Below are 46,528 nucleotides of genomic sequence, written 5' to 3' on the forward strand. Positions count from 1 at the left end.
GAGATCCGCGAGTCGGTCTCCGAACTGGCGGCGGAGATCCGCGACGACGTTCGGGGCGCGGCGGGACAGCTGCGCAGCGAGATGCGCGCGGCGGCCTCGCAGACCCGCAAGTCCTCCGCGTCCTCGGCCTTCTCCGGCTCGAAGGACGGTCCCGGGACCGACTGGGACAGCGCCTTCGCGGACAACGAGTCCTGGCGCACGGCGAAGGAGGAGCTCCGGCGCGCGAAGCAGGAGTGGAAGGAGCAGGCCCGCCGCGCGAAGGACGAGTCGCGCCGGGCCCGCGAGGACGCGCAGCAGGCCCGCCGGCAGGCCAAGGAGGCGCAGGAGACGGCGCGTCAGGAGATGCAGCGCATCGCGAAGCAGGTCCAGGATCAGGTGCAGGACCACTTCGTCCGGGGCGACTGGCCGACGGGTGTACGGGAAGGCCTCTCCGAACTGGCGGGCCAGCTGGGCGGCCTGGCGTTTACGGCCTGGCCGCCGTACAGCAAACCGGACCCCGCGGAAGCGAACGCGGACGCGGCGGCGGACTGGGCGAAGGACACCCCGGAGACGGACGACCCGGCGCGCGACCTGGACCGGCTGCTCGACCGGTTCCGCGACGACATCCGCGACGCGGCGAGGGACCACGGCGTCACGGAGTCCCAACTGGGCGAGGCCCGGCGCCACTTGTCGACGGCGGCGGCCCACATCGGAGCGCTGCTGCGGACGCCCCCGACGGGGTGAGACGAGCCACCGCCCGCCGACGGTACGGCCCCCGTCCGTCGGCGGTACGGGGAACGGGGGCCACGGGCATCCGACGACGCACCGGGCCCCGGGCGAGCGGGCATCACCGCCTGAGCCTGCCGGCCCGGTCGCGGCTCGGTGAACGAGAAACGCCCGACGTCCAGACGGTCGTGACCGTACATTCCGCCCGTGCTCCGTGCTCCAAGCTCCGCGCTCCCCTCGACCGTCAAAGCCCAAGCGGCATCGTGGAGTTCAAGGCCGCCGGCTTGGGCAGGAACGCCTCGCGCCCCGCCGACATCGCCGAAGCCGTCGCGCTCCTCGCCGGGCCCGAGCCGCTGGATCAGCCGTCAGGTGCTCCACGCCGACGGCGGGGTCGCTCGGCCCTCCACCGGCCCTCCACGGCCCCGGCTACCCCGCCTGCGCCAAGTCCCCGCCGCTCCCGCCCGCCGCGCCGAACATCGCCCGCTCCACCGCCGTGTACGTCACCCCGTGGTCCGCCAGCACCTCGGCCACCACGCCCGGACGCGCCGTCAGGGCCAGCAGGATGTGTTCGCCACCGATGTGGCGGGTGCCGCGACCACGCGAGATCCGCAGCGACTCCGTCAGCGTGGCCTTCGCGGCCGGCGTGAAGGGCAGATGCCCGGACCACCACCGCTTCGGCCTCCGGTCGCCCCCGCCCGGACCGCCCGCACCGCCGGCCTTCATCGCACCCGTCCCGTGCGCCTCCTCCACCCTCGCAACGATTTCCTCGACGTCGATGCCGATCTCCGCCAGCGCCGCCGCGTCCGCCTGCGACAGGCCGCCCCGGCGCCGCGCCTGGGCGAGCGCGCCTTCCAGGGACTCCCGACGGTCGCCGACACCCAGCGCGGCGAATGCGAAGGACGCACGCGTGCCCGTCTGGTCGAGCAGAGCCAGCAGCATGTGCTCGTCGGTCACCTCGTCCGCGCGGGTTCGCCGGGAGTGTTCGATGGCCCCGGTGACCACGTCACGGGCGTCTTGCGTGAAGCGCTCGAACATCACTGCCTCCCGTACTTCTTGTGCGCGGCCTGCCGGCTGACGCCCAGTTCGTCCGCGATCTCCTGCCACGACCAGCCCTGCTCGCGGGCGCCGCGCACCTGTACGGATTCGAGCTGCTCCAGCAGCCGCCGCAGCGCGGCGACCGCCCTCAGCCCGACCCGGGGGTCACGGTCGCCCGCCCGCTGTGCGAGATCCGTTGCTTCGGTCATGGCGTCAACGTACATTGACAGACGCCCGCTGTCAATCAAAGTTGACACCCGGAGAACTCGGAGACCTCACGGCCTCAGCACGACCTTCCCGAACACATCGCCCGCCGCCATCCTCTCGAAGCCCTCCCGCGCCCGGTCCAGCGGCAACACCTCGTCGATCACCGGCCGTACGCCCTTCGCCGCGCAGAACGAGAGCAGGTCCTCCAGCTCGTCCTTGGTCCCCATCGTCGAGCCGACGACCTTGAGCTCCAGGAAGAAGATCCGGGTCAGCTCGGCGTGCTCCGGCTTGTCGCCGCTCGTGGCTCCCGAGATCACCAACGTGCCGCCGCGCCGAAGGCACTTGATGGAGTGCGACCAGGTCGCCGCCCCGACCGTCTCGACGACCGCGTCCACGCGATGCGGCAGCCTGGCGCCCGGCTCGAACGCCTCCAGTGCGCCCAGTTCGACGGCCCGCCGCCGCTTGGCCGCGTCGCGGCTCGTGGCGTACACGCGCAGCCCCGCGGCGCTGCCGAGGACGATCGCCGCGGTGGCGACACCGCCGCCCGCGCCCTGGACGAGGACCGAATCCCCGGGCCGTACACCGGCGTTGGTGAAGAGCATGCGGTACGCGGTCAGCCAGGCGGTCGGCAGGCACGCGGCCTCTTCGAAGGTCAGCTCGGCGGGCTTGGGCAGGACGTTCCAGGCGGGCACGGTGACCTGCTCGGCGAAGGTGCCCTGGTAGCGCTCGGTGAGGATCGAAGGGGTCTCGCGCGGCCCGACCCCGTGGCCGGTCTGCCCGATGACGGAGTGGACGACGACCTCGTTGCCGTCCTCGTCGAGGCCGGCGGCGTCACAGCCGAGGATCATCGGCAGCTTGTCCTCACCGATTCCCACCCCACGCAGCGTCCACAGGTCGTGGTGGTTGAGGGAGGCGGCCTTCACGGTGACGGTGGTCCAGCCGGGGCGCGCCTCGGGCGCGGGACGTTCACCCAGCTCAAGGCCCTTGAGGGGGTTGGCGAAGTCAAGGCTGGTGGCATAGGCGGCAAACATGACCCGACGATAGGGCCGGAGCCGTACGCGGCGGAACCGTACGCGCGTGTGACACGCGTCCGGGCCCGTGCGGTACCCCCTCACGGAGAAGGCCGTGCGGTACCCCTTCACGGAGAAGGCCGTGCCGTACCCCCTCACGAAGGAGAAGGAGTACGACACGGCCCACGCCGACACCGCGGGCGGGCAGCTCGGCCACCGCGCCCGCGCCGGGGACGGCTCAGCGGCGCGCGACGCCCTCGGCCCGTGCCGCCGCGGCCACGGCCGCCGTCACGGCCGGCGCGACCCGCTCGTCGAACGGCGACGGAATGACGTAGTCCGCGGCCAGTTCGTCACCGACCACGTCCGCCAGCGCGTTCGCCGCGGCGATCTTCATGCCCTCGGTGATCCGGGACGCCCGCACCTGGAGCGCGCCGGCGAAGATGCCGGGGAAGGCGAGCACGTTGTTGATCTGGTTCGGGTAGTCCGAACGCCCGGTGGCCACGACCGACGCGTACTTGTGCGCGATCTCCGGGTCCACCTCCGGGTCCGGGTTGGCCATCGCGAAGACGAACGCCTGCGGCGCCATCGCCGCGACCGCCGCCTCCGGGACCGTACCGCCGGACACCCCGATGAAGACGTCCGCGCCGGACAGCGCGGTCTCCAGCGAGCCGGAGAGCCCCGCGCGGTTGGTGATTTCGGCCAGCTCGCGCTTGACCTCGGTCAGGTCGTCGCGGTCGCCGCTGACGATCCCCTTGCGGTCGGCCACGGTGACATCGCCGACGCCCGCCTCCAGCAGGAACTTGGCGATGGCGACCCCGGCCGCGCCCGCGCCGGAGATCACGGCGCGCAGCTCGCCGAGCGTGCGCCCGGTCAGCTTCGCCGCGTTCCGCAGGGCCGCGAGCGTGACGACGGCCGTGCCGTGCTGGTCGTCGTGGAAGACGGGGATGTCCAGGCGCTCCTGGAGTTTGCGCTCGATCTCGAAGCAGCGCGGCGCCGAGATGTCTTCCAGGTTGACCCCGCCGAAGGAGGGCGCGAGCCGCACGACGGTGTCGATGATCTCGTCCGTGTCGGTGGTGGCGAGCGCCAGCGGCACCGCGTCGACGCCGCCGAACTGCTTGAACAGAATCGCCTTGCCCTCCATCACGGGGAGCGAGGCTTCCGGTCCGATGTCGCCGAGTCCGAGCACCGCCGTACCGTCCGTCACGACGGCGACGACCTGTGATTTCCAGGTGTAGTCGTGCACCAGCTCCGGCTGCTCGGCGATCGCGCTGCACACCTTGGCGACACCAGGTGTGTACGCGAGGGACAAGTCGTCCTTGTCACGCACCGGCACGGTGGCCTGGATGGCCATCTTGCCGCCGCGGTGCAGCGCGAAGGCCGGATCGAAGGGCTCCTCGGGGGCGCCCTCCGCTCCGCCGGAAGCGCTGTCGCTGAGAGGATTTACGATCTCCGCTGCCATTGTCTGTAACCCCTTAAGGCATCAGTTGAGGGTGGCCACTCCTGGTCGAGGAGGGGTGGGTGGGCACCACGTGCGTTTCCCGCCCCGACGGTCGGCCCGCCCGGCTTTCCGCCCGGACGATCGGCTCGCCCGGCGAATTGGGATACGTACGCGCGGGCGCGCCGCACACGCGCCCTGACCCCCGGGTAAGGGGCGTAATCGTCCTTCCTACCTGACGGAAGGCACCGGCCACGACACCGTGTCCGCACGGTGAGATGACTCATATCCGAATGTCCGGACACATTGGACACTCGGCATGAATCACGTCCAGGACCGGATATCGGCCGAAGATCCTCCGGCCGGAAGGAAGCATTCCAACGGATGGTCCGGTTCTGATGTACCGCCATGTTGGAAGTGGGGGGTGTCCCGTTACCCGATTTTGACATGCCCGGTCCCCTGAATGGGCCAGTCCAAATGGCAGGATGCCACTCATCACACAAGGTCGCGACACTCGAAGACGCGTGCTCGGCCACCTAGCAGCCCGCTCACCTGCCGGAGGACCCCGATCATGACCGCACGCTTCACCTGTCGTACGGCCGCCGCGAAGTCCAGAGGCATCGCGATCGGCGCGATCGCGGTCGCGGGTGCCATGCTGCTGACCGCCTGCGGCGATCAGACGAACGGCGGGTCGACGGGTGGTGACACGAAGACGTCCAACGCGCCTCTCTTCGACAAGCTGCCGGCTTCATACCAGAAGTCCGGCGTGATCAAGGTCGGCACGAATGCCGAGTACGCCCCGATGGAGTCCGTCGAGGGCGGCAAGATCGTGGGCGTCGACCCCGACATCGCCGAGGCGCTCGGCAAGCAGCTGGGAGTCACGTTCACGTTCACCTCCGGTTCGTTCGACGGGCTGATCACGGCTCTCAACACCGGTCGGCATGACATGGCCATGTCCTCCATTACGGACACGAAGCAGCGCCAGCAGGGACTCGACGACAAGGGCAAGAAGCTCGGCAAGGGCGTCGACTTCGTCGACTATTTCCTCGCCGGTACCGCGGTGTACACGAAGAAGGGCAACCCGAAGGGCCTGAAGTCCATCGAGGACCTGTGCGGCCAGGCCGCCGCCGTCCAGCGCGGCACCACGTACGAGAAGGCGCTCCAGGACCAGTCGAAGGCGTGCAAGGACGGTGGCAAGAAGGCCATCACCATCCAGTCCTTCGAGAACGACACCGAGGCCCAGACCCGGGTGAAGTCGGGCGGTGCCGTCGCCGGAGTGAACGACTACCCGGTCGCGGTCGACCTCGCCCGCAAGGCGGACGGCGGCAAGGCGTTCGAGGTCATCGGCGAGCAGGTCGACGCGGGCCCCTTCGGTATCGCGGTGAACAAGGACAACACCGGGCTCCGGGACGCGCTCAAGGAAGCGGTGGACGCGATCATCAAGGACGGTTCGTACCAGAAGGTCCTGGAGAAGTGGGGCGCGACCAGCGGAGCGATCGACAAGGCCGTCGTCAACGGCGGCAAGTGACCGCACGGGCGGCACACGACCGCACGCTCCGCCGAAGCCGACGTGTTTGAAGGGCAGTCACCGTGACTGACAAGTTTGACAAGGCGCCCCAGGCAAAGGTGCCGCAGGCGAAGACGCCTCGGGCAGAGGTGCCGCGGACGAAGGCGTCCGAGGTGCCCGCCGACGGATCACCGTCGACCGCCGCCGCCTCCACCTCCACCTCGCTCGCGAAGAACCCGGCCGCGGGCCCACCGCCGGATCTCATCAGGGCCGTCCCGGTCCGCCACTACGGCCGCTGGGTCAGCGGCGTGGTCGTGATCCTCCTGCTCGCCTCGCTGGTCTTCGCCTTCTCGCAGGGCAACATCCAGTGGAACGCGGTCTCGGGCACCCTGTTCGACCGCAGCGTGCTGACGGGCGCCGGCCGCACCCTGCTGATCAGCGTGCTCGCGATGGTGCTGGGCGTGGTCCTGGGTGTGGTGCTGGCCGTCATGCGGCTCTCCAAGAACCCGGTGACCAGCTGGGTGTCCTGGCTCTACATCTGGTTCTTCCGCGGCACGCCCGTCTACGTACAGCTGCTGCTCTGGTTCAACCTGGCCCTGATCTTCCCGATCCTCAACATCCCGTTCATCTACAAGGACGAGATGACGGACGTCATGACGCCGTTCATGTGCGCCCTGCTGGGACTCGGGCTGAACGAGGCGGCGTACATGGCGGAGATCTGCCGGGCGGGCATCCAGTCGGTGGACGAGGGCCAGACGGAGGCGTCGCACGCGCTCGGAATGACCCAGGCGAAGACCATGCGCCGGATCGTCCTGCCGCAGGCGCTGCGCGTGATCATTCCGCCGACCGGCAACGAGTTCATCAACATGCTGAAGACGTCGTCGCTGGTGTACGCGGTCACCTACAACGAACTGCTGCGCTCGACGTCGCAGATCGGCTCGACCTCGTACGCCGTGATGGAGATGCTCTTCGTCGCGTCGATCTGGTACATCGTGATGACCAGTGTCTTCAGCGTGGGCCAGTACTACCTGGAGCGCCGGTACGCGCGCGGTTCGCAGCGGAGTCTGCCGCTCACCCCGCTCCAGCGCGTCAAGGTCAACCTCGCCTCCTTCAGCAACCGTCCCTCGGGAGGTGCCCAGTGACAGCCATGGTCAAGGCCGAGGGCGTCCACAAGTCCTTCGGCGCCGCGCACATCCTCAAGGGCATAGACCTGGAGGTCGCCCCGCAGGAGGTCTTCTGCCTGATCGGTCCTTCCGGATCCGGCAAGTCGACCTTCCTGCGGTGCATCAACCACCTGGAGAAGATCAACGCCGGCCGGCTCTCGGTCGACGGCGAGCTGGTCGGCTACCGCCAGCGGGGCGAGAGGCTGTACGAACTCAAGGACAGCGAGGTCGCCAGGAAGCGCCGGGACATCGGCATGGTCTTCCAGCGCTTCAACCTCTTCCCGCACCTGACGGCGATCGAGAACGTCATGGAGGCGCCGGTACAGGTACGGGGCGAGGCGAAGGCGGTGGCCCGCGCCCGCGCCGAGCGGCTGCTGGACCGGGTGGGCCTGTCCGACAAGGCCGCCAACTTTCCGTCGCAGCTCTCCGGCGGCCAGCAGCAGCGGGTGGCGATCGCCCGCGCGCTGGCGATGGAGCCGAAGCTGATGCTCTTCGACGAGCCGACGTCGGCGCTCGACCCCGAGCTGGTGGGCGATGTCCTCGATGTCATGCGGGACTTGGCGCAGGACGGCATGACGATGATCGTGGTCACGCACGAGATGGGGTTCGCGCGCGAGGTCGGCGACGCGCTGGTCTTCATGGACGACGGCGTGGTGGTCGAGACGGGCCACCCGCGCGATGTGCTGACGAACCCGCGGCACGAGCGTACGAAGTCGTTCCTGTCGAAGGTGCTGTAGGCGCGGTGCGGGGCGGTACGGAGAGGTCCGTACCGCCCCTCCGGCTGTCCGTACGGCTCTTCCGGATATCCGCGTCGCCCCTTTGGCCGCTACTTGAGCGCGAGGACGAGGGAGTCGGAGGGCGAGGACCAGACGGCCCGGACCTCTGCGAAACCGGCTCCGCGCAGCGTCCGCGCGTGCCAGTCGGCGGAGGGCGTGTCGCCGTCGGCGTGCTCTCCGAAGATCCGGTAGCGCTCGGCCGTCGGCCCGGCGAGGACCGGGTCCTTGGCCGCGAGGTCCCACCAGTCCGCCCAGTCGAGGGCTCCGGCCGCCCTGGCGCGGTCCATGACAGCGTGCCGGTGGGCGCGCTCGATCGCATTGATCCGAGGGGTGGACTCGTCCTTCATATGATCGGCGTTCATGAACACGCCGCCGCCCCTGACGAGCCCCGCGACCTGCCCGTACAGCATGGTCAGCGGTCCGTCGTGGAGCCAGTGCAGGGCGGTGGCGGTGAGCACGGCGTCGTACGAGGTGTACGGCAGCAGCCCCGGCCAGTGCGGGTCCTTGAGGTCGGCGGTCACGAAGCTCACGCGGTCGTCCCCGGTGAAGTATCCGCGGGCGATGGCGAGAAGGGCGGGGTCCAGGTCGACGCCGGTGCTGGTGGCACCCGGGAACCGGCGCAGCAGCCGGTCCGTGATACTTCCCGTACCGCACGCGAGGTCGAGCACCCGGGGCGCGGGCCCCACCGCCGCCTCGACCATGTCCAGCATGACCCGGAAGCGCTCCTCGCGGTCGGGCATGTACCACTCCTGCTGGCGGTCCCAGCTCTCCTGCCAGCCGGCCCAGTCCGTTCCGGCACCGGTCCCCGCCGCGGCCCCCGTGCCCTCGGTCGCCGTGTCTGTCCCGTTCCCCGTCCCCACCCCTGTCCCCGTCATGGAACCCTCCTCCGTAATACCCTAGAAGCATCAGCAGCCATTACTTCGACGCGACAACGACCCTAGCGCTCCCCCGTAAGGACTACAAGTGGAACTGGCCTCTTACTCGGACTCCGCCGTACGCCTGGTCAACACCGAGGAACCGGCCCGCGGCACGGACACCCTGACCTCGGTCGAAGCGGTCCGGGCCCTCTTCGGATCCAGCTCCCAGGCGGCCCGCCGCGCCACCGACGCGGATGTCACCCGCTTCCGTTCGGTACGGGCCCGGCTGCGCGGGGTCTTCGCCGCGGCCGACGCGGGCGAGGCCACCCAGGCGGTGGACCTGCTCAACTCACTGCTGCTGGAGTTCCCGGTCAGCCCGCAGATCTCCGGGCACGACGTCCTGGACGACGAGGGCCACCCGCGCTGGCACATGCACCTGGCGGACCACCCCTCCAACGCGACCGCCGGATACGCGGCGACCGCGGCGATGGGCCTGGCGTTCCATCTCACGGAGTACGGCGTCGACCGGCTCGGCCTGTGCCAGGCGGCGCCGTGCCGTAACGCCTATCTCGACACGTCCACCAACCGCTCGCGCCGCTACTGCTCGGACCGCTGCGCGACCCGCGCCAACGTCGCCGCCTACCGCGCCCGCAAACGCCTGGAGACGGAACGCGCCGGCACCGGACGCACAGCCGACACCAGCCAGGAGACCAGCGCCCGCGCCGAGCGCTGATCACCCAGCGGCCGGTAACGCGCCCTGACCCGCCCCAGCAGCAACTCCTCGGGCACCGCGCCGAACACCCGGCTGTCCCCTTCGGCGCCCGGATTGTCCCCGAGCACCCACCAGCCCTCGTCCCGCCGCTCCACCAGCCGCTTCACGATGAGCAGATCCTGCTGGAGCGGATGCTTCAGCACGGCCACGTCGCCCGGCTTCACGGGGGCGCGGTAGTGCACCAGAAGCTGATCCCCGTGCTTGAGCGTCGGGTACATGGACGGACCCATCACTTCCGCGATCCCCAACGGCACTCTCGGCTCCCGCTCGTGCTCCGTCATCCGGCACCCTCCCGATCCCACGGTACGTTCCGCCCGCAGTCCCACCCGACCCCGGACTTTTGCCCTAAGCCCTAGGGGGCACTCGCGGAATCAGGCTTCTCACGGAGTAATGTCCCACCTGAGAAGACGATCACGAGGAAGGACCGCTCCATGCTTTCCCGCCTGTTTGCCCCCAAGGTGAAGGTCAGCGCCCACTGCGACCTCCCCTGCGGCGTGTACGACCCGGCCCAGGCCCGCATCGAGGCCGAGTCGGTCAAGGCCGTCCAGGAGAAGATGCAGGGCAACGACGACAGCCACTTCCAGGCGCGCGCGACGGTCATCAAGGAGCAGCGCGCCGAGCTCGCCAAGCACCACGTCTCGGTGCTGTGGAGCGACTACTTCAAGCCCCCGCACTTCGAGAAGTACCCGGAGCTGCACCAGCTGGTCAACGACGCCCTGAAGGCTCTGTCGGCGGCGAAGGGCTCGACGGACCCGGCGACGGGCCAGAAGGCCCTGGACCTCATCGGCCGGATCTCCGACATCTTCTGGGAGACCAAGAAGGCCTGAACCCCGGCCCAGGCGGCCTGCCCCGCACTCTCGCGGGTCGAATCGCCCATCTGTCCGCACCCGGTCCACAGGCCGCCGATCACGGCGTCCATGGGGGCCGGGTGCGGTCTTTTCGGCCGGGGCGGTCTTTTCCGCTCAGCGCCGGCAGACCAGGATGCCGCCCGCGCAGTTGATCTCGAATGCCCCGTTCCGGGCGATGTGGTCGGCGAGGAGGGCGCGGGCCCGCTCGATGGTCGCGTCGAACGGTACGTCGTGCTGGTCCGCCCACGCCCGGTAGGAAGCCATGTGCGCGATGACGGGCTCGGGATCGTGGACCGTAATGGTGCCGTCCAGTGCGATCGTCTCCACGCGGCCGAACTCCTCGCCGAGGAAGGCCGGGGCCTTCTCCAGGGAGAAGCGGGCGCTGAGCGAGATGCGGGCCGGGCCGCGTCCGGTGCCGAGGACATCTCCGGCGGCCCGCTGCCACAGGTCGTCGAGTTCGGCCTTGTCCCGGTCGCTGTTGGTGAAGGCGATCACCAGCCCGTCGCGGGCAACCACTCGGGACAGTTCCCTGACCGCCTGGGCGATGTCGGGGACGTGGTAGAGCATGTGCAGCGCCAATGCGGCAGCGACGCTCTCCGTGGCCAGCGGCAGGCGGGTGGCGTCTGCCACGGCGACCGGGCCTGGGACACCGGCGAGGATGCCGGGAGCGATGTCCAGACCCAGAAGGGCCAGATCGGGCCGTTCCTCGCGAAGCCGCTGAATGAACCTGCCGTTGCCGCAGCCGGTGTCGACCACGCGCCCGCGTACGCCGCTCAGTTGCCCGGCGACGATGCCCGGCAGGTCGTGGCGGGGCGTCTGCCACTCATAGAGCGACTGACGCGCGGCCAGGTCCCGGTCACTGCGGTAAGCGCTCCCGGCGAGGCGGCCCCGGTCGGTGACAGCGGCATCATGGGCGGCGGACAGGTCGGTCACGTCGGCGGCTCCGGAGGACGGGCGGCGGGTAACGCCGCGAGGACGGCCGTGTGCTGAAGTCGCTCGCGCAGGCGGGCCGCCTGCGCCGCTCCACCGTACTGCGGCCCGCCCGACTCCCGGCCGAGAGCGGTGAGCCGCCGCACGACACTGGCCGACATGCACTCCGACGGGGAGTCGAGGACGAAGCCGAGCATCGCCTCGGTGCCGTCCAGGTCGCCGAGGAGCAGATGGCCGCGGGCGAGGTCGACATGGGCTGCGAACAGGTCGCCGACCGACTGGTCGTCGTCCTCCACGCCGCGATACAGCCGGATCGCCGTATCCGCGCTCACGATGGCCTGCTGGACGTGCTCGCGCCCGCCCAGGGCCAAGTGGGTCGTCCCGGCGTACGCGAACTGCTTGGCTGCCGGGAAGGAAAAAATCCCCGGTACATCGTCATGGCAGGGCATCACCTCACGGGACCGCTCCGCGGCCTCCAGGGCGGCCTCCGCGCCCGCCCAGTTGCCTACTATCGCCAGGGCACGTGCCTCCAGGCTCGCCAGCCGAGCCCCGATGCTGCCGCCCGCCCGGTGCTGACGGCCGGCCTGCGCGAGCCTGGCCGCCTGCTCGTACCGCCCGGTCCAGTAGGCGATGAGGGACTCCACCGCCCGCACCCAGGCCAGCATCCCCTCGTGCCCGGCCGTCTCGGCACACGCTCTGGCGGTTCGGGCGTGGGTGGCCGCCGAGTCGTAGTCACCCAGGTCCAGACAGACGTGCGCGGACAGACCACAGAGCCGGGAGGCGGCGACGTACAGGTCGGCCGTGTGCCGAGAACGCTGACGCCCACGCAGCAATTCGAACGCCCCGTCCCTCAGCCGCTTGATCTCGGCGTACAACTCCAGCAGCGGGTGGCTGACATAGGCACGGGCGAGCCGGGCGACGTCGATCTCCACCTGCTCGACGACGAACTCATCGACGTTGCGCTGCGCGACGAACCGGGCAAACTCTGCCGACACCACCGCATCCGCCGAGACGTCGCCCAACGCGGTATGTGGACGAGCTGTCGGCCATCTCGGCACCTCTTGTCGAGCAACCGCCGTGCCCTGACTGCTCCGTCGGCTTTTGCTGAACACAACTGCTCGGTCGAGCACCGAGACATGGATGCCGAACACCTGAGCCAGGTACTTCCGGGTGTACGGGACCGGAATACGCGCCTCGCGCGTAGCGCCCAATCTCCTTGCCCGTCCGGCCAGGCGGCGCAACCTAACTCGCAGCCGCACAGGGTCGCTCAGACTGTCGTGCCGTTGCTCTGCGGCAGCCTGCGCCATCGACATGACCAGCCACCCATCTACAGGGTTGGAGTCGAAGGATGGGCATGTAGTGCGCGTGCTGGCCAAGCAGCTGAGAGATTTCAATCTCTCGCCCCATCCGAGCGGCGGGGGTATCTCGCTGCGATGTTCTGCGCTTGAAGGCGACTTCGACGTCGGTTGACTTGTGAACGGCTCGGAAGATCTGTGCCTGTCCGCCCTCCTCGCCCCGGGGAACCAGGGGGAGGAAGCCTGATCTTCGCGGGAGTGAACGGGCTGAGGATGGCGCTCATCTTCGAGCTGACGGCCTACGGAGAGCGGCTCCAGCAGCGCCGACTCAGGCGACTGTGATTGTGGGACGGCTCGTGACCGCAGCGCCTCCGCTCACGCCAGGTGCTCGATTGTGACGTCACCCCACTGCTGTGCGAGATATTCCGCGACCAGTCGGCGGTGGCAATGCTGCGCGTTGTCCTCGCTGCAGAGCAGGACTGCATTGTCGAGCGATTCCCGCCGGATGGTTTCCTCAATCTGACGCACCTTCATCAATTCGAGGAATCTTTCTTCGTAGGCAGCCCAGCCGACATCCCGCTTCTTATAGGCGTCGAGCATGTCCTTGGTCGGGGCCAGCTCGGTACGGTGGGTGTACTGCGCACCGCAGATCTCACCCAAGAAGTACCTCAGATCATCACGCTTGGCGAAACCGGACAGTTGCGAGACGTTGTTGAGTCGAACATCGACCAGTGCTGTCACTCCAGCTTCGCGCAACAGCTCGAAGAACTTTTCGGCGGACTTCTTCGTAAACCCGATGGTGTAAAGTTTCATCTTCCCCGTGTCCCGTCGATGCGAAGCTCCTCATCGACATAAGCGATCCGTTGTTCCTGACGGTCGAGAGCGTCTTGGAGGCGCTCGGCCGAGGTCCGGAAAAGATCTTCCTGGTCCAACCCGAAATTAGCCATTAGGCGTCGCATTGCCGAGGCATGGTCCTCGATGTGCCCGTCGCCATGAATATGTTCGACAGCGATCCCGTCCCCTTCGAGGGATCGCGCGACGAGCACGCAACGATGGCAGTCGAGTGGTTCCTGTTCGGTACACATGACGGCGATTCGTTCGCTCTGCGAACCGTTTCGCAGACGTTTGATGCCGCTGGCGAAATCCGAGGTCCGGGCAAGAAGGTCGTACCGCACCCGTCCGTCGATATAGCAGGTGAGGTCTTCGGTGCGCGCGCCCAGTTCCTTTCCCAGGAAGACGTATTTAATATTGATGTCGGACAGGATGCGCTCCACGGCGTATCGGTTGAACTGGGGCGTGAATCGACTGACGGGCATCGACCGCACATCGGCGACCGCCGTGATTCCATGCTTCTGCAGCAGACTCAGGAAATCTGAGCTGCTGTGCGTGGAGTGGCCGACAGTGAATACTGTACGAGATGTCATCGCCTACCACCTGTTTGGATCTTCGCTCGTTCGATAATGGCTGCCACTAATTTGTAGACGTAGCCTTCAAATGGTTCACCGAGACTCACCGTAAGGAAAGATTCACCCAGTTCGTAGGCCCCTTCCGGCTTGGCCAGATAATCCATCTCATATTCGGGATCGGTCACCCGCAGTATATATTCATGTCCCTTGTAAGAGAAACGGGCGCGCAGAACCCGCTTCTTATCTCCGAACATCGCCCCGGGGACGTGCATATGTAACGTCAGGTCGGTGACGCGTATCAGCTTGAGCGAGTCCGACAGGGTGACAGATTCTTCAATCGGGATGTGGTCATTATTTCCATGATAGGTACTGGACCCGTTGATCCACAGCTCACTGGGGCTCTGTTCCAAGCTCAGTAATCCTCTCCACCCGGCCCTGCCGGTCTTCTGCCAGTAGCAATCGGGGTCAAGGAGCCAATTCTCGCTCTGGAAGTTGTGCGACTGTGGCCGAAGAAGCGGCACCGAGACAATATCGAGAACATTCGGCTCCATTCCATCTTCGTACCGCCTTTCGCGAGCGGAGACTTCGCGGTTCGGGCGGGCGCTGACCGGGCGTACCCACTCTCCTGAATCGTCGTCAACCATGCCTGCCACACACCGGCCCCAAAGTTTGCGAGAATTTGCCAGACACACGAGTGTCTTTTTCAGTGCCATGTGTACCCCCAAATCTGATGCATCGCCTTCCTGCGGGAAGGAAGCGCAGCGCACCTACACGAAGCAACGACAAGCGCAATGGATTGTCAGTTCCGCGAGCCATCCAAGAGCCTACGACGGGGGTACGACACCCGTCCGCCGTTCAGGCAAGCGCGATGTTCAATAAGGTCGTGGTGCGCTTCGCCCCCAGGCCGGCTGGCCGGCACCACACGGAGCAGTCGGCCGACTTGGCCCTGTCCGGTGCATCGACGTAGTCGCGTGACGCTCGGTTCCTGGTGGACCGTCAGGTCAGGGGCGAGGCCCGGAGCGTGACAGGGCATGGCTTCCAAGATCATGAACTTCTCGACGCCGGGTGACCCGAGTTGAAGACCGTGCCTGCCGACACATCATCGCCGACCCCGCCAGCCCTTGACCAGCTCCGCGAGCACGCCGAGGTCGTACGTATCCCAGGAGGTCACGAGCTTTCTGAGGCGGTTGGCTTCTCCCGCGAGGTCGCCGAGGCGTCTCTCGCGGCGGGCCTGCCGCACCTGCCGGGCGTCGCGACCGCGTCGGAGATCCAGCAGGCCGAGGCCCTCGGGTTCGGCTGGCTCAAGGCGTTCCCCGCGGCCGACCTCGGTCCGGGCTTGATCGCCTCGATGCACGGCCCGTTCCCCCAGGCGCGCTTCGTCGCGACCGGCGGCATGAATCTCGCCAACACCATGGAATTTCTCGGGGCCGGGGCCGCGGCGGTGTCCCTCGGGTCGGCACTGGCCGACCCCGGCCAGTTCGCACAACTCCCACGGCTCATCGAGGCGATCGCGGGACAGGCGGACCGGTGAAGGCCGTGGCGGCCGGAGATTCACCGTGAACGGACCGTCATGAACGGATCGTCGCTCATGTCAATAGCGTCGGCGGTCTGGTCTTCGGGCAGAACCGGAGTAACTTCCTGGAGAAGTAACGGGTGTCCCAGTGATACCCCGTAGTCCCGTGCGTTCCAGGGGCCTCTGGGATCTCCTGCCCGTACGCCGTTCGTGCCTCCCTTCCAGCCACCGCGTCGGGCGACCGCCGGAGGGGGCCGGAGGGGAGCGTTCCCTCACCAGGAGTCCGTGATGACCACGACGAGTCCCGATTTCGAGGAAGCCACGCTCGATCTGCTGCGTAAGCGGATCCATGAAGTACCCGAATATCCCATCCCCGGTGTGCTGTTCAGGGACATCACGCCGCTGCTGGGCGACCCCGTCGCCTTCGGCGCGCTGACCGACATCTTCGTGTCGCTGTGCGACCGGTACGAGGCGACCACGGTGGTGGGCATCGAGGCCCGGGGCTTCATCCTCGGCGCCGCCGCCGCGGCGCGGGCCGGCGTCGGCTTCGTACCGGCTCGCAAAGCGGGCAAGCTGCCCGGCGCTGTCCGCTCCCGTACCTATCAACTGGCCTACGGAACCGACACGGTGGAGCTCAAGGAGGACGCGCTCTCCCCGAGCGACCGGGTACTCGTCATCGATGACGTGCTGGCCAGTGGCGGCTCGGCCGAGGCCGTGCTCGACCTCATGCGGCCTTCGGGTGCCACCGTGGCCGGCCTGGCCGTGCTCATCGAATTACGTTTCCTGAAGGGCCGCGAGAGGCTCGCCCCGGCGCTGGGCGACGCCCCGCTGACCGCGCTGCTCCCCATGTGACGCGCCGGATGTGACGGGCCGGACGCTCAGGGGACCTCCGCCACGGCCGTGATCTCGACGAGCTGGCCCGTGTACCCGAGGCACGAGACGCCGAGCAACGTCGATGTGTGCGGGCCCAGGGTGAGGCCGCCCGCGCGGACCACCTCCCAGACGCGGCTGAGATCCGCCGTATCCGACGTGGCCACGTACACCGTCGTGCTGACGACGTCGGCCGGCCCGCACCCGATGGCGGCCAGAGCGGTCTCCAGATTGTCCAGGACCTGTTCGGTCTGGGCGACGAAGTCGCCGGGCCCCACGAGTTTGCCGTCCCCGTCGAGAGGTACGGCCCCGGCGAGGAAGGCCAGACGCCGGTCCGTTTCGACTATCGCCGTATGCGCGTAGTCGGGTGGCGGAAACAGACCGGGCACGGTCATACGGTGAGTCATCTCATCGCTCCTTCAGCTGTCTGCCACTGAGTACGGTTGCGGAGCCCCGCGTGCTCAGCCGTACGACGTACATGTCCATACGTCTCGGTCCGCGACGCCGATGGCCGTGGCGCTGTCGGCGGCCCTACGATGTCGGGCTGTTGGGTGTGTGATCACGTGGGCCGACCGCGGGGCCACCTGGACTGCGTGATCGTCGGGAGAAGCCGTGGTTGTGGATTTCGGTGAGCGGGCCCATGCGGCGCAGCGCTGGTCGGCGCGGGTGTCGTTGGCGGCCGCCGCGCTGGCCATGCTACTGCCGCTGGTGTTCGCGGGGACCGGCAGTCTGGTCCTGGTCGGGGCGGGACTGGCCGGGATGGCCGTCGCGGTTGCCGCCGTCTGGTGGGTGCTGACCCGCCGGGGGGCCGCCCGGGTGGCGGCGGCGGTGCTGGCCGTGGCGGCACCGGTCTGCGTGATCGGATTCTTCGACGCCGCGAATCTGCTGTGGCTGGTGCTGGTCTGCTGCGGGCTGTGGGTGGTGGCCGTCTGGAGCGGGCGGGCCGCGCTCAGCAGCACCGGCGCGCGTCCCGTGGGGATGACGGAACATCACGTGCCCGCTCCCCGGCGCCCCTTCCTCATCATGAATCCGCGCTCCGGGGGCGGAAAGGTGGCGAGGTTCGGTCTCAGGGAGAAGGCGGAACGGCTCGGCGCTGAGGTCGTGCTGCTCGACCCGGACCACCGGCAGGACGTCGCCGAACTGGCCCGTACGGCCGTGGCCGAGGGTGCCGACCTGCTGGGCGTGGCCGGCGGGGACGGGACACAGGCCCTGGTCGCGGCCGTCGCCGCGCAGTGCGGCACTCCCTTCCTGGTGATCTCCTCGGGCACCCGCAATCACTTCGCGATGGACCTCGGCCTCGACCGAGAGGACCCCTCGACCTGCCTGGACGCGCTCACCGACGGTGTCGAGCTCCATGTCGACCTCGGTTTCGCCGGTGAACACCCCTTCGTGAACAACGCCTCCTTCGGCGCGTACGCGGCGGTGGTGCAGAGCCCGTCCTACCGCGACGACAAGGTACGCACCACCCTGGACCTGCTGCCCGATCTGCTGACGCGTCAGCAGGGCGCCCGGCTCGTCGCGGACACCGGGGAGACGACGATCGCGGGGCCCCAGGCCCTGCTGGTGAGCAACAACCCGTACCGCACGGAGGATCCGGCGGGTCTCGGCCGACGCGAACGGCTGGACTCCGGCGTCCTGGGCGTCCTGGGCGTCACGGTGGACAGCGCGGCCGAGGCCGCCGGACTGCTGCGGGGCCCGCAGTCGGCCGGGCTCACAGTCCTGACGACCCGCCAGGTGGCCGTGGACGCCGACCGGGAGGAGATCGAGGTCGGCGTCGACGGAGAGGCGCTGGTCCTTCCCACCCCGGTGCGCTGTCGCATCGAGCCCGGAGCCCTTCGGGTACGGGTCCCCCGGAACCGGCCGGGCGTCCCGGCGGTGAAGCCGCCCCTGGAGTGGCGGCGGCTGCGCAAACTGGCGGCGACGGTGGGCCGCACGGCGGTGAACCGCCGCGGTCACTGAGCCGCCACGGTCACTGAGCCCGCCCACAAGGCCCTCGGACTCTCAGGCCCCCTCGCCCCTCAGACCCTTAAGGCCCCCTCAGGGCCCCTTACGCCGCCGGAGCATGCAGCAGCGGGCTCTTGTTGCGGGTCAGCCACTGCCGGTAGCCGACCACCCGCAGCGCCGCCTCCCGGTACGCCTCCGCCAGGTCCGCGAACACACCGGCCTCGATGAGCCCTCCGCTCGTCGGCTCGTCCCCGGCGCCCCCGCCCGTCCGCGAGAACAACAGCAGCCGTACCGCCAGCGGATCGTCCCGCAGCGGCCTGATGGCTATGTCGTCGCGCGGCCCCGAGGTGGGCTGGCACGGCGCGACCGCCTCACCGACCGCGATCAATGACGCCGCCGTCTGGTAATCGCCGTGCAGCACCGACGGGTTGAGCCCCGCCGCGCCCAGTACGCGGCGCAGCGCGTCCCATTCACCGTCCACCGTGGGGTCGACCATCCAGCGGTCCTCGGCGAGGTCCGCGAGTTCCACGACCGGGTGCGCGGCGGCCGGGTGGTCCGGGGACATGCAGACGAACTGCGGTTCCCTGTCGACCAGTACGCGCCTCTCCAGTCCGTCCGGGACGGTCAGCGGGCAGCCCTCCACCTCGTGCACGAAGGCCACGTCCAGCCGGCCCGAGGCGACCGCCCGCAGCAACGCGTTGGCGGAGGCGTCCATATGGAGCGAGATGTCCGTACCGGGCAGCCGGCGTCTGAGCCGGCGCAGCCAGCCCACGAGGGCCCGGCTCGCGGTGGAGCCGATCCGTAGCCTCGGACCGTCGGCCCCGCCGGCCGCCGACCGCGCCTCGGCGACCAGCGCGGCCAGTTCGGAGACGAGCGGACGGGCCCGGCTCACCACCGTCAGGCCCAGTGGGGTGGGCCGACAGCCGGTGCGTTCACGGGAGAAGAGCTCCGCGCCCAGGGAGTTCTCGATGCGCCGCAGCTGAGTCGTCAGGGACGGCTGGCTCATCCCCAGCTGCCTGGCCGCTTTGTGCAGACTGCCCGTATCGGCAATGGCGCACAGGGCACGCAGGTGCCTCACCTCCAGCTCCATGCCCAGAGAGTAGAGCCGCCGTCTGAGCCGCACCAGATCCCCAAAACGCAGTAATTGGCCCCGCATTCGTAGAAAATCGGCCAAGTGATGCGTTGGTGCTATCGGCTTTTGACATCATCCGCGCAAAGGTGAACTCCCCGAGACTCTCCGGTATCCCCATCCGTTCCACCGGACGAGCAGGAGCCCCCCACATGAGACACCCCAAGACCGTGATGTCCGCCATCTGCGGAATGGGCCTGGCGTTCGCGACCGCGTTCAGTGTCGCCCCGGCCTCCGCCACCACCGGCGCTGCCCCCACCAGCGCCGACGCCACCTCCTCGTACGCCGCGTACAACGGCTCGAAGGAAGAGGCCGCCGCGAACAAGGCCTTCTTCGACGCCGTCCTGAAGTCGGTCGCCGAGAAGCGCGCAGCGAACCCGGGCGTGCAGGCCGTCACCGTGGTCTACAACGCCTCGGCCGCGCCCAGTTTCGCCGGCCAGATAGCCAGCAGCACCTCCATCTGGAACAGCGCCGTCTCCAACGTGAAGCTCCAGGCGGGCAGCAACGCCGACTTCACCTACCGCGAGGGCAATGACCCGCGCGGCTCCTACGCGAGCACCAACGGCCACGGTTCGGGCTACATCTTCCTGGACTACGCGCAGAACCAGCAGTACAACTCGACCCGCGTCACCGCGCACGAGACCGGCCACGTGCTCGGCCTCCCGGACCACTACACCGGCCCGTGCAGCGAGCTGATGTCCGGCGGCGGCCCCGGCACCTCCTGCCAGAACGCCCAGCCGAACTCGGCGGAGCGCGCCCGCGTGAACACCCTGTGGGCGAACGGCCTCGCGGCCGCCCTGGCCAAGCTTTCCTGACCTGCGGGTACCTGACCTCCGCGAACCCGACTCCGGGGTTCAGGTCACCTCAGCAGCTCGACAGGGGCGCCCCGAAATCGCATCATGGGGGCGCCCCTTCCCTTGTCCCCCTTGGTAACGTCAGTCGGTGGACTTCAGTACGGACCCCGGCGCATCACCCCGCCGCGCTCTTGACCGCACCATCGAGGGCGACTTCGAAACACATCTGACGGTACGGGCCGACCACCGCACGGACACGGTCGTCTCGCTCCGCGACTGGGCCGCCGACCACGGCCTCGCCTTCACCGCGACCGTCCTGGACCGCGGCCGGACGCCCTCCCGGCCGACGCTCACCCTGTACGGCACGGGCAGCCTCGACGAACAGCGACGCGCCGCCGAGGAGTGTGCCGCGCGCCTCGCGGAGGCCGGGTTCACCGTCGTACGGACCAAGATCGAGGCGGCGCCGTGGAACGAGGGCGTACCGCAGACCGACGCGGAGGCGGCTGCGTTCCCCGCGCACTGCCACTTCGAACACCGCCTCAAGCTGCGGCTGCCGATCCCGTACGACACGAAACGGCTGGCCGCCGTCGCCGAGCGGCACTCCGCGCATGTCTCGCGCACCGCGCGCCACATCCTGCCCGGCGGCGTCCAGGAGCGTTACGTGACACAACTCGCCCGGCGCGTCGGCCGACCGGTGGCGCGCGCCCGGGTGGACGCGCTGCTCGACAGCCTGATCGCGGCGGGCTACCGGCCGGTCGACGTCCGGGAGGAGTTCGTCCTCCACGACGACAATCCGACCGTGGACAACGGCTGGACGGAGGAGTCCGTGCAGCGGCCGGAGGACCGGCCGGACGGATCACCGCCGGACGATTCACCACCGGACGGGGGACGGTCGGACGGATCACAGCCGGACAGGTGACTCCAGGTGTCCGGGCGCCCGGACAGGGCCCAACCGGACCGGCCCCGATGCGCCATCGTCCTTCGTGGCGGAGCCATGGGGCCGTGTCCTCGAAAGCTCAGGAACGCGGCCCCGGCCCGACTGTCGCGCACCGGGCGCCGCATGCCGAGCGCCGCACGGTTCCGCCCACGTGATCCGGGTCCCGGCAGAACCTCAGGAGGCCTCCACCAACTGCTTCCCGCCCAGTTCCGTACCGGCCGGCAGCTGGCGCCGGATACGCCCCAGCGCCTCCTCGAAACCGCCCCCGGCGATGCCCGACGCGTAGGCCGCGCCGCCGAAGTGCAGCGTCAGGCTCAGTTCGGCGCGCCCGACGGGCCCCTCGGACTCCCGCTCACCGAGCGCCAACAGGCAGCTGAGTGTGGCCTGTTCGGCCGTACCGTCCGTACTGACGGGCAGCGGGATGTCCCACTCCATGACGCAGGCCGCCAGGACCTCGCCTGCCTCCACCGCCGCCAGGGTGGCGAAATCCGCCCCTTGGTATTCAACTCCCCTTATGTGGGTGCGCACTCGCTGCCCACCCGCGGTGAGGGTGATCGCTTCGGCCCCCCGGCCGTCCCGGTACCAACCCGCCCATGTATCCGTCGACTCCGCCGACTCCGCTGTCATGGCGCGGACTGTAGCGGTACGAGATCTTCCGCCGCAGCAGGGGTCACTTCTTCCGGCTGTACGTGGTGACGATTACGCCATTCCCGAAGGCCCGCACGGAGTCCAGCGCGAACTCGTCGATATGGAAGTCCGCCGCGAACATGGGCATTCCCGAACGGAGGACCGACGGGTAGGTCTTGATGACCAGTTCATCGACCTCACCGGCCAACTGCCCGGCCAGATCGGCGCCGCCGCAGAGGTAGATCCCGAACTCGCCGTCCTCCGCCTTGAGTTCCCGGACCTTCTCCACCACATCGCCGGAGACCATCTCGACCGCGGGGTCCGGACTCTCCTTGATGCTCCGCGACACGACGTACTGCCGCAGGTGCGCGTACGGGCTGGTGACACCGGCCTCCAGGGCGATGTCGTAACTGACCCTGCCCTGAATGATCGTGTCGAAGTGACGGTTCTCCAGATGGTCGATACCGAAGGACTGACGACCGTGGGTCGGTATCGTCTCCGGGTACTCCGCCTTCAGGAACGCGAAGAACTCCTCGTCCACGTACCGCAGGAAGGACGTCCCGTCCCCGGTGGGATCTCCGATGAATCCGTCGATCGATGCGGCCATGTAGTAAGTGAGCTTGCGCAAGCGGACCTCCGGGGCACTGAACGACAGGAAACGGACGGAACGGCCGGGTGCACCATTGGGGGACACTTGACCACTCCAGCCATAGTGCTCCAGCCGTAGTGGTTGTGCAAGTGGCTTGCACCCGAGCGGCTTCGGGAGAGCGCTTCGTGACGGCCGCACGCTGCCTGCCGTCATCCTTCGGTCGCACCTCTCCGTAAACCGAACTGCGCAGCCGGGTCAGCCCGCAGGGCGATTCGCGACGACCCCCGCGACTGGGACCTTCAATACCGAACGGGTCAGCCGCCCCCGCGACTGGGACCTTCAATACCGAACGGGTCAGCCGCCCCCGCGACTGGGACCTTCAATACCGAACGGGTCAGCCCCCGCCCACGGGACCGAGGAGCGAACATGCAGCCCTCCCGGCACGCCGAAGAACCGTCTGCCGTCCGCCCCGGACGACTCCGCGCCGCATGGCGGAGGGCCCACGAGCCCGTCGACGGAGTGTCCCGACGCATAAGACTGGCGGCCTGTGCCGTGCCGTTCGCCGTCCTGCCTGCCGGCGTCTGGCGGCTCCCGGCCGCGTTCGACGACGGGATCGGCATCGGCGAGCGGGCGTACATCGTCTTCCTGTCGGTCCTGTCCGAAGTCCTCGCGTTTACCGCGTTCGGCCTGATCGCCCGCTGGGGCGAGGTGTTCCCGCGCTGGATTCCGGTCCTGCGCGGCCGCCGGGTCCCGATGAAGGCGGCGATCGTCCCGGCCACCACCGGGGCCACGATCCTCACTGTCCTGTTCAGCGTCCTGTTCGTCGTCTCCGAGATCAGGGGCACCACGATCCGCGGCGACGTCCTGTCGGCCGACGCCCCGAGCCGGGCCGGCGGCTGGGAGGTTGCCTGGTTCTATCTCTGCTACGTGCCGCTGGCCTTGTGGGGGCCGTTGCTGGCCGTACTGACCGTCGCGTACTGGAATCGCCGTCGTGCGGCCGGGAACGTGCCGGCGGTTGCCTGAGTGCCGGAAGACGATCGTGCCCGGCCGGCCCGGGAACGGCTCTCACGACTGTCCGGTCGGCCCAGGGGCCTGGCCTCCCGCCGGATCGACGAATCGACGGCCCGCCGGACCGCCCGGCTCCGCCCACTCGTTGTCCGGATCGGAGGCCTGCCGTATCCGGGCCGGGGTATCTTCCTCCGCTTCCGGCGTGGCCGCCGATCCCGTAGTTGGTCCGTACACCCAGGGCCTGTCCGGTCGATCTTTGCCGGCCCGGAACGCCTGGCTGATCCGACAAAACCGACCGGACAGGACCTAGCGGGTACGGCGGGTGACGAACTCCGCCAGAGCCAGCAGATCGTCGCCCGCCGAGAGATCGGGGACCGCCCGGGACAGCTGGTGGACCGCCCGGGACATCCGGTCGGCCGCCTCGAACTGTGCCCAGTCGCGGCCGCCCGCCCGTTCGACGGCAGCGGCCGCCCGCCGGACCGCCGCGTCGTCCATCGGGCTCCCGTACAGCTCGGCCAGCTCCTCGGCGGCCGGAGTGCCGGATGCCAGGGCGGCCACCACCGGCAGGGACTTCTTGTGGGCGGCCAGATCCGCGCCGGCCGGTTTGCCCGTACGGTCGGGGTCTCCCCAGATCCCGATCAGATCGTCGATGAGCTGGAACGCCAGCCCCGCCTCCCGGCCGAAGGCGTCCAGGGCGGCGACCTGTTCCTCCCCGGCGCCCGCGTACAGCGCCCCGAGCGCGCAGGACGTACCGAGCAGGGCGCCCGTCTTGGCCATCGCCATGGCGACACACTCGTCCAACGAGACCTCGTGCGGCCCGCGCTGCTCGAAGGCGCAGTCCGCCTGCTGTCCCGCGCACAGTTCTATGACACAGGTCGCCAGCCGGGCCGAGGCGGCGGCCGACGCCGGATGCGGGTCCTCCGCGAAGAGCCTCAGCGCGAGGGCCATCATCGCGTCGCCCGCGATGATGGCGTCCGGGGTGCCGAAGACCGCCCAGGCGGTGGCACGGTGACGTCGAGTCGGGTCCTCGTCGATCACATCGTCGTGGAGCAGTGTGAAGTTGTGGGCGAGCTCGACCGCGACAGCGGCCCGCAAGGCCGACCGGTGCGGGCCTTCCCCGGCGATCCGCCGGGTTTCCGCTGCGTGTTGCCGGTCACCGGCCGGATCCCTGCCGGGATCCCAGGCCAGAGCCCGCTCCGCCGCGAGCACCAGCGCGGGTCTGATCGCCTTGCCCGCCGGTCCGGAGGCCGGGGTGCCGTCGGCCTGCTCCCAGCCGAAGTGGTACATCGCGACCCGTCGCACGGAACCGGGCAACGACTCGACGGCGGTACGTAATGCGGGATGGACAGCGGTGCGGGTGCGCTCCAGGAGAGCCACGGCCTCATGCTCCTCGGCGGCGGCATCCGTGCTGCTGATCACGGTCATGGTCATTCCTCCGGCGTCTGCTCACGTCCTGTCGCGGCCTCTGGACGAGTGAGCCCGAGGCAGGCCCGGAGCCCGGGGATCGCCCGGACACCGGGCCCGGAGCCCGGACCCCCGACCCCGGGCGGGCCGGCCGTCGCGCACCTCACGCCCGTACGGCTGTACGGTCGCGCGGCCGGCCGGCCCGCCCGGGGTCGGTCACCTCAGCTCCAACGCCCCACTTCGACGTTCTCCAGGACTCCGAGGGCGTCCGGCACCAGGATGGCCGCCGAGTAGTAGGCCGTGACCAGATACGAGATGATCGCCTGGTCGTCGATGCCCATGAAGCGGACCGACAGACTCGGCTCGATCTCGTCCGGGATGCCGCTCTGCTGAAGCCCGACGACCCCCTGCTCGCTCTCGCCCGTACGCATACAGATGATCGAGGTCGTCCGCGCGTCGGAGATCGGGATCTTGTTGCAGGGGAAGATCGGAACCCCGCGCCAGGCGGGCACATGGTGGCCCGAGACGTCCACGCTGTCCGGGTACAGCCCCCGCTTGTTGCACTCACGCCCGAAGGCCGCGATCGCACGCGGATGCGCCAGGAAGAGCTTCGAACCACGGCGGCGCGAGAGCAGTTCGTCCATGTCGTCCGGGGTGGGACCGCCCTCGTGGGGCTGGAGCCGCTGTCCGTAGTCGCAGTTGCTCAGCAGACCGAACTCGCGGTTGTTGATCAGCTCGTGTTCCTGGCGCTCACGCAGCGCCTCGACCGTGAGCCGCAACTGCTGCTCGGTCTGGTTCATGGGCTGGTTGTAGAGGTCGGCGACCCTGCTGTGCACCTTCAGCACGGTCTGCGCCACGCTCAGTTCGTACTCGCGCGGCGCCCCCTCGTAGTCCACGAACGTGTGGGGCACGGCCGCCTCGCCGACATGCCCGGCGGACAGATCGATCGCGGCCTCACCGTACTTGTTGGTCCGCTGACGCGGTACGGACGCCAGCGCGTCCAAGTGGCCGCGCAGCGACTCCTCGCGTTCCGCGAGGTTCTGTACGTCGCTGCGTGTCAGCACCAGCACGGTGCACGCCGTCGCCGCGCGCGCCGTGAAGTCCCAGGTGGCCTCCCCGTCCACCAGGGCCTGTTCTCCGAAGTACGCGCCGTCCGCGAGGACTCCGAGGATCGCGTCGTCCCCGTAGGGGCCCCTGCCCACCTTCTCGACCCTGCCGTGCGCCAGCAGGAAGACCTGGTCCGCCGAGTCGCCGGAAGCGGCGAGGACCTGGCCCGCCGTGAACTCCCGCTGTTCACAACGCCGCGCCAGCTCGGCCAGCACTTCTTCGTCACCGTACGCACGCAGCGCCGGCAGCTCGCCCAGCTCCCCGGGGATCACCGACACCCGGTCCCCGGTCTGCACGAACGTCACACGGCCGTCGCCGACCGCGTAAGTGAGCCGTCGGTTCACCCGGTACGTACCGCCCTGTACCTGAACCCACGGAAGCATCCGCAGCAGCCAGCGGGAGGTTATCTCCTGCATCTGCGGTACGGACTTGGTGGTGGTCGCCAGGTTCCGCGCGGCGGCCGTTCCCAGACTCTGCTGGGGTGGCGGCTGACCTTCGCGGACCTCGTTACCGACCGACATGAATTCTCCCCTTCGATCATGTGCTGACCTGCGAGGACAAACACTTCCAGCACATTGCGAGAATCCGCCATTACACGAACGAGTGGGACTGGATCACGTTCTACTGGGTACGACACGCGAAATTCGCCCTGATGGGCCCTCCTGACGGCACACTGTCCAGGTCGGCCCGCGGCATGACGGCCGAATTCCCCACCGCTGTCCCCCGCACGCGGGACACGAGCAGTTAGGAGCCGGCCATGGCCCCACCCATGTCCGCCAGCAGTTTCCTCGACGCACTCAGGGACGAAGGCCTGACGGTCGTTCAGGTCGGAGACTGGCGCACCCACAACCGGAACGACAAGGGTGACTGGGGCCCGGTCAACGGTGTGATGATCCATCACACCGTCACCAGGGGCACCGACACCACCGTCCGTCTCTGCAAAGACGGCTACGAGTCCCTGCCCGGACCGCTGTGCCACGGCGTCATCACCAAGGACGGAAAGGTCCATCTCGTCGGCTACGGACGGGCCAACCACGCCGGGCTCGGCGACGACGACGTTCTGCGGGCCGTCGTCGCGGAGAAGGGCCTTCCGCCGGACAACGAGGCCAACACCGACGGAAACCGGCACTTCTACGGCTTCGAGTGCGAGAACCTCGGCGACGGCAAAGACCCCTGGCCCGAAGCCCAGTTGGAGGCCATCGAGAAGGCCGCGGCGGCGATCTGCCGCTACCACGGCTGGGGCGCGCGGTCGGTGATCGGCCACCTGGAGTGGCAGCCGGGCAAGATCGACCCCCGGGGGTTCACGATGACGGAGATGCGCGAACGCGTCCACGACCGCCTGAAGTGACAATGAGGGAGTGATCTCCCCCACCCCCGACGCCACCCCGGGCTCCGGCTCCGACGCCACCCCGGGCTCCGACCCCGGCCGCGGCCCGGACACCGGCTCCGGCTCCGGCTCCGGCTCCGGCTCCGGCTCCGGCTCCGGCTCCGGCTCCGGCTCCGAAGCGTTCGGCCTCGCCGGTCTGCGGCCGCGGCTCCCGTCGCCACTGCGACCGGCCGAGGACGAGCGCTTCGCCCGTCATGGCGTACGGCTGCTGCTCAAGCGCGACGACCTGATCCACCCCGAGCTGCCCGGCAACAAGTGGCGCAAACTGGCGCCGAATCTGCGCTCCGCGGCGGCCGGAGATCTGCGCACGCTGGTGACGTTCGGCGGTGCGTACTCCAACCATCTGCGCGCGACGGCCGCCGCCGGCCGGCTGCTCGGCTTCGCCACCGTCGGGATCGTACGGGGGCAGGAACTGGCCGAGCGCCCGCTCAACCCCTCCCTCGCCCGGTGCGCGGCCGACGGGATGCGGCTGTGCTTCGTGGACCGCGCGACGTACCGCCGCAAGACCGAACCCGCGGTCGTGTCCGCCGTCCTCGCGCGGGCCGGGCTGGGACGTGAGTCCGTGTACGTGATCCCCGAGGGCGGCAGCAACGCGCTCGCCGCGCGCGGGTGCGCGGAGCTGGGCCGGGAGCTGCGCGGTACGGCCGAGGCCGTCGCCGTCGCCTGCGGCACCGGCGGGACGCTCGCGGGGCTCGCCGCCGGACTCGGCGCAGGGCAGCGGGCCCTGGGATTCCCCGTGCTCAAGGGGGACTTCCTGGACCGGGAGGTACGGGACCTCCAACTCGCCGCGTTCGGCGGCCCGGCAGGCGACTGGAGCCTGGACGGCCGCTTCCACTTCGGCGGCTTCGCCCGCCTCTCCCCCGTCCTCGACGCCTTCGCCGACGACTTCGAGGACCGGCACGGACTCCCGGTGGAACGTCTCTATGTCGCCAGAATGCTCTACGGCCTCACGGCTCTGGTGGAGGAGGGCGCCTTCCGGCCGGGCACGACCGTCGCCGCCGTCATCACAGGACAGCCCGAACCGTCGTCCCCGTAGCGCCCCCTGAGCGGCGCGGGCCGGCTCAGTCCGTGCCCTCCTCCCGGTACGCCGCCGCCTCCTCCAGGTCCAGCCTGCGCAGCAGCGTCCGCAGCATCTCGTCGTCGATGCTCCGCCGGTTGCGCAGGTCCACGAACACCGCGCGCTCCGCCGCGATCATCTCCCCCGACAGCCGCCGGTAGGTGTCGTCCGCCGACTCCCCCGTCACTTCGTTGACCGTCCCGAGCCGCTCCCAGACGGCGTTGCGGCGGCGCTCCATGACCGTACGGAGCCGCTCCGCGAGCGGCGGTGGCAGCGCGTTGCGCTCATCGGCCAGCAGTTCGTCCAGCAGCTGTTCCGCCGCCGCCGAGGCCTCGCTCTGGGCCTGCGCCTCGGCCAGGGTCTCGGCCTGCCGGTCCCGGCCCGAGACCTTCAGCAGCCGGATCAGCGGCGGCAGCGTGAGCCCCTGCACGACCAGCGTGCCGATGACCGTGGTGAAGGTCAGGAACAGGACAAGATTGCGGCCCGGGAACGGCCGGTCGTCGTGCACGGTGAGCGGAATCGAGAAGGCGATCGCCAGCGAGACCACCCCACGCATCCCGGCCCAGCCGACGATCAGCGGCGCCCTGAAGTCGGTGTCCGGTTCCCGCTCCCTGATCTTCGGGAACAGCGCGCGCGGCAGGAAGGTCGCCGGAAAGACCCAGATGAAGCGGGCCGCCACCACCGCCACGAAGACGCCCAGGGCGTACGCCAGCGATTCCCCGACCCCGTACTCCCCGAGCCCCTTGAGGACGAACGGCAACTGGAGCCCGATCAGCGCGAAGACCGCCGACTCCAGGACGAACGCGACCATCTTCCACACCGCGGCCTCCTGGAGCCGGGTCGCGAAGTCCACCTGCCAGGCGTGGTGTCCGACGTAGAGCGCGACCACCACGACCGCCAGCACCCCCGACGCCCCCGCCTGCTCGGCCAGCGCGTAGGCGACGAACGGGATGAGCAGCGAAAGGGTGTTCTGGAGCAGGGGCTCGGTCAGATGCGTACGCAGCCAGTGCAGCGGCACCATCAGCACGAGGCCGATGCCGATACCGCCGACGGACGCCAGCGCGAACTCCGCGATCCCGCCGGCCCAGGTCGCGCCCTCGCCGACGGCCGCGGCCAGCGCCACCTTGAACGCGGTGATCGCGGTCGCGTCGTTCACCAGCGACTCGCCCTGGAGGATGGTGGTGATCCGGCTCGGCAGCCCCAGTTTGCGGGCGATGGCCGTGGCCGCCACCGCGTCCGGCGGCGCGACGACCGCGCCCAGCACCAGAGCCGCGGTCAGCGGCAGATCGGGCACCAGCAGATGTGCGAACCAGCCGACCGCGAGGGTCGCGAACAGGACATACCCCACCGACAGCAGGGCCACCGGCCGGATGTTGGCCCGCAGATCCAGGTACGAACTGTCCACCGCCGCCGTGTAGAGCAGCGGCGGCAGGATCAGCGGCAGCACGATGTGCGGATCGAGTGTGTAATCCGGTACGCCCGGCACATACGCGGCGCCGAGCCCCACGGTCACCAGCAGCAACGGCGCCGCCACCGGGGTCCTGCGGGCCGCCCCCGCGATCGCCGCGCTGCCCGCCACCAGCGCCACCAGCGGCAATACGTCCATCCCACCGTCCTCACACGCGTCGTAACCTGGTCATCATGAGCGAGTGTTCACACATCGCGGAACTGCCGCGCCCCGAGCCCGTACCGCGCGCGGTCACCTGTCCCGCCTGCCTGGCGGCCGGCAGCCACCCCGTCCAGCTGCGGCTCTGCCTGGTCTGCGGCGAGGTCGGCTGCTGCGACTCCTCGCCGTACCAGCACGCCACCGCGCACTTCGCGGAGACGGGGCACCCGGTGATGCGGAGCTTCGAGCCCGGCGAGAGCTGGCGCTGGTGTTTCGTGGACGGTTCGATCGTCTGACGGCGGGCGGTTGGGTCGTCTGAAGGCGGACGGTTCGACCGCCTGACGTCCGCGGGACGGATCCGGCCGTCCGAAGTCGGTCGCCGAGGACCGGAGCGACGGTTCGACCCCCTGGCGACTGGGTACGTCAACCCTCCGCCGGTTCTTCGCAATTGGGCCCCGCAGACCCCTAGCCACTTTCTGTGCCCATATGCTTACCATGAGTGACAGTCGTCTGACGGGGGTCCCGGCGACACAACACCGTCGATCGCGATAGCGTCGCCATCCAGACCGGCTACGTACCAACACGTACCGCGAGGCCCCGGGACATTGCCCGTCCCGGAGCCCTGAAGAGCTTGTGCCACCTTGGAGGTGAGGGTGTCCCAGATCGCAGGCGAGCCCGGGACCCAGGACTTCGTGGAAGTCCGGCTGCCCGCTGCGGGTGCCTACCTGTCCGTGCTGCGTACGGCCACGGCCGGCCTCGCGGCGCGCTTGGACTTCACCCTCGACGAGATCGAGGACCTCCGCATCGCGGTGGACGAGGCCTGCGCGATCCTGCTTCAGCAGGCCGTACCCGGCTCCGTACTCAGCTGTGTGTTCCGTCTGATCGAGGACTCACTCGAGGTGACCGTCTCGGCCCCGACGACCGACGGGCGCGCGCCCGAGCGCGACACCTTCGCCTGGACGGTGCTCTCCGCACTGGCCGGCAAGGTCGACTCGACGGTCGCCGATGACCGTACGGTCTCCATCAGCCTCTACAAACAGCGCGGCGCGGGACCCGGGCCGGCGTGAGGAACGGGGGCGGTCCGGTGCGTGACGAGGGGCGCATCCCACGGGAATCGCGGGGAGGGCACCAGGCTCCGGTGGAGCCGGTGCTCGCCCCCGCGGGCATCCCCGAGCAGCAGGCCCGTCCCCACCCGGAGGACGGACTTGACGGCCAGACGGCCGCGGCGGAACAGGCGCAGGCAGAGCGGGCGGCCTTTATGAGCGAGCAACACCACGATCCACATGACCGCAGCGGGGCGCGGGCGATGTTCATCGAGCTGCGCAAGCTGCCGGACGGCTCGCCCGAGCGCGCCGAACTCCGCAACAAGCTGGTGCGGATGCATCTGCCGCTGGTCGAGCACCTGGCAAGACGCTTCCGCAACCGGGGCGAGCCGCTGGACGATCTGACGCAGGTCGCGACCATTGGTCTGATCAAGTCGGTGGACCGGTTCGACCCGGAGCGCGGAGTCGAGTTCTCGACGTACGCGACGCCGACCGTCGTCGGTGAGATCAAGCGGCACTTCCGCGACAAGGGCTGGGCGGTGCGGGTGCCGCGCCGGCTCCAGGAGCTGCGCCTCGCCCTGACGACGGCCACGGCGGAACTGTCGCAGCAGCACGGCCGTTCGCCCACGGTCCACGAACTGGCGGAGCGGCTGGCCATCTCGGAGGAAGAGGTCCTGGAGGGCCTGGAGTCCGCCAACGCGTACTCCACGCTGTCGCTGGACGTCCCGGACACGGACGACGAGTCCCCGGCGGTCGCGGACACGCTGGGCTCGGAGGACGAGGCTCTTGAGGGTGTCGAGTACCGCGAGTCGCTCAAGCCGCTTCTTGAGGATCTGCCTCCGCGCGAGAAGCGGATTCTGCTGCTTCGTTTCTTCGGCAACATGACCCAGTCGCAGATCGCGCAGGAGGTCGGCATCTCCCAGATGCATGTCTCGCGCCTGCTGGCACGGACGCTGGCGCAGCTGCGCGAGCGTCTGCTGGTGGAGGAGTAGACGGCGCTACGTGCCCCGGCCCACGCGGCCGGGGCACGACTGTTACGACTGGGAGTCGCGGGCCGGGCCGGTGATACCCAGGGCTTCGGTGGCCGTCGCGCTGACGATCAGGACCAGGCCCGTCACCGCGGCCACCGCGAGCGCGATCCCGGCCGGGATCATCCCGCCGATGGAGGTCAGCAGCGTATAGGCGACCGGCAGCGCCATCACCTGGGTGATCACAGCGGGCCCCCGGCTCCAGGCGCGGCACAGCAGCAACCCGCGTGCGGCGAGCAGCGGGATGACACCGAGCACGATCAGGGTGACCCCTCCCATCTCCGCCTGCTCCGGACTGTCGGGCTGCCCGAGTACCCCCATCACCAGCAGATACACACCGCCGGCGATCAAAGCCAGGGCTTCGAGCCCGCAGATGGCGGCCGCCACGGTCAGGCGCGGGGGACGTGGAGGGTTCGGGGTCGGCGCGGGGCTGGTCCGCTCACTGCTGCTCACCCCAGCAGGGTAACCACAGCGCACACACGGGCCCAGCGCTTCGGGCGGCCGGATCCGTGGCCCCGTGGGCCCCGCTGCCCGGGGGCGAGCCCCCGACGCCCGGCCGGTAACCTGCTGAGCATGCGCGCACTCCTCGTGGTCAATCCGGCAGCAACGACGACCAGTGCCCGCACCCGCGACGTACTCATCCACGCGCTCGCGAGCGAGATGAAGCTGGAAGCGGTGACGACGGAGTACCGGGGGCACGGCCGCGACCTGGCCAGACGGGCCGCGGAGTCCGACGACATAGACCTGGTCGTCGCCCTCGGTGGTGACGGCACCGTCAACGAGGTCGTCAACGGACTGCTGCACAACGGCCCCGATCCCGACCGGTTGCCGCGCCTCGCGGTCGTCCCCGGAGGCTCGACCAATGTGTTCGCCCGCGCGCTCGGACTGCCCAACGACGCGGTGGAGGCGACCGGAGCGATCCTGGACGCGCTGGCTCAGAAGAGCGAACGTACGGTCGGTCTGGGACTGGCGGCCGGAACTCCGGGCACGGACGACGAGGCGGTGCCCGCCCGCTGGTTCACCTTCTGCGCCGGCTTCGGTTTCGACGCCGGGGTGATCGGGCGGGTCGAACAACAGAGGGAACGCGGGAAACGCTCGACACACGCGCTCTATGTGCGTCAGGTGGTGCGCCAGTTCTTCGAGGAACCGCACCGGCGGCAGGGAATGATCAGCCTGGAGCGCGCGGGCAAGGCCCCGGTCAAGGACCTCGTGGTCTCGATAGTGTGCAACACCGCCCCCTGGACCTACCTGGGCAATCGTCCGGTGTACGCGTCCCCCGAGGCCTCGTTCGACTCGGCCCTGGACGTCCTCGGACTGACCAAATTGTCCCCGCCGGCCGTGGCCCGTTACGCGACCCAGTTGCTCACTTCGACCCTCGATCGGGGCCCTCACGGACGCCATGCGGTGTCTCTTCATGACCTGACGGACTTCACCTTGCATTCCAAGGCGCCCCTCCCCTTCCAGATGGACGGCGACCATCTGGGACTGCGTACGAGCGTGACGTTCACAGGCGTACGCCGGGCACTGCGTGTGATTGTGTGAGTGGAAGGGGCCAAAGTCCTTTCACTCGAACGTTTAGGCTGGGATCCACCCCATGGAAGTACGGCTGTGACCTAGTCGATACCGAGGAATCAAAAAAAACTTTCCAGAAGGGGTTGTATCCGCCGCCGAGGTTTGCGAATCTCTACATGGCGATCGGGACGGCCCGCAACATCGGCCTCTCTGAGAACCAGAACCCCTCTTCGAACACAAGGATCCGTCGGTTCCGGCTGATGGACGTCCCTTCCTTTGTCGGGGGATTCGTGAAAGCGTTCACATTCACAAGCAATCTGCACGACATATGCACGTCATACCAAGAGAGGTAGCAGCCATGGACTGGCGTCACAACGCCGTTTGCCGCGAGGAAGACCCCGAGCTGTTCTTCCCCATCGGCAACACCGGTCCTGCGCTGCTGCAGATCGAGGAAGCCAAGGCCGTCTGCCGTCGCTGCCCCGTCATGGAGCAGTGCCTGCAGTGGGCGCTCGAGTCCGGCCAGGACTCGGGTGTCTGGGGTGGCCTCAGTGAGGACGAGCGCCGCGCCATGAAGCGCCGGGCCGCTCGCAACCGGGCGCGTAACGCGACCGCCTGAAGCCCCCTGCCACGAGCCTCAGCCGGCGGAGCGTACAGCGTGTACGCACAGCCCCGCCCTTGAACCGCAGCGCGCAGTACCCCCCGATGCGCATCGCAAAGTGAGCTTCGAGCCGAGCCCCGGACCGTCATCACGGTCCGGGGCTCGCTGCTGTGCGGGAGCGGGTTGCCGTTGCCGTACGGCTACTTCTGCGGCTGCACCGGAATGTCCAGGACCACGCGCGTACCGCGCACCGGGGCGGGCACCATGTCGAAGCTGCCGCCCAACTCCCCCTCCACCAGGGTCCGTACGATCTGGAGCCCCAGGTTGCCGCCGCGCTGCGGATCGAACCCCTCGGGCAGACCGCACCCGTCGTCCTGGACGGTGATCAGCAGCCGGGTCTGGGTGCGGACACCCTTCCCCCGTTTCGTCCGCGCTTCCCCGCTGTGGACCGCGGAGACGTCGACCCGGCCCTGCGCCCCCGGCTCGAAGGCGTGTTCCAGGGCGTTCTGGACGATCTCGGTGAGCACCATCGAGAGGGGAGTTGCGACTTCGGCGTCGAGGATGCCGAACTTTCCGGTACGTCGGCAGAGGATCTGGCCCGGCGCGATCTCCGCGACCATCGCCAGTACGCGGTCGGCGATCTCGTCGAAATCGACCCGCTCATCCAGATTCTGAGACAGCGTCTCATGCACGATCGCGATGGAACCGACGCGCCGCACCGCCTCGTTGAGGGCTTCCCTGGCCCGCTCGGAATCCATCCGCCGGGCCTGGAGGCGCAGCAGCGCCGCGACCGTCTGGAGGTTGTTCTTCACCCGGTGGTGGATCTCCCGGATGGTGGCGTCCTTGGTGATCAACTCACGCTCGCGGCGGCGGAGTTCCGTGACATCGCGGAGCAGCACCAGCGAGCCGATCCGGGTGCCCTTCGGCTTGAGCGGGATGGCGCGCAGCTGGATGACTCCGCCGCTGCCCTCGACCTCGGCCTCCCGGGGCGCGTAACCGCTGGCCAGTTTGACCATGGCCTCGTCGACCGGGCCGCGGGCGGGGGCCAGTTCGTCGGTGGTCCGCCCGAGGTGGTGTCCCACCAGGTCGGACGCGAGTCCCAACCGGTGATACGCGGACAGCGCGTTGGGGCTCGCGTACTGGACGATCCCGTCGGCGTCGAGCCGGATCAGCCCGTCGCCGACGCGCGGCGAGGCGTCCATGTCGACCTGCTGGCCGGGGAACGGGAAGGACCCGGCGGCGATCATCTGGGCCAGGTCGGAGGCCGACTGGAGGTAGGTCAACTCCAGTCGGCTGGGGGTGCGCACGGTGAGGAGGTTGGTGTTGCGGGCGATCACACCGAGGACCCGGCCCTCGCGCCGTACGGGGATGGACTCGACCCGTACCGGCACCTCCTCACGCCACTCGGGGTCGCCCTCCCTGACGATGCGCCCCTCGTCCAGCGCCGCGTCCAGCAGCGGCCGGCGTCCGCGCGGGACGAGATGGCCGACCATGTCGTCCTGATAGGAGGTCGGGCCGGTGTTGGGCCGCATCTGGGCGACGGACACATAGCGGGTGCCGTCCCGGGTGGGGACCCAGAGCACGAGGTCGGCGAAGGAGAGGTCGGAGAGCAGCTGCCACTCCGAGACCAGCAGATGCAGCCACTCGAGGTCGGACTCACTCAGGGCTGTGTGCTGGGCGACGAGGTCGTTCATGGATGGCACACCAGCGAGCGTACCCGCGGAGGAAAGACGGTCCGTCCGCGGTCTGTACTGGACGGTAGGCAGCGCATAGGCTTTACCGAACCATGGACAAGCCGAAATGGTCTAGTCCACAATGTTTCACAGAGACCTCCACCTTCCCCGCACAGGAGGGTGGACCGAGGTACCGGCGCTCTCTGCCCTGACTGCGGCGGAACCTCTCCCACGGCCGTGCGGGACCGCACACCCGTCGGCCGTAGCAGCTCCGGGCTGCGGTGCCGGGCGGGCTGAGGGTCCCGCCGCGGCGCCGCGGCCCGCGGGTGGGCCGCCCCCCTCCCTGAGCTCAGCGGGACTCGGGAGTCTTGGCCATGGTGCGCGGCACATCCGGATCCTGCCCCCGGGCGACGGCGATCTCCCGGGCCAGCAGATGCAGCGGCAGGATCTCCAGGATCGGCTGAAGCTCCTCGGGGACCTCGTCCGTGGGGAGGACGAAACCCGCCGACGCCTTGTCCACCTCGGACCTGGTACCGACCACGAACAGATCCGCGCCCCGGCCGCGCAGCCGTCCCAGGACCGGCTGGAGCGCCTCGCCGCCCTTGCCGTCGGGGACGATCACGATCACCGGCGAGAGAGGGTCGATCATCGCCAGCGGGCCGTGCAGCAGATCCGCGCCGGAGTACGAGAGGGCGGGGATGTAGCTCGTCTCCTGTAGCTTCAGCGCCGTCTCCCTGGCCGTGGGATAGCCGTATCCTCGGGAGATGACGACCATCCGGTCGGCGAACCGGTAGCGGGCGGCCAGCGTCCGCGCCTCGTCCCGGCGGGCCAGGATCTGGTCGGCGAGGTCCGGCAGGACACCGGCCGCCGCGCCGTCGCCGCCGCCGAGCCCCTCCGCGAAGAGGTACAGGGAGAGCAGCGAGGCGGTATACGACTTGGTGGCGGGCAGCGCCCGCTCCCGGCCGGCCATGACGTCGATGTGGAACTCGGCGACCGCCGCCAGCGCCGAGTCCGGGTCGTTCGTCACCGCGAGAGTGGTCGCCCCGGCGTCCCGGGCGGCCCAGGTCGAGGTCACCAGGTCCGGCGAGCCGCCCCACTGGCTGACCCCGACGACCAGCACATCGGTGAGGTCGGGCTTCGCCCCGTACGCCGTCGTCGTGGACATGGAGGTCAGACCGCAGGGCAGGCCGCGCCTGATCTCCAGAAGGTACTTGGCGTAGAGGGCCGCGTTGTCGGACGTACCGCGCGCGGTGAGCAGGACGAAGCGCGGCTTCTTGGCGGCGATCGCCGCCGCCGTCTCACGGATGCGGGGCGCGCCCTCACTCAGGATGCGCCGCAGCACGGCGGGCTGTTCCGCCACCTCGGCGGCCAGGATGCCGCCGGGCTGTTCACTCAGCCCGGCCGAGAACGCGGCAGACATGCTGGGTGCCTCCAAGTCGCCGGCGACGCCGCGTGTGCGCGTGCCGGGTGTCGCGGGTCGGGCGGGACTTTCGCGATACGACTCAGTCGACCACGGCCCGCCGGGCACCCGCCACCGGGGCGTTCCCCGCTGTCCGGGGAGCCGTCGTACCTCCTCTGCCGGAGCACCCCCTCTGATAGAATTGGTCTATACCACAAGAGTGTCATTACCGTCTCACCACAGATCGGCAGGCCCAGCGTGGAAGTTGTCATCGTCCAGGACGCCGCCGCAGGCGGCGAGCTCATCGCCGACAGCATCACCGGCCTGCTGCGCCGCAAGCCCGACGCCCTGCTCGGCGTGGCCACCGGATCCACCCCGCTGCCCATCTACCAGGCGCTGGCGGCGAAGGTCCGCTCCGGCGCCCTGGACGTCTCGGGCGCGCGCATCGCCCAGCTGGACGAGTACGTGGGACTGCCGTCCGGCCACCCGGAGTCGTACCGCTCGGTGGTGCTGCGGGAGGTGGTCGAGCCGTTGGGTCTGAGCGAACGTTCCTTCCTCGGCCCCGACGGCAACGCCGAGGACGTCCAGGCGGCCTGCGAGGCGTACGACCGTGCCCTCGCCGAGGCCGGCGGGGTGGATCTCCAGCTGCTCGGGATAGGCACCGACGGCCATATCGGCTTCAACGAGCCCTGCTCCTCGCTGGCTTCCCGTACCCGGATCAAGACGCTGACACGGCAGACCCGCGAGGACAACGCGCGCTTCTTCGACCGGCCCGAAGAGGTGCCGCACCACGTCATCACGCAGGGCATCGGGACCATTCTGGAGGCCCGCCACCTGGTGCTGCTGGCCACCGGGGAGGGCAAGGCCGAGGCGGTGGCGCAGGCCGTCGAAGGGCCGGTCGCCGCGCTGGTGCCCGCGTCCGCGCTCCAGCTCCACCCGCACGCCACGGTCGTGGTGGACGAGGCTGCGGCGGCGCGACTGAAGCTCGCCGACTACTTCCGGGCCACCTTCGCCTCGAAGCCGGACTGGCAGGGCATCTGACGGACCGCGTCGCGATCCCCGGCCCCACGGCATGGCGGCGCCGGGGATCGCCGCGCGGTCCCGGCTACTCCCCGCGACCGGCGATGACCTCCGCCGCCGCCTGTCCGCACACGCGCGCCGCGCCGTGTGTGGCGATGTGCAGGGCTCCCCTGGGCTCGGCCCCGTTCAGGCCCATCTCCACCACCAGCGTCTGCGGACGGGCGGCGAGCAGGGCGTCCAGGACGTCGGACATCCAGGGGTGCCGGTGGACATCGCGTACGACGGCGACGATCGTGCGCCCGTCCGCCGCCGCGAGCACCCGCGCGGCCAGGGTGGCCGTGTCCGCGACGGCCGCGCCGCTGTACGAGCCCGTCTCCGTACCCGGCAGGAGGCGCCCCAGCTCGGTGGCGATGCCCCAGGGGGTCTCGTCCCCGACCGCGATGTTCGCGACGGGGGTGAAGGCGGCGACGTACGGCGCGGTGGTGAGCGGCTCGGCCGTGCCCGTCACCCGCACCGCGCGGCGGGCCGCGACCAGACCGACCGGCGGGCCGGACTCGGTCCCCTGCGGTGAGGCCGTCCCCTCCGGTGAGGCCGCACCCGGCGACGCGGACGCCCTCGCCCGCAGCGTCCAGTCGGCCAGTGCCCGCACCCGCGTGGCGGCGTCGGCCAGCCGCTCCTCGGGCAGTTCGCCGTCCCGTACCGCCTGGACCAGCGCGTCGCGCAGCCGCAGTACGGTGCCCTCGTCCGCCAGTCCGCCGCCGACGCAGATGGCGTCGGCGCCCGCGGCGATCGCGAGGACGGAGCCGCGCTCGATCCCGTACTTCGCGGCGATGGCCCGCATCTCCATGCCGTCGGTGACGATCAGGCCGTCGAAGCCCATCTCCTCGCGCAGCAGTCCGGTGAGGATCCGCCGGCTCAGGGTCGCCGGGCGGTCCGGGTCGAGCGCGGGCAGCAGGATGTGCGCGCTCATCACAGACTTGGCACCCGCCGCGATCGCCGCCCGGAACGGCAGCAGGTCGCGGGCGTGCACGGTGTCCAGGTCCACGTCGATACGGGGCACCGCGTGGTGGGAGTCCACGGCGGTGTCGCCGTGCCCGGGGAAGTGCTTGACACAGGCGGCGACCCCGGCGCCCTGGAGGCCGGTGACGAACGCGGCGGTGTGCCGGGCCACCAGCTCCGGCTCGGCGCCGAAGGACCGTACGCCGATGACGGGGTTGTGCCGGTTGGAGTTGACGTCGGCGGACGGGGCCCAGTCGAGGGTGACCCCGCACGCGGCGAGCCGTCTGCCGAGCTCCCCGGCGACGGCCCGGGTGAGGTCCACGTCGTCCACCGCTCCCAGGGCGTGGTTGCCCGGGAAGGAGGAGCCGTGCCGTACCTCCAGACGGGTGACGTCGCCGCCCTCCTCGTCGATGGCGACGAGGAGGTCCTCCCGCTCGGCCCGCAGCCGTTCGGTGAGCGCGGCGAGCTGCTCGGGCGAGGCCACGTTGCGGCCGAACAGGCCGACGGAGGAGAGGCCCTCGCCGATGCGCCGCAGCAGCCAGTCCGGGGCGGTCGTGCCGAGGAAGCCGGGCTGGAGGACCGCGAGAGCGTCGCGGGTCAGGGTGTCCGCACTGCGTACGAGTGTCGACATGTCACCTATCCCTTCACTGCACCGTCGGTCAGGCCGCTGACGGCCTTGCGCTGGAGGAACACGAAGAGGATCAGGATCGGGATGGCGAAGAGCGAGGACGCGGCCATCGTGGCGCCCCAGTCGTCGCCGAACGCGGTCTGGAACTGCGACAGCCACAGCGGCAGCGTCTGGGCCTCCGCGTCCTTGTTGAGGACCAGGACCAGCGGGAACTCGTTCCAGGCGGTGATGAAGCCGAACAGCGAGGTCGACATCAGGCCGGGCGCGAGGAGCGGCAGGATCACCTTGACGAACGCCTGGGGGCGGGTGCAGCCGTCGACCATGGCGGACTCCTCCAGCTCCCGGGGCACCGCGGCGACGAATCCGCGCAGGGTGAGCAGGGTGAAGGGCAGCACCATGACCATGTAGAAGAGCGTCAGCGGTACGAGGCTGTTCAGCATGTCCGTGTCGCGGACGATCATGTAGATCGCGATCACCATGACTTCCCAGGGCGCCATCTGCGCGATCATGAAGCCGATGACGAAGCCCCGGCGCCCCTTGAAGCGCATCCGGGCGAGCGCGAACGAGCCGGCCAGCGCCACCATCAGGGAGAAGACCACCGCGAGGACGGTGACGGTGAGCGAGTTGCCGACCAGCGTCCAGAAGTTGTCGGCGTTCACCGCCGTCGTGAAGTGCTCGAAGGTGATGTCCGTCGGGAACCAGACCGGGTCCTCGGACACGATGTCCGGGGTCGGCTTGAAGGCCGTCGCGAACATCCAGTAGACGGGGAAGACGAATCCGACGACGAGGACGAGGGCCGTCGCGTTGGGCCAGATACGGCCGAGGCGTGAGCGGTTCACAGCTCGTCCTCCCCTTGCTTGAGAACGATCCGGAGGTGGAACGAGGTGATGACGAGCAGGATCACGATGGTGAGCAGCGCGATCGCCGATCCCATGCCGAAGTGCTGGTTGCCGATGCCCTCGATGTAGGCGTACACGGGAAGGATCTCCGTGAGCCGGTCGGGGCCGCCCTGGTTGATGGCGAAGACCTGGGCGAACGCCTTGAAGACCCAGATGACTTCGAGGAACGTGGTCGCGTAGAGGAAGGGCCGAAGGAACGGCAGGGTCACCGAGGTGAAGCTCTGCCGGGCACCGGCCCCGTCGAGGGAGGCGGCCTCGTACAGCTCCTTGGGGATGGTCGTGGTGGCGGCGTACAGGTTGATCGCGACGAACGGTATCGACTGCCAGACGATCAGGACCGTGATCACGAAGAAGGTGGAGAACTGTCCGCCGGTCCAGTTGTAGTCCGCCATGGAGTGGAAGCCGGCTCTGTCCAGCACCCAGTTGACGACGCCGTACCGCTGGGCGAAGAGCCACTGGTAGACGGTGGTGGCCGCGATGACGGGCATGGCCCAGGCGAGTACGAGGGCGATCAGCAGGGTGACGCGCATCCGCCGGCCGAGCCGGGCGAGCAGCAGTCCGACGAGGGTGCCGAGCACCATGATCAGGACGACGTTGGTGGCGGCGAAGAGCAGCGACCGTCCGGTGACCCGCCAGAAGTCGGGGTTGCCGAGGACCTCGGTGTAGTTGGCTGTTCCGTTCCACTCGGTGAGGTGCTGGATCAGCTGCCTCATGTTGAGGTTCTGGAACGACAGCATCCCGTTCTTGATCAGCGGCCAGCCGAGGAGCAGCAGGGTGGCCACCACGGCGGGGAGCAGCAGCAGGTACGGCGCGAGGGCCGCGGATCTGCCCCGCGCCGCGGGCCTGTCCGGCCCGTCGTCGGTCCGCTTCGATAGCTCCGTCGGCCGGTGGGGCGGCCGTTCGGTCTGCACGGTCATGCTCGCCATCTCTTCACTAGGCGCCGGTGACGAAAGACGAAAACGGCCGCCCGGGGCCGGAGTCGGGCGTCCGGCCCCGGGCGGCGTGTCCTCACTGCTTCTGCGCGAGGCGCTTGTTGAACTCGGCCTCGACCTGCTTGGCCGCGTCCGCGTGGGACTTGCCGTTCATCACGGCCGTCATATAGGTCTTGATCGGGTTGGGGGCGTTCTCGACCGCGGCCCACTCCGGGATGAGCGGGGTGGTGTCACCGCCCTGGACGGCCGGAGCGGCGGCCTCGGCGGCGGGGTTGCCCTTCAGGTTCGACTGGAGGGCTTCCTTGTTCGGGATGACGCCGCCTTCCTTGGCGAGCTGTCCCTCGAAGGTGTCGGAGAGCGCGATCTTCAGGAATTCCTTGGCGAGTTCCTGCTTCTCGCTGCCCTCGGCGACGGCGAGGTTGGAGCCGCCGAGGAAGACGCCCTCGGGCTTGTCGGCGGTCTCACCCGGGATGGTGAAGTAGCCGATCTCCTTCTCGATGGCCGGGTTCGCCTTGATGGCGGTGGCGGCCTCCCAGCCCATCCCGACGAAGGCGCCGACCTTGCCCTTGGCGAAGACGTCGGCCTGCTGCGGGGTGGCCTCGTCCTTGTCCTTGGGCGCCTTGGAGTAGTCGGCGTACTTCTTGTAGAGCGCCATCGCCTCGCCGACCTTGGGGTCGGCCAGGTTGGACACCCACGTGTCGCCGTCCTTCTTCACCAGGTCGGCGTCCTTGCCGATCAGCAGACCGTCGAAGAAGTACCAGTTCTGGCCGGGGAGATAGATCGGCTCGGCCTTGCCCTTGGCCTTGATCGCGTCGAGCGCCTTGAAGAACTCGTCACGGGTCTTCGGCGGGGCGGTGACGCCCGCCTCCTTGAAGACCGACTTGTTGTAGATGACGACGCGGTTGGCGAAGTACCAGGGGGCGGCGTACTGCTTGCCGTCGACGACCGCGGACTTGTTGAGGGACTCCGTCCAGTCGGCGCCTATCCCCTCCTTGAGATCGGAGAGGTCGGCGAGGCCTCCGGTCTCGGCGTAGGCGGGGGTCTGCGTGTTGCCGATCTCGAAGACGTCGGGCGGGTCCGTCTCGGAGAGCGCCGTGGTCAACTTCTGCTGGATACCGTTCCACTGCTGGATCTCGATCTTCAGCTTGGCGCCGGTCTTCTTCTCGAACTCGGCGGTGAGATCCTTCGTCCAGCCGTCCGGTGTGGAGCCGTCCATGGCCCAGACCGTCAGGGTCTGCCCCTTGAACCCGTCGGCTCCCGCCCCCTTGCCGTCACTGTCGTCGGAACCGCACGCGGCGACACCGGCCAGCATGCCCGCGACGCCGACCGCCGCTATGAGCTTGCGCTTCACGCCATCCTCCTCAGGGATTCCCGCAACCCCCTGCTCACCGTGAAGACTTACGACGAGTACTGCCGGGGCTGAGACCTGGCCATTAATGGTTTAGACCAGTACGTGGAGCTTGGCCTAGACTTTTATGGGGTGTCAAGAGTTGACAAGAACCCCCACACGTCCGTTATCCGACCGACATCTGGGGGCATCGAATAGCGCCGCGCTCCCCCGGATGAAGCACGGTAGAACGCGCCCACGACCGCCCCCGACACCACCCCTCCGCTTTAATGGTTTAGACCAGCCTGCGGGTGGGTCACCGCGATGGCCACGCCGGTACGACGGCCACGACGGCGCGGGAATCGGTCGGGGCAGCGGACCGGGAACGGTGTATAAGAAGGGCAGTCGTGTCCGTTATCGGACCAGCGTCGAGGGAGAGCGACGACCCGTGGCCGGACCGTGCCACCATGTGAGCCGCGACAGACGGAGGAGCCGGTGACGGCAGCAGCACAGGAGTCGGGAAGGCAGGCCATGGCCACGGACGGGGGCGGCACTCGCGGCACGGAGACCGACACAGGACCCCTCACCCGTACCGCACGCGTGCCCAAGTACTACCGCCTGAAGCGGCACTTGCTCGATATGACGGAGACTCTGCCGCCCGGCACGCCGGTGCCTCCCGAGCGTACCCTCGCCTCCGAGTTCGACACCTCGCGCACCACCGTGCGCCAGGCACTCCAGGAGCTGGTTGTCGAGGGCCGCCTCGAACGCATCCAGGGCAAGGGCACCTTCGTCGCCAAGCCCAAGGTCTCCCAGGCCCTCCAGCTCACCTCGTACACCGAGGACATGCGGGCCCAGGGCCTGGAGCCGACCTCGCAGCTGCTGGACATCGGCTATGTCACCGCCGACGACTCGCTGGCCGGACTGCTCGACATCACCACGGGCGGGCGCGTGCTGCGCATCGAGCGACTGCGGCTGGCCAGCGGCGAACCGATGGCCATCGAGACCACGCACCTGTCGGCGAAACGCTTCCCCGCGCTGCGCCGCTCGCTGGTCAAGTACACGTCCCTCTATACGGCGTTGGCCGAGGTGTACGACGTGCGTCTGGCCGAGGCCGAGGAGACGATCGAGACCTCACTGGCCACTCCGCGTGAGGCCGGGCTGCTCGGTACGGACGTGGGCCTGCCCATGCTGATGCTCTCGCGGCACTCGCTGGACGGCGCCGGTGAACCGGTGGAGTGGGTACGGTCGGTGTACCGCGGCGACCGCTACAAGTTCGTGGCACGGCTGAAGCGCCCGGCCCGCTGACGCGTATCGGCACCACGGCATGATCCGTACGACGGCATAACGGATGAGCGACCAGGAACCGGGCCTCGGGGGCCCGGTTCCCGCCGTCGCGCCCGCTCCCCGTACATACCGTTGTCGTACCGATATGCGGACCGGGGGTGACGGTGGCCGAATCCCTCGCCTAGATTTCCAGCGCGTCACAACGTGACGATCAATGGCGATCAACAGGGCGATCACGAGGGGACGGAGCCGCCGTGTCAGAAGTCCGTGAAGAGAAACGGCCACCCACGGTCACACCGATGCGAGTGGTGATCGGCCTCTGCCTCCTCGCACCGTTCGTGGCGATGCTCTGGGTGGGTTCGTACGCGAAGATCGATCCGACCTTCATCGGCATCCCGTTCTTCTACTGGTACCAGATGCTCTGGGTGCTGATCTCGACCGCGCTGACCATGACGGCGTTCCAGCTGTGGAAGCGTGACCAGCGCTCCCGCAAGGGAGGTGCGTCGCGATGAACGACGGCGTGAACGGCGTGGCACTCGCCGTCTTCATCTTCTTCTTCGTGGCCGTCACGGCCATGGGCTTCCTGGCCGCGCGGTGGCGCAAGGCCGAGAACGAGAACAGCCTCGACGAATGGGGCCTGGGCGGCCGGTCGTTCGGCACCTGGGTCACCTGGTTCCTGCTCGGCGGCGACCTCTACACGGCGTACACCTTCGTGGCCGTCCCGGCGGCGATCTACGCGGCGGGCGCGGCCGGCTTCTTCGCCGTGCCGTACACGATCCTCGTCTACCCGCTGATCTTCACCTTCCTGCCCCGGCTCTGGTCGGTGTCGCACAAGCACGGGTACGTGACCACCTCGGACTTCGTCCGCGGCCGGTTCGGCTCGAAGGGGCTGTCGCTGGCGGTCGCCCTCACCGGCATCCTCGCCACGATGCCGTACATCGCCCTCCAACTCGTGGGCATCCAGGCCGTACTGGACGTGATGGGCGTCGGCGGCGGTGAGAACACGCACTGGTTCATCAAGGACCTGCCGCTGCTGATCGCCTTCGGCGTGCTCGCCGCGTACACCTACTCGTCGGGGCTGCGGGCACCCGCGCTGATCGCGTTCGTCAAGGACGGTCTGATCTACCTCGTGATCGTCGTCGCGATCATCTACATCCCGATCAAGCTGGGCGGCTTCGACGACATCTTCGCCAAGGCGGGCGAGGCGTTCGCACAGGAGAATCCGGCGACCGGCCAGCCGAGGGGCGCCCTCACACCGGGCGAGGCGGGGCAGTGGGGCTACGCCACGCTGGCGCTCGGCTCCGCGCTCGCCCTGTTCATGTATCCGCACTCCATCACGGCGACGCTCTCCAGCCGCAGCCGCGAGGTGATCCGGCGCAACACCACGATCCTGCCGCTGTACTCCCTGATGCTGGGTCTGCTGGCGCTGCTCGGGTTCATGGCGATCGCCGCCGGGATCAAGGTGGACAACGGTCAGCTCGCGATCCCGCAGCTCTTCGAGAACATGTTCCCCGACTGGTTCGCGGGCGTGGCCTTCGCGGCCATCGGCATCGGCGCGCTGGTGCCCGCCGCGATCATGTCGATCGCCGCGGCGAACCTCTTCACCCGCAACATCTACAAGGACTTCATCAAGCCGGACGCGACTCCGGCGCAGGAGACCAAGGTCTCGAAGCTGGTCTCGCTGCTGGTGAAGGTGGGCGCGCTGGTCTTCGTCCTGACCATGGACAAGACGGTGGCGATCAACTTCCAGCTGCTGGGCGGCATCTGGATCCTCCAGACGATGCCGGCGCTGGTCGGCGGCCTGTTCACCCGCTGGTTCCACCGCTGGGCGCTGCTCGCCGGCTGGGCGGTCGGCATGGTGTACGGCACGGCGGCGGCGTACGGCGTGGCCAGCCCCACGCAGAAGCACTTCGGCGGCTCGTCCGCCGAGATCCCCGGGCTCGGTGAGATCGGCTACATCGGCCTCACCGCGTTCGTCCTCAATGTGGTCGTCACGGTCGTGCTGACCTTCGTCCTGCGGGCGGCCAAGGCGCCGGACGGCATCGACGAGACGAGCCCGTCCGACTACACGGCGGACGCCGGGGACGCGGGCGTACAGGTCGAGCTGCCGGCCGCGACGGAGGGCGCCCCGACCCGCTGACCCGCTCCGCTCTGTACGGCTCGGTGGGCCGCCCGGGTGCCCCCCGGCCAGGGGGACCCCGCCGCCCCCGCGCTGGACCCGCAACCCCGGTGGGGGGGGCCCCGGGTACCGCGGGCGGCCCCCCCGGA

The 46,528-nt window shown here is 69.3% G+C and carries 48 protein-coding genes (1 of these 48 cut by a window edge); 23 read left to right on the plus strand and 25 right to left on the minus strand.

All coding sequences use genetic code 11. The annotated features are described in order from the left end of the window. Positions 1-723 carry the 3' portion of a helix-turn-helix transcriptional regulator gene (locus ACIOJD_RS02390; RefSeq protein ID WP_401907802.1) on the plus strand. It extends 279 nt beyond the left edge of the window, so 723 of the gene's 1,002 nt are visible here — the last part of the coding sequence; its start codon lies beyond the left edge, outside the window; the stop codon is at positions 721-723. A 408-nt stretch (positions 724-1,131) separates the two neighbouring features. Here ACIOJD_RS02390 and ACIOJD_RS02395 read toward each other — a convergent pair whose 3' ends face one another. From ACIOJD_RS02395 to ACIOJD_RS02410, 4 genes are all read right to left on the minus strand, one after another. Next, positions 1,132-1,740, minus strand: a complete 609-nt coding sequence (locus tag ACIOJD_RS02395; protein ID WP_401907803.1) for a Clp protease N-terminal domain-containing protein — start codon at positions 1,738-1,740, stop codon at positions 1,132-1,134. Continuing rightward, positions 1,740-1,949, minus strand: a complete 210-nt coding sequence (locus ACIOJD_RS02400) for a helix-turn-helix domain-containing protein (protein WP_401907804.1) — start codon at positions 1,947-1,949, stop codon at positions 1,740-1,742. Before ACIOJD_RS02400 ends, ACIOJD_RS02395 begins: the two co-directional genes overlap by 1 nt. 66 nt (positions 1,950-2,015) lie before the next feature. After that, positions 2,016-2,978: a zinc-binding dehydrogenase gene (locus tag ACIOJD_RS02405; RefSeq protein WP_401907805.1), complete on the minus strand. Its 963-nt coding sequence runs from the start codon at positions 2,976-2,978 to the stop codon at positions 2,016-2,018. Between the two features lie 217 nt (positions 2,979-3,195). Further along, positions 3,196-4,416 (minus strand): NADP-dependent malic enzyme, encoded by a 1,221-nt coding sequence (locus tag ACIOJD_RS02410; protein ID WP_401907806.1) that lies wholly within the window; start codon positions 4,414-4,416, stop codon positions 3,196-3,198. A 547-nt stretch (positions 4,417-4,963) separates the two neighbouring features. Between ACIOJD_RS02410 and ACIOJD_RS02415 the strand changes: the two genes are divergently transcribed. The 3 genes from ACIOJD_RS02415 (at position 4,964) to ACIOJD_RS02425 (ending at position 7,799) form a co-directional block, all read left to right on the plus strand. Beyond that, positions 4,964-5,920, plus strand: a complete 957-nt coding sequence (locus ACIOJD_RS02415; protein ID WP_401907807.1) for an ABC transporter substrate-binding protein — start codon at positions 4,964-4,966, stop codon at positions 5,918-5,920. Between the two features lie 242 nt (positions 5,921-6,162). Beyond that, positions 6,163-7,041: an amino acid ABC transporter permease gene (locus ACIOJD_RS02420; protein ID WP_401908892.1), complete on the plus strand. Its 879-nt coding sequence runs from the start codon at positions 6,163-6,165 to the stop codon at positions 7,039-7,041. A 5-nt stretch (positions 7,042-7,046) separates the two neighbouring features. Then, complete coding sequence (locus ACIOJD_RS02425; protein ID WP_401908895.1) at positions 7,047-7,799, plus strand: amino acid ABC transporter ATP-binding protein; 753 nt, start codon at positions 7,047-7,049, stop codon at positions 7,797-7,799. Positions 7,800-7,888: 89 nt separating this feature from the next. Here ACIOJD_RS02425 and ACIOJD_RS02430 read toward each other — a convergent pair whose 3' ends face one another. Next, a complete protein-coding gene (locus ACIOJD_RS02430) occupies positions 7,889-8,713 on the minus strand; it encodes a class I SAM-dependent methyltransferase (protein ID WP_401907808.1) in 825 nt (274 codons plus the stop codon). 88 nt (positions 8,714-8,801) lie between these two features. On the opposite strand from ACIOJD_RS02430, the gene ACIOJD_RS02435 reads away from it, so the two are divergent. Next, a complete protein-coding gene (locus ACIOJD_RS02435) occupies positions 8,802-9,428 on the plus strand; it encodes a CGNR zinc finger domain-containing protein (protein WP_401907809.1) in 627 nt (208 codons plus the stop codon). Here ACIOJD_RS02435 and sodX read toward each other — a convergent pair. Then, positions 9,335-9,748, minus strand: coding sequence for a nickel-type superoxide dismutase maturation protease (gene sodX / locus ACIOJD_RS02440; RefSeq protein WP_401907810.1), 414 nt, complete (start codon positions 9,746-9,748; stop codon positions 9,335-9,337). The genes ACIOJD_RS02435 and sodX overlap by 94 nt on opposite strands. 150 nt (positions 9,749-9,898) lie before the next feature. Between sodX and sodN the strand changes: the two genes are divergently transcribed. Beyond that, the gene (gene sodN / locus ACIOJD_RS02445) at positions 9,899-10,294 is read left to right on the plus strand and encodes a superoxide dismutase, Ni (protein WP_401907811.1); all 396 of its coding nucleotides are present in this window, start codon (positions 9,899-9,901) and stop codon (positions 10,292-10,294) included. 135 nt (positions 10,295-10,429) lie between these two features. On the opposite strand, the gene ACIOJD_RS02450 is transcribed toward sodN, so the two are convergent. From ACIOJD_RS02450 to ACIOJD_RS02470, 5 genes are all read right to left on the minus strand, one after another. Next, the gene (locus ACIOJD_RS02450; RefSeq protein ID WP_401907812.1) at positions 10,430-11,248 is read right to left on the minus strand and encodes a class I SAM-dependent methyltransferase; all 819 of its coding nucleotides are present in this window, start codon (positions 11,246-11,248) and stop codon (positions 10,430-10,432) included. Further along, positions 11,245-12,240 (minus strand): XRE family transcriptional regulator, encoded by a 996-nt coding sequence (locus ACIOJD_RS02455; protein WP_401907813.1) that lies wholly within the window; start codon positions 12,238-12,240, stop codon positions 11,245-11,247. The genes ACIOJD_RS02450 and ACIOJD_RS02455 overlap by 4 nt, the downstream gene beginning before the upstream one ends. A 675-nt stretch (positions 12,241-12,915) precedes the next feature. Next, positions 12,916-13,353, minus strand: a complete 438-nt coding sequence (locus tag ACIOJD_RS02460) for a DUF488 family protein (protein ID WP_401907814.1) — start codon at positions 13,351-13,353, stop codon at positions 12,916-12,918. Continuing rightward, positions 13,350-13,964 carry a DUF488 family protein gene (locus ACIOJD_RS02465; protein ID WP_401907815.1) on the minus strand — a complete coding sequence of 205 codons (615 nt, stop codon included), beginning with the start codon at positions 13,962-13,964 and terminating at the stop codon, positions 13,350-13,352. The genes ACIOJD_RS02460 and ACIOJD_RS02465 overlap by 4 nt, the downstream gene beginning before the upstream one ends. Further along, complete coding sequence (locus ACIOJD_RS02470) at positions 13,961-14,659, minus strand: dual OB domain-containing protein (RefSeq protein WP_401907816.1); 699 nt, start codon at positions 14,657-14,659, stop codon at positions 13,961-13,963. Before ACIOJD_RS02470 ends, ACIOJD_RS02465 begins: the two co-directional genes overlap by 4 nt. 371 nt (positions 14,660-15,030) lie before the next feature. Between ACIOJD_RS02470 and ACIOJD_RS02475 the strand changes: the two genes are divergently transcribed. After that, entirely contained in the window at positions 15,031-15,477 is a 447-nt protein-coding gene (locus ACIOJD_RS02475) for a bifunctional 4-hydroxy-2-oxoglutarate aldolase/2-dehydro-3-deoxy-phosphogluconate aldolase (RefSeq protein ID WP_401907817.1), read from the plus strand. A gap of 270 nt (positions 15,478-15,747) precedes the next feature. Further along, complete coding sequence (locus tag ACIOJD_RS02480) at positions 15,748-16,311, plus strand: adenine phosphoribosyltransferase (protein ID WP_401907818.1); 564 nt, start codon at positions 15,748-15,750, stop codon at positions 16,309-16,311. Between the two features lie 26 nt (positions 16,312-16,337). Here the strand turns inward: ACIOJD_RS02480 and ACIOJD_RS02485 are convergent, their stop codons facing one another. Further along, a complete protein-coding gene (locus ACIOJD_RS02485; protein ID WP_401907819.1) occupies positions 16,338-16,736 on the minus strand; it encodes a RidA family protein in 399 nt (132 codons plus the stop codon). Positions 16,737-16,941: 205 nt separating this feature from the next. Here ACIOJD_RS02485 and ACIOJD_RS02490 point away from each other — a divergent pair, with 205 nt between their 5' ends. Then, positions 16,942-18,288, plus strand: coding sequence for a diacylglycerol/lipid kinase family protein (locus tag ACIOJD_RS02490; protein WP_401907820.1), 1,347 nt, complete (start codon positions 16,942-16,944; stop codon positions 18,286-18,288). An 88-nt stretch (positions 18,289-18,376) separates the two neighbouring features. Here the strand turns inward: ACIOJD_RS02490 and ACIOJD_RS02495 are convergent, their stop codons facing one another. Then, positions 18,377-19,363 carry a LysR family transcriptional regulator gene (locus tag ACIOJD_RS02495; protein ID WP_401907821.1) on the minus strand — a complete coding sequence of 329 codons (987 nt, stop codon included), beginning with the start codon at positions 19,361-19,363 and terminating at the stop codon, positions 18,377-18,379. 191 nt (positions 19,364-19,554) lie between these two features. Here ACIOJD_RS02495 and snpA point away from each other — a divergent pair, with 191 nt between their 5' ends. Continuing rightward, entirely contained in the window at positions 19,555-20,217 is a 663-nt protein-coding gene (snpA, locus tag ACIOJD_RS02500) for a snapalysin (protein ID WP_401907822.1), read from the plus strand. A gap of 127 nt (positions 20,218-20,344) precedes the next feature. Then, entirely contained in the window at positions 20,345-21,115 is a 771-nt protein-coding gene (locus ACIOJD_RS02505; protein WP_401907823.1) for a hypothetical protein, read from the plus strand. 192 nt (positions 21,116-21,307) lie between these two features. Here ACIOJD_RS02505 and ACIOJD_RS02510 read toward each other — a convergent pair whose 3' ends face one another. Then, positions 21,308-21,760, minus strand: coding sequence for a DUF6304 family protein (locus ACIOJD_RS02510; RefSeq protein WP_401907824.1), 453 nt, complete (start codon positions 21,758-21,760; stop codon positions 21,308-21,310). 43 nt (positions 21,761-21,803) lie between these two features. Beyond that, a complete protein-coding gene (locus ACIOJD_RS02515; protein WP_401907825.1) occupies positions 21,804-22,388 on the minus strand; it encodes a dihydrofolate reductase family protein in 585 nt (194 codons plus the stop codon). Positions 22,389-22,775: 387 nt separating this feature from the next. Here ACIOJD_RS02515 and ACIOJD_RS02520 point away from each other — a divergent pair, with 387 nt between their 5' ends. Then, positions 22,776-23,372, plus strand: a complete 597-nt coding sequence (locus ACIOJD_RS02520) for a hypothetical protein (protein WP_401907826.1) — start codon at positions 22,776-22,778, stop codon at positions 23,370-23,372. A 291-nt stretch (positions 23,373-23,663) separates the two neighbouring features. Here the strand turns inward: ACIOJD_RS02520 and ACIOJD_RS02525 are convergent, their stop codons facing one another. Continuing rightward, a complete protein-coding gene (locus ACIOJD_RS02525) occupies positions 23,664-24,788 on the minus strand; it encodes a family 2 encapsulin nanocompartment cargo protein polyprenyl transferase (protein WP_401907827.1) in 1,125 nt (374 codons plus the stop codon). A 194-nt stretch (positions 24,789-24,982) separates the two neighbouring features. After that, a complete protein-coding gene (locus tag ACIOJD_RS02530; protein WP_401907828.1) occupies positions 24,983-26,389 on the minus strand; it encodes a family 2B encapsulin nanocompartment shell protein in 1,407 nt (468 codons plus the stop codon). Positions 26,390-26,625: 236 nt separating this feature from the next. On the opposite strand from ACIOJD_RS02530, the gene ACIOJD_RS02535 reads away from it, so the two are divergent. Together ACIOJD_RS02535 and ACIOJD_RS02540 are read left to right on the plus strand one after the other, a co-directional pair. Continuing rightward, positions 26,626-27,216: an N-acetylmuramoyl-L-alanine amidase gene (locus tag ACIOJD_RS02535; protein ID WP_401907829.1), complete on the plus strand. Its 591-nt coding sequence runs from the start codon at positions 26,626-26,628 to the stop codon at positions 27,214-27,216. Positions 27,217-27,391: 175 nt separating this feature from the next. Beyond that, a complete protein-coding gene (locus tag ACIOJD_RS02540) occupies positions 27,392-28,291 on the plus strand; it encodes a 1-aminocyclopropane-1-carboxylate deaminase/D-cysteine desulfhydrase (protein ID WP_401908897.1) in 900 nt (299 codons plus the stop codon). A gap of 25 nt (positions 28,292-28,316) precedes the next feature. Here the strand turns inward: ACIOJD_RS02540 and ACIOJD_RS02545 are convergent, their stop codons facing one another. Next, complete coding sequence (locus ACIOJD_RS02545) at positions 28,317-29,918, minus strand: Na+/H+ antiporter (RefSeq protein WP_401907830.1); 1,602 nt, start codon at positions 29,916-29,918, stop codon at positions 28,317-28,319. Positions 29,919-29,953: 35 nt separating this feature from the next. Between ACIOJD_RS02545 and ACIOJD_RS02550 the strand changes: the two genes are divergently transcribed. From ACIOJD_RS02550 to ACIOJD_RS02560, 3 genes are all read left to right on the plus strand, one after another. Continuing rightward, positions 29,954-30,214, plus strand: a complete 261-nt coding sequence (locus tag ACIOJD_RS02550; RefSeq protein WP_401907831.1) for a UBP-type zinc finger domain-containing protein — start codon at positions 29,954-29,956, stop codon at positions 30,212-30,214. A 357-nt stretch (positions 30,215-30,571) separates the two neighbouring features. Next, the gene (locus tag ACIOJD_RS02555; protein ID WP_328536767.1) at positions 30,572-30,985 is read left to right on the plus strand and encodes an anti-sigma regulatory factor; all 414 of its coding nucleotides are present in this window, start codon (positions 30,572-30,574) and stop codon (positions 30,983-30,985) included. Positions 30,986-31,020: 35 nt separating this feature from the next. After that, positions 31,021-31,953, plus strand: a complete 933-nt coding sequence (locus ACIOJD_RS02560; protein ID WP_401908899.1) for an RNA polymerase sigma factor SigF — start codon at positions 31,021-31,023, stop codon at positions 31,951-31,953. A 42-nt stretch (positions 31,954-31,995) separates the two neighbouring features. On the opposite strand, the gene ACIOJD_RS02565 is transcribed toward ACIOJD_RS02560, so the two are convergent. After that, the gene (locus ACIOJD_RS02565) at positions 31,996-32,442 is read right to left on the minus strand and encodes a hypothetical protein (protein ID WP_401907832.1); all 447 of its coding nucleotides are present in this window, start codon (positions 32,440-32,442) and stop codon (positions 31,996-31,998) included. A 120-nt stretch (positions 32,443-32,562) separates the two neighbouring features. Between ACIOJD_RS02565 and ACIOJD_RS02570 the strand changes: the two genes are divergently transcribed. Beyond that, positions 32,563-33,531, plus strand: a complete 969-nt coding sequence (locus tag ACIOJD_RS02570) for a diacylglycerol/lipid kinase family protein (protein WP_401907833.1) — start codon at positions 32,563-32,565, stop codon at positions 33,529-33,531. A gap of 328 nt (positions 33,532-33,859) precedes the next feature. Beyond that, positions 33,860-34,117 (plus strand): WhiB family transcriptional regulator, encoded by a 258-nt coding sequence (locus ACIOJD_RS02575; RefSeq protein WP_004937597.1) that lies wholly within the window; start codon positions 33,860-33,862, stop codon positions 34,115-34,117. A 182-nt stretch (positions 34,118-34,299) separates the two neighbouring features. Here ACIOJD_RS02575 and ACIOJD_RS02580 read toward each other — a convergent pair whose 3' ends face one another. Both ACIOJD_RS02580 and ACIOJD_RS02585 read right to left on the minus strand, forming a co-directional pair. Continuing rightward, on the minus strand, positions 34,300-35,793 hold the full coding sequence (locus ACIOJD_RS02580; RefSeq protein ID WP_401908901.1) for a sensor histidine kinase: 1,494 nt from the start codon (positions 35,791-35,793) through the stop codon (positions 34,300-34,302). Positions 35,794-36,121: 328 nt separating this feature from the next. Then, complete coding sequence (locus tag ACIOJD_RS02585; protein WP_401907834.1) at positions 36,122-37,192, minus strand: SIS domain-containing protein; 1,071 nt, start codon at positions 37,190-37,192, stop codon at positions 36,122-36,124. A 237-nt stretch (positions 37,193-37,429) separates the two neighbouring features. On the opposite strand from ACIOJD_RS02585, the gene nagB reads away from it, so the two are divergent. After that, positions 37,430-38,212 carry a glucosamine-6-phosphate deaminase gene (nagB, locus tag ACIOJD_RS02590; protein ID WP_401907835.1) on the plus strand — a complete coding sequence of 261 codons (783 nt, stop codon included), beginning with the start codon at positions 37,430-37,432 and terminating at the stop codon, positions 38,210-38,212. Between the two features lie 64 nt (positions 38,213-38,276). On the opposite strand, the gene ACIOJD_RS02595 is transcribed toward nagB, so the two are convergent. The 4 genes from ACIOJD_RS02595 to ACIOJD_RS02610 all read right to left on the minus strand — a co-directional run bounded on the left by ACIOJD_RS02595 (position 38,277) and on the right by ACIOJD_RS02610 (position 43,000). Next, positions 38,277-39,821 (minus strand): glycoside hydrolase family 3 protein, encoded by a 1,545-nt coding sequence (locus ACIOJD_RS02595; RefSeq protein WP_401907836.1) that lies wholly within the window; start codon positions 39,819-39,821, stop codon positions 38,277-38,279. A gap of 5 nt (positions 39,822-39,826) precedes the next feature. Beyond that, entirely contained in the window at positions 39,827-40,657 is an 831-nt protein-coding gene (locus tag ACIOJD_RS02600) for a carbohydrate ABC transporter permease (protein WP_401907837.1), read from the minus strand. Then, the gene (locus ACIOJD_RS02605) at positions 40,654-41,634 is read right to left on the minus strand and encodes a carbohydrate ABC transporter permease (RefSeq protein WP_401907838.1); all 981 of its coding nucleotides are present in this window, start codon (positions 41,632-41,634) and stop codon (positions 40,654-40,656) included. The genes ACIOJD_RS02600 and ACIOJD_RS02605 overlap by 4 nt, the downstream gene beginning before the upstream one ends. A gap of 91 nt (positions 41,635-41,725) precedes the next feature. Continuing rightward, complete coding sequence (locus ACIOJD_RS02610; protein WP_401907839.1) at positions 41,726-43,000, minus strand: extracellular solute-binding protein; 1,275 nt, start codon at positions 42,998-43,000, stop codon at positions 41,726-41,728. A gap of 507 nt (positions 43,001-43,507) precedes the next feature. On the opposite strand from ACIOJD_RS02610, the gene ACIOJD_RS02615 reads away from it, so the two are divergent. From ACIOJD_RS02615 to mctP, 3 genes are all read left to right on the plus strand, one after another. Next, on the plus strand, positions 43,508-44,281 hold the full coding sequence (locus tag ACIOJD_RS02615; protein WP_401908904.1) for a GntR family transcriptional regulator: 774 nt from the start codon (positions 43,508-43,510) through the stop codon (positions 44,279-44,281). Between the two features lie 278 nt (positions 44,282-44,559). Beyond that, positions 44,560-44,772, plus strand: a complete 213-nt coding sequence (locus ACIOJD_RS02620) for a DUF3311 domain-containing protein (RefSeq protein ID WP_401877548.1) — start codon at positions 44,560-44,562, stop codon at positions 44,770-44,772. Beyond that, positions 44,769-46,400, plus strand: a complete 1,632-nt coding sequence (gene mctP, locus ACIOJD_RS02625; RefSeq protein WP_401907840.1) for a monocarboxylate uptake permease MctP — start codon at positions 44,769-44,771, stop codon at positions 46,398-46,400. Before ACIOJD_RS02620 ends, mctP begins: the two co-directional genes overlap by 4 nt. Positions 46,401-46,528 lie beyond the last annotated feature (128 nt).

Source organism: Streptomyces sp. NPDC088116 (assembly GCF_044741745.1).
Taxonomy (GTDB): Bacteria; Actinomycetota; Actinomycetes; order Streptomycetales; family Streptomycetaceae; genus Streptomyces.

Bases quoted from the DNA above. Each gene is read 5' to 3' on its own strand.
- ACIOJD_RS02570 (WP_401907833.1), top strand. From the start codon at position 32,563: ATGCGCGCACTCCTCGTGGTCAATCCGGCAGCAACGACGACCAGTGCC.
- ACIOJD_RS02465 (WP_401907815.1), bottom strand. From the start codon at position 13,964: ATGACATCTCGTACAGTATTCACTGTCGGCCACTCCACGCACAGCAGC.
- ACIOJD_RS02525 (WP_401907827.1), bottom strand. From the start codon at position 24,788: ATGACCATGACCGTGATCAGCAGCACGGATGCCGCCGCCGAGGAGCAT.
- ACIOJD_RS02510 (WP_401907824.1), bottom strand. From the start codon at position 21,760: ATGACAGCGGAGTCGGCGGAGTCGACGGATACATGGGCGGGTTGGTAC.
- ACIOJD_RS02425 (WP_401908895.1), top strand. From the start codon at position 7,047: ATGGTCAAGGCCGAGGGCGTCCACAAGTCCTTCGGCGCCGCGCACATC.
- ACIOJD_RS02620 (WP_401877548.1), top strand. From the start codon at position 44,560: ATGCGAGTGGTGATCGGCCTCTGCCTCCTCGCACCGTTCGTGGCGATG.
- ACIOJD_RS02405 (WP_401907805.1), bottom strand. From the start codon at position 2,978: ATGTTTGCCGCCTATGCCACCAGCCTTGACTTCGCCAACCCCCTCAAG.
- ACIOJD_RS02615 (WP_401908904.1), top strand. From the start codon at position 43,508: ATGGCCACGGACGGGGGCGGCACTCGCGGCACGGAGACCGACACAGGA.
- ACIOJD_RS02460 (WP_401907814.1), bottom strand. From the start codon at position 13,353: ATGAAACTTTACACCATCGGGTTTACGAAGAAGTCCGCCGAAAAGTTC.
- ACIOJD_RS02415 (WP_401907807.1), top strand. From the start codon at position 4,964: ATGACCGCACGCTTCACCTGTCGTACGGCCGCCGCGAAGTCCAGAGGC.
- ACIOJD_RS02410 (WP_401907806.1), bottom strand. From the start codon at position 4,416: ATGGCAGCGGAGATCGTAAATCCTCTCAGCGACAGCGCTTCCGGCGGA.
- ACIOJD_RS02480 (WP_401907818.1), top strand. From the start codon at position 15,748: ATGACCACGACGAGTCCCGATTTCGAGGAAGCCACGCTCGATCTGCTG.
- ACIOJD_RS02495 (WP_401907821.1), bottom strand. From the start codon at position 19,363: ATGGAGCTGGAGGTGAGGCACCTGCGTGCCCTGTGCGCCATTGCCGAT.
- ACIOJD_RS02520 (WP_401907826.1), top strand. From the start codon at position 22,776: ATGCAGCCCTCCCGGCACGCCGAAGAACCGTCTGCCGTCCGCCCCGGA.
- ACIOJD_RS02580 (WP_401908901.1), bottom strand. From the start codon at position 35,793: ATGAACGACCTCGTCGCCCAGCACACAGCCCTGAGTGAGTCCGACCTC.
- mctP (WP_401907840.1), top strand. From the start codon at position 44,769: ATGAACGACGGCGTGAACGGCGTGGCACTCGCCGTCTTCATCTTCTTC.
- ACIOJD_RS02400 (WP_401907804.1), bottom strand. From the start codon at position 1,949: ATGACCGAAGCAACGGATCTCGCACAGCGGGCGGGCGACCGTGACCCC.
- sodX (WP_401907810.1), bottom strand. From the start codon at position 9,748: ATGACGGAGCACGAGCGGGAGCCGAGAGTGCCGTTGGGGATCGCGGAA.
- ACIOJD_RS02550 (WP_401907831.1), top strand. From the start codon at position 29,954: ATGAGCGAGTGTTCACACATCGCGGAACTGCCGCGCCCCGAGCCCGTA.
- ACIOJD_RS02395 (WP_401907803.1), bottom strand. From the start codon at position 1,740: ATGTTCGAGCGCTTCACGCAAGACGCCCGTGACGTGGTCACCGGGGCC.
- snpA (WP_401907822.1), top strand. From the start codon at position 19,555: ATGAGACACCCCAAGACCGTGATGTCCGCCATCTGCGGAATGGGCCTG.
- ACIOJD_RS02545 (WP_401907830.1), bottom strand. From the start codon at position 29,918: ATGGACGTATTGCCGCTGGTGGCGCTGGTGGCGGGCAGCGCGGCGATC.
- ACIOJD_RS02595 (WP_401907836.1), bottom strand. From the start codon at position 39,821: ATGTCGACACTCGTACGCAGTGCGGACACCCTGACCCGCGACGCTCTC.
- ACIOJD_RS02535 (WP_401907829.1), top strand. From the start codon at position 26,626: ATGGCCCCACCCATGTCCGCCAGCAGTTTCCTCGACGCACTCAGGGAC.
- sodN (WP_401907811.1), top strand. From the start codon at position 9,899: ATGCTTTCCCGCCTGTTTGCCCCCAAGGTGAAGGTCAGCGCCCACTGC.
- ACIOJD_RS02585 (WP_401907834.1), bottom strand. From the start codon at position 37,192: ATGTCTGCCGCGTTCTCGGCCGGGCTGAGTGAACAGCCCGGCGGCATC.
- ACIOJD_RS02485 (WP_401907819.1), bottom strand. From the start codon at position 16,736: ATGACTCACCGTATGACCGTGCCCGGTCTGTTTCCGCCACCCGACTAC.
- ACIOJD_RS02575 (WP_004937597.1), top strand. From the start codon at position 33,860: ATGGACTGGCGTCACAACGCCGTTTGCCGCGAGGAAGACCCCGAGCTG.
- ACIOJD_RS02605 (WP_401907838.1), bottom strand. From the start codon at position 41,634: ATGACCGTGCAGACCGAACGGCCGCCCCACCGGCCGACGGAGCTATCG.
- ACIOJD_RS02430 (WP_401907808.1), bottom strand. From the start codon at position 8,713: ATGACGGGGACAGGGGTGGGGACGGGGAACGGGACAGACACGGCGACC.
- ACIOJD_RS02470 (WP_401907816.1), bottom strand. From the start codon at position 14,659: ATGGCACTGAAAAAGACACTCGTGTGTCTGGCAAATTCTCGCAAACTT.
- ACIOJD_RS02530 (WP_401907828.1), bottom strand. From the start codon at position 26,389: ATGTCGGTCGGTAACGAGGTCCGCGAAGGTCAGCCGCCACCCCAGCAG.